This window comes from Fictibacillus sp. 7GRE50 (assembly GCF_015903875.1).
In the GTDB taxonomy this organism is placed as follows: domain Bacteria; phylum Bacillota; class Bacilli; order Bacillales; family Fictibacillaceae; genus Fictibacillus; species Fictibacillus phosphorivorans.
In genome coordinates this window covers 113,785-170,222 of record NZ_JACZDW010000002.1, presented here as the reverse complement: position 1 = coordinate 170,222, position 56,438 = coordinate 113,785, and the positions used below count along the sequence as shown (strand labels likewise).

The window sequence follows — 56,438 nt, the reverse complement described above, 5'->3', positions numbered from 1 at the left end:
TTGCTGTGTATAATGCTTCCATTCCAAACACTCCTTTTGTGTAAAATTAAATTGTGTACAACTGAATAACTCGTAATCATCATAACGCATACTTTTTGTAGAGTCAAACAATTTAATTGTGTAAAACTAAATTGTGTTATAATGTAAGTACCCTTTATAAAAAGAAAGGAAACATCATGAAAAGTGAAACGTTAAAATTAGAAAATCAGATATGTTTTAAAATCTATACAGCAGAACGTGAGATTACAAAGCTTTATCGAGAGTTGTTAAAAGAACTCAACGTCACATATCCACAATACTTAGTTTTGCTTCTTTTATGGGAAAAACATTCATTGTCTGTAAAAGAATTAGGCCAGCGCTTGTTTTTGGATTCCGGTACACTTACTCCAATGCTTAAACGAATGGAAACAAATGGGTTGGTGGAAAGAAAACGGTCACCTGAAGATGAAAGAAGTGTCATTATTTCATTAACAGAAAAAGGGGAAGGTTTAAAAGAAAAAGCGGAGTGCATCCCCACTCAGCTTACTGAAAACATCTCAATGAAAAAGGAAGAAATGACCCTTTTAAATAAAACACTTACATCGATGCTGGACCTGCTACAGAACCATTCAAATTCAAAATAAAGAAAAGCGCTTAGAGAAAGGAATCTAAGCGCTTTTCTTGTTCTTACATGAATACATTAAGAGTTACAAATGAACAATAAAGAAAAACTCACATAGAGGGATGAGCATGTTCAAAAAACGGCGAGAGAAAAAAGTTGAGGAAAAGAAAAACATCGAGGAACAACCTAAAACTAGTTCTGAGAAGACCAATTGGGTGGAGGAACTTTCCGAATCGAATGACTTTGTTAATGATCATACATCCTTTGAGAAAACAGAACCATTTTGGATATCATATTTTAGAACACTTGTTATGTCAGAAACCCTGTATAGAGATGTGGTGCCTTACCTATCTGAAAGTGATTCCTTAGAAAAAGTAAAAAATAACATCCCCATTCAGCAAACAGTCGTAACATCAGACACAAAATTAATAAAAGAAAAGTTGCTGCAAGGATTTTCGGCCATTCGAATTGCAGAGAATGATATAGAATGTTTACTCGTTAATGTTGCGAATAGTAAGTTCAGAGATATTTCATTTCCTATGATGGAAAGTACGGCTCTTGGTCCTCAAGCTGGTTATGTAGAAGAAATGGATACAAACATTAACTTGATAAGAAAACATTTACCATCCTCAGATTTGCATGTAAAAGAGATGGAGATAGGAAAATTATCTTCAACAAAAATTGCTGTCATCTATATGGATTCCATTGCGGACAAAGACAATGTAGAAACCGTTTTACAACGAATAAATGATGTTCAATATGATCATATCTCAGATAGTTCTTACTTGGCTTCTATGATTGAAGATAATACGAATTCTCTTTTTCCTCAGATTATTCCAACAGAACGAACGGATAGAACCATTGCAGCACTTACAGAAGGGAAAATCGTAATCGTTGTTGATGGATCTCCAGACGTTTTAATCGCACCGATCACATTAGCAGAATCGGTAGTGGCTATGGAAGATTATTATGTCCCTTGGTTAATTGCGAACTACTTGCGGTTAATTAGGTTATTTGGCCTTTGTGTATCGATAGTGATTTCACCTCTTTATATAGCCGTTTTAACCTATCATTATGAATTGATTCCGGCAAAGTTACTTGACTCATTAGTAGCATCCAGAGCAGCAGTGCCATTTCCACCTATTATAGAAGTTCTCATATTAGAAATAAGTGTTGAATTTATAAAAGAATCAAGTCTCCGCCTTCCGGCTAAAATAGGCACGACTCTCGGTATTGTTGGGGGGATTGTAATTGGACAGGCAATTGTAGAAGCCAAACTAACAAGCAGTGTCTTAATCATTTTAATCGGTTTAAGTACGTTAGCTTCCTATACTTCAGCAATTTATAAGTTCAATAACTCGGTAAGGCTTGTTAAATATCCAATAATCGTATTGGCGCAATTTCTTGGTTTGATCGGAATTGTCATCGGACTGAACTTCCTGCTTGCTCATTTATTGCGTTTAACGTCACTGGGACGGCCGTATATTGGATTTTATCCGTTTCGTATGAACATGTTTAAGGATCTGTGGATACGCTTGCCGTTTTCTGTGCAAAAAGAAAATCCCGATAATCTAAGACCACAAGTAAAACAAAGAGCTGTGTTCGATAGGAGGAGTCCAGGACCGCCTTCTGATTTTGATGAATAACAGAAAGGAGGTTGATTGATCATGCAAGTAAACATTCGGCACCAAGTATCACCTTATTTCTTGTTCTTCATCATAATAGGTGCACAAACCGGTGTAGGAATACTAGGTTTTCATCGAATTATTGCAAAAGATGCTGGCTATGATGCTTGGATCAGTGTTCTGATCGCTGGGGCAATCATTCAACTTATCATGGCAGTAATGATTCATCTTCTATCTTCTGCAAATGGTGATATTGTGGATGTACATAACCAATTATACGGTAAAACACTTGGATCTATATTGAGCGGGATCATTATGTTTTATTTCTGGTTGGCCGCTGTTAGTGTACTAAGGGAGTATATTGAAATTATCCAAGTATGGATGTTCCCTACATTACCAACATGGGTACTTGCTTTACTGATTCTTACATTATGTTACTACATTATATCTGGTGGATTCCGAGTAGTAGCAGGTATATGTTTTGTAGCTGTCATATATACGTTCCTTCTTTTCTTTAACCATTTTTATTTACCTAGAAATTATATTCATATAGATAACGTTCTTCCTATATTGGATCATACCTTCGTTGATCTATTAAGGTCTGCTAAAGAAACAAGTTATTCTATGGCAGGGTTTGAGATCATTTTAATGGTCTTTCCCTTTATAAAAAACGCTAGATCATCCCAAAAATTTGCTCATCTAGGCATAGCATTTACAACTTTATTTTATACGGTAGGAGCATTTACTACTTTCTTATTTATTAGTGAGAAACAAATACAGACTACGATTTGGGCAAGAATTAATATTAATACGTTAACAACCTTTTCGTTTATCCAAAGGATTGAGTATATACTCGCTTCGTTGTATCTCATTAAAATCGTAACAATCATAACGCTGATGCTTTGGGCATCGAGCAGAGGCTTTAAAAAAATTTTTAAGAAAAAACAAAAAGCACCATTACTTGTCTTAATGGCTTCAAGTTTGGTCCTATGCCAGTTGCTGGATGATCGTTACATTCTTCATTCGTTCTTGGATATGATCTCTGGCATTTCACTAGGGTTATTTTATCTTTATATACCTTTATTGTGGCTTTTTTATATAGTGGTTAAAAAGAAAAAGAGGATATTATGATGAAGTGTTTATTCCTTCGCATTTCTATCATTTTAATGTTTGTGTTATCTGGTTGTAAGATCGTTCCAACACAAAATACAAATGAAATTAGTATTATTCAAGGTGTAGGTTTCGATCTAACTTCTGACAAAAAATTATTAGGAACCATTGTGTACCCAGAATATAAGGTAGATGAAACTTCAACAATAGAAATATTAAAAGCTGAAGGGGAAACCGTTCAAGAAACCATCGATCGTTCTCAAAATGAAGTTCAATATCCCTTGGTCACCGGCCAGCTTCGTATTGCATTGTTTGGTCAAAAGCTTGCAGAAAAAGGCTTGTTTCCATTTATTGATACGATAAACCGCACACCCGAAATTGCAAATACTATACAGCTCGCTATTATTGAAGGGGAAGCTTCGGAATTACTCTCGATAAAAAAATATGGGAAAGAAAACATTGCTTTGTATCTTTCTGATATGATTATCCAAAACGCCAAAATAGGGGAACTGCCGACTTCTGATCTTTCTATCTTTTCATACAACTACCATAATGACGGGAATGATCCATACTTGCCCCTCCTAAAAAAAGAAAAAGACAAAATTAAAATAAATGGAGTTGGCCTATTTAAGGATGATCAATTAATAACGACGTTGCCTATTAAGGATGTATTCACACTAAAAATGTTGGTAGAACGTTTTAAAATGGGTACACATCAATATAAGATTAACGAAAATGAGTTTGTTGTAATCAACAATATCAAATCAACACCACACTATAAGGTCAAAATAAACAAAGGTACCCCTGAATTTAATATCCAGATAAAAATGGGTGCCAGAGTTCAAGAGTATCGAGGTAATAGACCACTTACAGCTAATCAAAATAAAGTAAAAGAACTTCAGATGCAAATAACAAGGAAGATTGAACAAGATGCTGCAAGAATTATCAAATTACTTCAAAATAATGGGGTTGATCCGATCGGTCTAGGTTCTAAATATGAAGCTCATTACCGTGACTTTGATTTAAAAAAGTGGGAAGAGCAATATCCAGATGTAAAAGTGAAAGTGAATGTTGACTTAGAAGTGATACACACCGGTGTTGTAGAATAAAGGAAAAGGACTGCCTTTTATGGCAGTCCTTCTTTCTTTCTGGTTAATTATTGTTATTTGCTTCATCATCGCGCATCAGCCAGCCTTCAAAGTGGCGCTTAACGTAATTTTCAGCGTCTTGGTAGCTTGCAAATTTTTCATCTACTGGATGTGTCTTATGTGTGATCAGCCATGTTTGATTATCTTCTGAATAGATCTTAGATACTTCACGATGATTGTTCACATATAAGCTGCCATCAGGATTTTCCTTCACGTTGTGCTCGTTCTTCGGTGCATCGATTCGTCTAGGTTGTTCATGGAATGCAGCAACAACAAACTTTTCAAATGCTTCAGAAGTCATGTTTCCTCCAGAAGCTTTTGGATGCCCGCCGCCGCCATATTGTTTGGCGTAGATCGAACAATCCACCTCTTCATGAATGGTACGAAGACCGATCCGTTTGTTAGCGATATTTAGAATCACAATCAAGTCTAAGTGAGGATTCTCACGATTGATCTCGTTCCCAAGCTCAGAGTGATAACGTTCGGCATGAAGAATACCAACCTTATACGTTTTCTCTTCAGATCCTTCGCCTAAAGACCAAGTATCCCAGATTTCGACCATCTGACGTTGTTTCTTTTTAATATAATCTGCAATATTTTCTTCTTCAAGATCCAGAATCGTTGTTTCTGTTTCTGAAAACTGAAAAGAATCACCTTTTAACCGATCCATGATCTGATCCTCAAATTTATCAGGAGGAAGGATAAAGAATAAGTCGTTAAGACGCTTAGCTTCAACTTTTTGGTCAAACCATTCCCACGTATCATATAAACGCACAAGTTCTACATATTCATCGAGCGCACCTGTTGGTTTAAGCTTACCGTTCTCGATCAAATATTCATAGAAAAGGGAAGTAGCACAAGTTAAACGTTCATCATCATAACGAACTTGAACATGCCCCCAATCAAAACCATTGAAATGAAGCGCTGTTGCATGGTGGTCGATCAGCTTTACTTTTCCACCTGCATTAGATCGTTCATCAAGTCGCATCATTAATTCTTCGTTAACCGCAATATCTGAAATGATAATTTCTGTTTTTCTTTCTCTCGGATTATCAAGCAGCATCTCTACACGGTCATTAATCGTTCCATGTGAACAATACGATATTTTACAGTTGTCTCCAAATGCTAGTTGTGCTAAATAACCGCACGATTTTCCGTCTAAATCGTTGTGTGAAAATAAATGAATCATGTTAGTATCCTCTCTATTATGCTCTCTGTCTAGAGTATCGTCATAAAGCATAAAGTTCAACCTTTATATCGTAGTATTCTTTTCATTTACAAATTCAGCTGATTTTAACACCGAAAACGGAATGAATATGCTAAATCATTCTTGTGAAATTTCACAAGAATTTATTTACAATTGACGGCATTAGGTAGAAAATGGTAATGATGCAAATTATTTAAAGTTGGGGGTTATGATGTGAAGGAGTTTCTGAAAGTGTTTCAGAATAAAAACTTCAGCAAGCTGTTTTTTGCTGGTTTTACTTCAATGATGGGAAGTATTATAGGCGTTACAGCTTTTATGTTTTATTTGTTAGATAAGTTCGGTGAACAACCGTTTTATGCCACACTTGCAGAATTGATGTATTCTCTGCCAACACTAGCTGTTTTCTTTATCGTAGGGGTATTAGCCGATCGAATGGATCGTCAAAAAATCGCACTTTATTGTGATTGGATTTGTGCAGGGCTGTGCCTCTTATTAATGGGTGCTATATGGCTAGACTGGATGCCTTTGATTTTTGCTATCTTATTCTTAAGAAGTGCAGTAGGTAAATTCTTTTTTCCTGCTGATCAAGCGATGGTACAAGGTGTACTCTCGAAAGAGGATTATGCAATTGCAGCTGGATTGAATCAAATGGTAGGTAGTTTATTTATGCTTTTCGGGAACATGATTGCCATTTTTATTTATTGGAGTGTAGGAATACAAGGAGCAATTGCATTTGACCTTGTTACATATGTTATATCATCATTATTAATTATGAGTATGAGAGTTGATGAAGATGTTCGTCTGCCGAACGGACAACACAGGTTCAAAGATATTCGTGTAAAGATGGTATGGAAGGATTTTGTTGCGGGGTTCAATTACATTAAACAATCTAAGCTTCTACTTTCATTAATCTTTGGTTTTTTCTTGTTTGGTATAGTAAATGGTGGATTGTCAGTTATGCCGGCTTTTATCATGAAATATAAACTCGCTCCAGATAATTACGAGCAAATGATGATGTGGATGGGTGTCGTGTTTGGTGTATCTATCCTTACAGGGAGTGTTATTTGTTCGATGCTCGCTAAAAAGATCAGACTCTCGTATGCGATTGTTCTTGGTCTATTCGTAAGTGGATTGTCACTTGGTTTATGCGCCATCGCGCCAAATGTGTTGACATTCTTTATTTTTACAGGATTGGCTGGGTTTAGCATTCCATTAATCAATATTGGAATCGGTGGCTGGTTACCTAAGATCGTAGACCCTAAAATGATGGGACGTGTTCAAGGATGGATTACACCGATCAATATGCTATCTCACACCATGACACTCGGTTTAATCGCTGTGTTTTTCCCGAAAATTCTAACCGTAGAAATGCTGTTCTGGGTTGTGGGAGGATGTCTGATTCTTGTTGGACTATTCTACATGTTCACTCTACCCAGGTATGATATTGAAGAAAATGATAACAAAAATGAGTTTGAATTAGAAAAAGTACCAGTTTAAAGCTGGAGATTATGGCGAAGCCCTTTTATAATGAAAAGCGGAGGGGAAGTCATGGCAACTTTTCAAAACGTACTATTCTGGATTTTTTTAATCTTACCAATTATTCTATTCTTTGTAGCTATAGCAAGAACTTCATGGGTGTTGTTGCTTGTTAACTTTTTTTTAGCTCTACCGATCATTTGGTTTGTGAGCTGGATTACAGAAAGTTATGGGGCTGTCTTTGTAGTGTTTGCGATTCATCTGTTCACAGGCGTATGGCTCTGGACTAAAAGACAGAGATTGGATTTTAGATCGTTTTAACAAGGCTCTGCAAATTTATGTTTGCAGAGTTTTTGTTTTGTAAATAACAGAGGAATTTAAAAAAGTTTCGGCGAATTAAAACGCAATTTTTTTATTTTTAGGAGAAATGAAAATTAGGTTATTTTTATCATTTACAACTGTATGAACCAGGAGTATTATAAATTTCATCTCAAAATTTTACAATTAATCACTTTCGCTGAATCTCATTTAGAACGGAGGAACCATCGGCAGTTCAGTTCTTCACTGCCAGGGGTGAAACTTATTTAAGTCGGGCGACTTCTGCCGTCCGAACCCGTCAGCTAACTTCGTAAGCGTGGTAGGAGAGGGAAGGTGAACATTAAAAAAGAGTAATAATAACAATTTTACAAATTATGATTATTATATCATGCGTCTTTATCGCTTAATTCCTAAGTTTAGGAAGCGGGGGAACCAATCGCAGGCCATTGCGTCTGCATGGGGTGAATCTCGAGAGATCGAGTAGGGCTACTCTCAAGCCCGAATCCGTCAGCTAACTCCGTAAGCGTACAGAGAGAGGCAACAAATTTCGTGTATTCACACGCTTATTCAAGTATGTGTAGAAGCCGCGAGGAGAGTTCCTCTTCCGCAGGCTTCTTTTTTGTTGCCATTTTTCAACCGTAACAAGTGTAGAAGAGAAACAAGACAGGCAATAAAGCTTGTAGGAAAAGCTGATTAACTAAATGATGTGAATTTGAGTACTGTAGCATGCATGGAAAAACACACGGATAAAGAAGGAGAAAAAACATAGTGATTTGCTTGAAAAATATGGAGAACGTGAGGAAATAAGATGGTGGATACAGAAGTTTTAGTTAAATTGGGTACAGCGATCGTATTAGGTATGTTATTAGGTATAGAAAGAGAAATCAGGAAAAAACCCGTAGGTTTACGTACGTGTATGGTTATTTCAATAGTAAGTTGTTTACTAACTATCATTTCTATTGAATCTGCTTACGTTTTTCCAAAGTCAGAACATGTGAAAATGGATCCTATGCGTTTAACGGCACAAATTATTTCAGGGATAGGTTTCCTTGGAACTGGAGTCATCCTTCGAAGAAATAATGATGTCATCTCGGGGTTAACGACGGCATCCATAATATGGGGCGCTGCAGGTACAGGGATTGCAGTAGGGTCTGGCTTCTTATTAGAGGCACTAATTTGTGTATTCCTAATTTTGTTCAGCGTAGAAGTTATGCCAGCAATAATAAGGTACATTGGTCCAAAATGTTTAAGAGAAAAAGAAATACACATGACAATTATGATTGATAAGAGTATTCAAATTTCTGAGCTGCTAGTAGCTGTTAGGGAAAAAGATATTATGATAAAAAAAATAAAAATAAAAGATTTAGTGGACGAGAAAAATGAGATTGATCTTCATGTTATGGTTGCAGATTCTAGGTTAACAGCTGATGTGTATAACGAGGTAAAAAAAATAGCTGCAATCAAAAGTTTAGAAATTGAAAATGTTGCTTAATAAAACTAAACGTATCGTAAATTAATGTTGTGCTTTTTTCGTGTACTGAAATTTATTCTGCAAAAATGTTGAGGTGTGAATTGTGCAAAAAACTACAGAATGAAAATAAAAGTTTTATAGTTTTCCATAAGAAAAATAAATGGATTCAGAGTAATTGATTTAATATTCAAACTATTTTTTATTTGTAAATATCATGATAATTAAAGAAAAACAAAGAAATTAGTAGTAATGTTTATTAAAAGTGAATAAAATAACTTAAATTGATTAAATTCGATTTAAAATATTATATTTTTAGGGATTTTATTTGATTTACAACGGCTGAAACCAGGAGTAATATATTGCTTATCGTAAAACTTTAAATTTTTTCCATGACCGCTGAATCCATTATTGGAACGGAGGAACCATCGGCAGTTCAGTTCTTCACTGCCAGGGGTGAAACTTATTTAAGTCGGGCGACTTCTGCCGTCCGAACCCGTCAGCTAACTTCGTAAGCGTGGTAGGAGAGGGAAGGTGAATTAAAAAAAGAGTAATGACAATTTAACAAACTATGATTTTAATATCATGCGTCTTTATCGCTTAATTCCTAAGTTTAGGAAGCGGGGGAACCAACCGCAGTTCTTCGTATCTGCATGGGGTGAATCTCGAGAGATCGAGTAGGGCTACTCTCAAGCCCGAATCCGTCAGCTAACTCCGTAAGCGTACAGAGAGAGGCAACAAATTTCGTGTATTCACACGCTTATTCAAGTATGTGTAGAAGCCGCGAGAAGAGTTCCTCTTCCGCAGGCTTCTTTTTTGTTGCCTTTTTTTCACTATCCAAAAGTATAACTTGTCGGCGCGATGGTTTTCGACGTAGCAACAAGTTTAAGACGATAGTATAAGTGCAGCTAAGGCTGACATGAGAGGCTAGAAGTTAGCCTAGTTTTCTTTAAGAGATGGAGGGTGGAACGATGGAGAAATCATCTGGGAACGTGCTCATTATGTTTCCTGATCTAGTTTCAGATGTTTTTATTTCAAAACTAAGATTGTGTGAAGACTATCAATCTCTTGTTCTCTGTGTTCCTAACCGAGAAGAAGCAGAAAGACTCTCACAAGTTGGGTTTCAACATGTATATGTCATGAATTATGTTGACAAGCGTAAAGTTATCGAGATGGTAGGTCCTTTTGTTCAAAAAATCATTGTTGTTGAATCTGGATTTTTAGAATGTTGCCAAACGATTGAACTCATTCGCAGCATTTATAACATACCTGTTTATGTCATCAAATCAGACACACGGTATATTTCCAGAGTTTATAAGGAGTTAGGTGCAGATTACGTAATCTATAACAAAACCGGAAATATTCAATTCTTACTTTCTTCATAAAAAAAAGAGCGGAGGAATTCATTTATGAGATTAAGTCCAAACGAAATTGAACAGATTTTGTTAAAAGCGAAAAGAGATCAATTGAATGCTTATTATGCAAGTGTGATTCAACATAGTCTCTCAAAATGGATCATACAAGACACGCTTAGAAGTAAAGGTTAAGCAATTACAGGAGGGAACCCATCAAAGAAAAGATGTTCCCTCTGTAAATCCAAACCAGTGATAGGCAGGGTGAAAACATGGGGACAGAGTCAGTTGTTTTATTGCCAAAAAGGTTGTCGATCGGACAGATCAATGAATTTGTCAATGCTGCTGGTTCTTTCGAAAGTGAGATTCTTTTCTTTTATCAAGGCATACAGATTAATGCGAAAGGCTTACTATCCGTTAATCTATTCTTTTTGTCACACTATTCAAGAAATCAAAACGAACCGATCACACTTAGAATTGAAGGTTGTGATGCTCAAGAGGCTATCAAAAATTTATCTCTAATGCTGAATGGTTACTTAGAACAATGAACTAATAAAAAGAAGGTGTAAAAATGTTAGATGTGATGATGGTTTTATTGATGGTAGGAATGCCTGTCTTAATGATGGGTCTAGCAAAATGGTCATCAAGTGTTGTTGATGAAGGAAGTGTAAATAAATGATGACTGTCATGTTTGGATTAGCCGTTTTAACAACGGTGTATCTTCTTTACGTATTATTGAATCCAGAGAAATTTTAGGAGGTTTTTCCGTTGTTAGTCAGTTTACTCTCTATAGCTATAACGCTACTTATAGCTCTTTTACTTGCAAAACCAGTAGGAATTTATTTAGCGAACTCGTTCAATTATTCGAATAAAAACAAACTCTTTTATCCTTTCGAAAAACTGATTTATTCCATTAGTGGAATGAAAAATAAAAATCAATCTTGGAAAGTTTATGCTTCATCAGTCATTGTGATCAATGCGATTATGATTCTATTAGTTTATTTAATCTTCCGTTTCCAAGGCAGTTTGCCTCTGAATCCGAGTAAGATAGCAAACATGGATCCAAGCCTTGCGTTTAACACAGCAGTAAGTTTTATGACGAATACGAATCTGCAGCATTACAGTGGTGAAAGTGGTTTATCCTATCTTTCACAGATGATTGGCATTCTTTTCATGATGTTTGTTGCACCAGCTACAGCATTAGCAGTAGCAATCGCATTCATTCGTGGGCTATCTGGCAAGTCTTTAGGAAACTTTTTTGTGGATATGGTTAGGGGTATCATTCGTGTGTTACTACCGATCGCTTTTGTAACAGGACTCATTTTCGTTGCACTTGGAGTACCGCAGACATTAGATCCAACGGTTACAGCGACTACAGTTGAAGGTGGAAAACAAAACATTGCAGTTGGCCCAGTTGGTTCGTTTTTATCCATAAAAGAATTAGGAAATAACGGCGGTGGATTTTTCGGAGTTAACTCAGCGCATCCGTTTGAAAACCCGAACGGGCCGAGCAACTTTATTCAAATCTTATTGATGCTCCTATTACCGATGGCATTACCGTTTACGTACGGAAAGATGGTTGGAAATCCAAAGCAGGGACGTATTCTTTTCGTTTCCATGACGATGATGTTTATTATGTTCCTTGGCATCTCCCTAAGTGCCGAATATCAGGGAAACCAAGCAATCAATGCTCTAGGTGTGCAACATGATCAAGGAAGCATGGAAGGAAAGGAAGTACGATTTGGTGTCGCTCAGTCTTCACTTTACTCGGTTGTTACAACGGCTTCAGAAACGGGGGCTGTTAATACGATGCACGATACACTGACTCCGCTAGGCGGATTAGTTACATTATCCAATATGATGTTAAATACCGTTTATGGCGGTGTAGGGGCAGGCTTTGTCAACGTCTTAATGTATGCGATTATTGGTGTTTTCTTATCTGGATTAATGGTGGGACGTACCCCGGAATTTCTAGGTAAAAAGATTGAAGGTAAAGAAATGAAGCTGATTGCAGCGACGTTGTTAATCCACCCGTTCCTTATTTTAGGAGCATCTGCTGTAGCTTTCTTTACACCACTCGGACATGCGGCCATTTCGAACTCAGGTTTTCATGGTATTTCACAAGTAATCTATGAATATACCTCTTCAGCAGCCAATAACGGTTCTGGCTTCGAAGGGTTAGGAGATGCGACAAACTTCTGGAATATTTCTACCGGAATTGTCATGTATCTTGGAAGGTTCTTCTCCATTGTAACGATGCTTGCGGTTGCAGGATCATTGGCTGTCAAACGAACCGTTCCAGAAACGATCGGAACGTTTAGAACAGATAACGGACTATTTGCAGGAGTATTTATTGGGGCTGTATTTATCGTTGGGGCTTTAACTTTTTTCCCGGTATTAGTATTAGGCCCGATTGCTGAATATTTAACATTATAGATGCTGTAGAGAGGTGAATGAATAATGGGTGCTCAAGGCTTAAGAACCAAAAAAGAATTATCTCAGTACGTTCCTCCAAAAAAAGGTGGGAACGGCCCGATGAAAAAGAATCGTGAGGAAGTACAAATGAATAAAACAATGATGAATAAAGAAATCGTGAATCAGGCGATAAAGGAATCTTTTATTAAACTAGATCCAAGGGTAATGATTAAAAACCCGATCATGTTTGTTGTTGAAATTGGTTTTGTAATTACATTATTATTAACCTTTTTTGGAGACCAAACTCAAGTTGGTTTCAATATTGCTGTAACCTTCATTCTGTTTATAACCCTCCTGTTTGCAAATTTCGCTGAAGCAATAGCTGAAGGAAGAGGGAAAGCACAGGCTGATTCATTAAAGAAAACGAAAAAAGAAGTTTATGCAAACCTTGTGCTGGAAAACGGTAAACACAAAAGAGTTTCATCAGCTGATCTTCGTAAAGGAAACATCGTTATTGTAAAACAAGGTGAAATGATTCCAGGAGACGGTGAAGTCATATCTGGTCTTGCCTCTGTTGATGAGTCGGCGATTACAGGAGAATCAGCTCCTGTAATTAAAGAAGCTGGCGGTGACTTTAACTCCGTAACAGGAGGAACACGTGTAGTAAGTGATGAAATTAAAGTACGAATTACAGCAGATCCAGGAGAATCATTCCTTGATCGCATGATCTCCCTCGTAGAAGGAGCGAAGCGTCAAAAAACACCGAATGAAATTGCGTTAAGTACTGTTTTAACGAGTTTGACACTTGTTTTTATGATTGTAGTTGTAACACTTCCATTCTTTACAAAGTATCTAGGTTTTGACATACCAGTACCGGTCTTAATCGCATTACTCGTTTGTTTGATTCCGACAACAATCGGTGGACTTTTATCCGCGATCGGTATTGCTGGAATGGACCGTGTTACGAGATTTAATGTAATCGCTATGTCTGGTAAAGCGGTTGAAGCTGCAGGTGACATCAATACGATCATCCTAGATAAAACGGGGACGATTACATTCGGAAACCGTATGGCAAGCGAATTTGTACCAGTAGGATTCGATACGAAAAAATCAGTTGGGGAATGGGCTGCCATCAGTTCATTAAAAGATGATACACCAGAAGGTAAATCCGTTTTGGAACTCATGAAAAAAGAACACTTATCGTTTGATCAATACCTTGGTGAAGATGGAGAATTTATTGAGTTTAAAGCCGAAACGCGAATGAGCGGAATCGACTTAAAAGATGGAAGAAAAGTACGAAAAGGAGCGGTAGACGCAATTAAAAACTGGGTACTTGCAACTGGTGGAGAAGTGCCACATGACCTTGAAGAAAAAGGAAACCGAATTGCATCTGAAGGTGGAACGCCGCTGGCAGTAGCTGTGGATCAGCATATATACGGACTTATTTATTTAAAAGATACCGTAAAGCCTGGAATGAAAGAACGTTTTGAACAGTTACGAAAAATGGGAATCAAAACGATCATGTGTACAGGTGACAACCCATTAACGGCTAAAACAATAGCAAGAGAAGCCGGCGTGGATGACTTTATTGCTGAAAGTAAACCAGAAGATAAAATCGCTGTAATTAAGCGTGAACAAGCAGAAGGAAAATTGGTTGCGATGACTGGTGATGGAACGAATGATGCACCAGCACTTGCACAAGCGGATGTAGGCCTTGCCATGAACAGTGGAACGACTGCAGCGAAAGAAGCTGCCAACATGGTAGACTTGGATTCCGATCCGACGAAAATTATTGAAGTGGTTTCCATTGGAAAACAATTGCTAATGACTCGTGGTGCGTTAACTACATTCAGTATCGCGAATGATATTGCGAAGTATTTCGCCATCATCCCAGCGATGTTCATGCTGGCGATTCCTGAGATGGAAGTACTCAATGTCATGAAGCTTGGCTCGCCGATGTCGGCCATACTGTCTGCGTTAATCTTTAATGCGATTATTATTCCATTGCTCATTCCTCTGGCTATGAGAGGAGTAGCTTACAAACCGATGAGTTCAAATGCTTTATTGAAACGTAACCTCTTAATCTATGGTTTCGGTGGTGTAATCGTACCTTTTATCGGAATAAAATTGATTGATCTGATTGTTCACTTGTTCGTGTAACCGTTAGAAAAGAAAGGAATTGATTGATATGCAATCACATTCATTAAATCAACATAATGAAAAAGTATTTATCGTTAACAATATCGTTAAGATGCTTCGCCTTTCCCTTGCTTTAATGGTGATATGCGGTCTTGTATATCCTGTTGTTGTCACAGGAATTGCACAAGTCGTTATGCCGAAGCAAGCGGATGGAAGCTTAATCTATAATGAAGATAAAGAAGTAATAGGTTCTGAACTTATTGGTCAAACGTTTACGAAACCCGAATACTTCAGCGGGCGTGTTTCCAGTATCGAGTACGACGCGGCTGGTTCGGGAAGTCCAAACTATGCACCTTCAAATGAAGATATGATGAAACGAATGAAAGAAAGCATAGCTGCATGGGAAAAGGCTAACCCAGCTGTACCTGTTAACGAGCTTCCGATTGATTTAATCACAAACTCCGGATCCGGACTTGATCCGCATATTACTCCTGAGGCTGCAGATGTACAGGTTCCAAGAATTGCAGAAGCAACAGGAATAAATAAAGAAAAACTTAAAAAATTGATTAAAGAAAATACTCAAGGAAGAGAGCTTGGTCTGTTTGGTGAACCTCGCGTGAATGTACTGACACTTAATATTGCTTTAGAGAAATTGTTACAATAGTAGAAGACAAAGCCTTTACTCTACACTTAGGGTAAAGGCTCTTGCTTCTTGGTTTGTAGTCGATGATGATGATAACGAGGTGCGTAAATGTATGATAAATACCCTCAACTTAAAAGGAAAACGCCTGAAGAATTTCTGCAGGAAATCTATCAAGATGAAAAGGGAAAGTTAAAGCTATTCGTTGGAGCAGCACCAGGTGTAGGTAAATCGTATAGAATCCTTTTAGAAGCTCATGATTTGAAAAAACAAGGAGTCGATATCGTAATCGGCTTAATTGAAACCCATGGTAGAAAAGAAACAGCAGAAAAAATTAAAGATCTTGAAATCATACCTAAAAAAATCATTGAATACAAAGATAAAAAACTAGAAGAGTTAAATATAGAAAAGATCATTGAACGCCGACCAGATGTGGTCATAATTGATGAATTGGCCCATACCAATGTTCCAGGTTCAAAAAACAAAAAGCGATACATGGATGTGGAAGAAATACTTGATGCTGGAATTAATGTTGTATCAGCAGTAAACATCCAACATATTGAAAGTGTTCATGATATTGTTCAGCATATTACAGGAGTAGCAGTTCGCGAACGAATACCTGACAGGATTCTGGATATTGCACATGAAGTAATCTTAATTGACGTGACACCAGAAATGCTGAGGCAACGTTTAATAGAAGGTAAAATTTATGCGCAGGAAAAAATAGACCAGGCATTGAACAACTTTTTTACTAAGAACAATTTAGGTGCACTGCGTGAATTATCTCTCCGTGAAATTGCAGATGATGTAGATGAAAAGCTCTTAAAATCCGATATCGTCTTTACCGATAGTGGACCAACAGGTGTGGCAGAAAAAATTTTAGTCTGTGTACAATATGGTCCAAGTGCAGAAAAGCTGATCCGAAGAGGCTGGCGAATAGCCAATCGTTTAAATGCAGAATTATATGTTTTAAATGTGTTGATCGATCACAGAGGGAACATTTCTCAAGAACAGCGAAAAAGAATCAGAGGCTGGAAAAAACTTGCTGTAGAATTTAACGCTAAATTTATTCTAGAAAGATCTAGAAAAAGAAAAATACCACAAGTTATTACAGATGTCGCAAAAGAACATCATATTACTCAGATTATTTTAGGCCAATCTGCAAGAACGAGATGGGAAGAGATTACAAAGGGTTCTATTGTTAACAGTATAATGAGAAATTCAAAAAACATAGACATACACATCGTTTCTGAAGAACAGTCATAATTAATACGAATAAAATTACAATCAAGAGGGGATTTACAAGTTATGAATATTGCATTCTTTCTTCTTCCAAAGAAAGAAGTGATCTGTTTACATGCAGAATCAACCATTCGCCAGGCTATGGAAAAAATGGAGTATCACAGATACACCGCTGTACCTGTAATTGATGAAAAGGGACATTATATAAAAACGATCACAGAGGGTGACCTTTTATGGAAAATTAAAAACACAGAAGGTCTTTCTTTTCAAAATAGTGAGCATCATTTTATTAAGGACATAATGGTAAACAGGGACTATCAGCCTGTTCATATTGATGCTGAGATGGAAGACTTAATGTCGCTTGTTGCCATTCAAAACTTCGTACCAGTTGTGGATGACAACGAAGTGTTTATCGGTATCATACGTAGAATGGACATCATTCATTATTTGAGTAAGGTGTAAGATTAATGAAAAAATGACCGGCTGGGTAGGCCGGTCTCACTGGTGGGGAGGTAGGCTGTTGGATGGCCTAACCTGAAATAATCATAACACGAACGTGTGTTCTTGTAAATGTGTAATACTTATTTTTTCCATTCTATTAAAAAAGTGCTTCCAGTAAGGGAACTTTTTTTAAGAACTAAATCTGCACCTAACGCTTTTGCTAGCATTTTACTAAATGGTAGTCCAAGGCCAAGGCCGCGCACTTTTAACTTTTTCTTTTCACCACGAAAAAACCGTTCGAATACATAAGGCTGTTCATTTTCGGAAATCCCTGACCCTGTGTCTGTCACTTCAATCCTATTTTCGTACAAGACAACGCTGATCACTTTTTCATCTCCTAAAGCTTGATAAGCATTGTTTAAGAGGTTAATGATGATCTGCTGTAAACGAAGTGGATCAACTTCTCTATATATTAAGCTTTCTGGAACAATAGCCTTACACATAACTTCTTTGTTCTTGGTCATACTCCATTGGTGAACGATATCTTGAACAAGCTCGTTCATGTTGCATGTTTCATTACGCATCGTAAAAGCCCCAGCGGAAAGAGAGTTATAATCTAATAAATCTTCAATCATCCTTTGCAATCTATAAATTTCCTTCATTGTAATCTGCAGAAATTCTTCTTTTTCATCTCCCGAAACAATCCCGTCTTTAACAGCTTGCACGAGACCACTAATAGACGTAACAGGTGTTTTTAAGTCATGTGTAACTCCTGCCAGTAATTCTGCTCGGAGCTTTTCTAAATGCTTCAACTTCGTACTCATCTGTTCAAAGGAAGTTAAAAGATCATAAATTTCTTGTTCTTTAGCATCTGTAGCTAATTGAATGTCGTAATTTCCATCTTTAATCTGAGAAGCAGCATGTGCCACATCTTGGATGGGTTTTAGAATCTTTTTCAATAAAATATAGATGATCAACCATCCGAGAAGACCAAGGCTTATCAATAGGAAGATAGGAAGACGATAACCCTGATCCACATCTGAGAGGTTTGAGGCAGATTGTATGATAATTACCCAACCTGCTTGGACTCCAGCGTATATTAAAGGTTTTTTGACTGCATAGGCAGACTTGCCATTCACTTTAAATGTGTTAGTTGTTTTTTCACTGTCTACTATTTCAACCGGGATAGCATTCAATTTTAATGTAGGTTTATTTGCATCTGGATTCTTTTTTATAGATTTCAGATTAAGAATGTTACCATTCAAATCCGTAATATATAGTTCAGGTGGCTTTTCCATCTGCAATAGTTCTGCGCGATCATCTAGTTTACGATTGAACCGACCTAAATCATTCTTTCTGTCTCCGGATTCAATACGATCCGCTGTATCAGCTGCCATGTATTCCATGAGTGTTAAACGATTTTCTAAAGCCGTATGCCGTATCCACCACAAAGAACATAAACCTAAGATTAGAAGACCAATAAAGAGGGTGAGGACATATCGGGTGGTCCAATACTTTAATAAAGTTGTTCTGTCTTTTTTATTCGTATACACAGAATTGATACCCCAGTCCTCTAAGTGTTCGGATTTCTCCTTGTGTGTCTGGCCATGCAGAGAGTGCTTGACGAACACGTTTGATCGATAAGTCTACAGCACGTTCGCTGCCATAATAATCTAAGCCCCATATTTGTTCAATTAAAATCTCTCTTGTGTAGGTGCGGTTTGGATGATTGGCCAAAAAGAGCAATAAGGAGGTGTCTTTTGGTGTTAGAATGATAGGCTCACCATTTATTTTTACAGAATGAGAGTCGAAGTTGATGCTCAGACTTCCGTATTGTTTTGTGTTCTCGGTTTCTAGTACATTCGTAGATCGACGAAGGACTGCATGAACTCTCGCAATTACTTCTTCGCCGATAAAGGGCTTTGCTATGTAGTCATCTGCTCCTTGATTTAATCCTTTCAAGCGATAATCAATGTCTCCTAAGGCTGTGAGCATGATAACAGGGCATGAACTATTTCGACGAATCTCTTGAAGGATTGACCACCCATCATGATCGGGAAGCATTACATCAAGCAATACTAGGTTAAAGGAAGTTTCTTTGAACTGTTGAAGTGCGGTCTTACCGTCAAATGCTTGAACAACATCAAAGTTTTCGTGTTTTAAATAGACACTTAATACTCTTGATATGGTTACTTCATCTTCTACTAGCAATATACTTTTCATGTTCATACCTCCTGTTACTCATACTATACTGTAAAAATCCCCAGTTTTATAGACTGGGGATCATAGGCTTTACATATCGATTCCGAACTCGGACTGCTCATTCATCTGAGGTTGCATCTTATTGTTTGAAGGAGGTGCTTCACCTTCGAAACGCTGTCCTTTTTTATGATGTTTAATTTGGTGACCACCTGGTCCAAAGCCTCCGTAACCTTTACCCATCAAAGGGAAGAAGTCTTCATCTTTTAATGCTTCTAGTTTATTTGCATCTTTCTTTTCAATAGCTTCAATTAGTTCTCTCGTTGATCGGTTTTTTGTTGAAATGCCAAGTTCTTTTGCTAATTTTTCTATCTTTTTCTTTTTGATTTCTGAAGCGATTTCTGGAATGGTTTTTCCATCAATCGTTATATTAAGTTTTTTTGCATCAGCTTTTACTTTTGCACGTGTAACTTCCTGAGCAACTTCACGAATATCTTTTCCGTCCACAGGAATACCTAATGATTTAGCTTCTTTTTTTATCGCAGCAGTCAACACTTCCTGTTGAAGCGCTTCTTGGTCTTTGCCATCAGTAGAGATGCCAAGCTCTTTTGCTTTTTTATTTAGAGTGGTTTGTTTGATTTCTTGTCTTAATGTTTGTTCATCTTTTCCATCAGTTGCAATACCTAGTTTTTTTGCTTCCTTCTTAATCTTTACCATATGAATTTCATCGCGTAGAACTTCGGCATCTTTGTTTGTGGTAGAGATTCCAAGTTCTTTAGCTTTTTCTTTTAGTTTAGCTAGCTTTACTTCTTCAAAGAGTGTATCAATTTCTTTACCAGAAGTCTTAATGCCTAATTCCTTTGCTTCCTTTTTGATTTTTGCGTCACGAATTTCCTTCATGAGCGTTTCAGCATCTTTCCCACTTGTAGCAATTCCAAGTTCTTTGGCTTTTTTAATTAATTCTTCTGAGTTTCCTTTAAGTAAACCTCTGAAATGTTTGTGTCCAAACCCTTTGTCTTTCATCTCCCATTTTTCTGAAACTGAATTCGAACTAGAACGATCATCATCTGCTGCAAGAGAAGTTGTAGCATAACCACCAACTAGTAATGCACCTGCGATTGTAAATCCGATTACTTTCTTTTTCATTGAATGTTCCTCCTACTAAGTTTCTAAAGTGTTGTGTTTCTTTCCTTGTACCAATAATGTAACCATTGAACGTGTCAGCATCATGTCAGGCGTAGTAAAATATAAAAAAATTTATAAAATCTACTCAACATTCAATTGAGCTCATATATTCTTCTAAAATAAGCTGTTTCATATAGTGATCATGAAGGATTAATGTGTCAGTAAGATGTCAAAGGGGAATTATGAGACTAATACCTTGCCGTTTTTTATGTAAAGGGCATAAACTATTTTTAAAAACCATAGTGTTTTGATTTGTTAAGAAGGGATTGTCATCGTGTGGATTATTTATATGAAAGATATATAAAAACAAAGAAACAGCAAGAATGGTTTGATAAGATTGATGCTCTTGCTGGTGGATTTGCTAAGAGAGCGGACACATATGACCAAAAAAGTGAATTTCCATTTGAAAATATAAAAGAGTTAAAAGAAGCGGGGTACCTATCATTAACCATTCCGACTGAGTTTGGTGGAGAAGGATTAAGTTTGTACGAGTTTGTTCTATTACAAGAGAAAATTGCGACTAGTGATGCAGCTACTGCTTTGTGTATCGGATGGCACCTTGGCTGTTTTTTAGAACTTGCAGAAGAGCGAACTTGGGATGATGAAATATTTAAGATGCTTTGTGAAAAGGTAGTGAATGATCGAGTTTTAGTGAACCGTGCAGCAACGGAGCCAGCAACAGGAAGTCCTACTCGTGGAGGAATGCCGCAAACAACAGCATTTCAAAATGATGATAAGTGGATTATCAATGGTAGGAAAACCTTCACTTCTATGGCCCCAGCCCTTGATTATGCAATTGTTTCGGCACAGGTAGGAGATACGGGTAAGAAAGGGAATTTCATGATTTCTATGAAATCCGAAGGTGTATCAATTGAAGAAACGTGGGACACTGTAGCGATGCGTGGAACTCGAAGTGATGATCTTATCATGAAGGATGTAAAAGTTGAAAACAATGCTTTAGTCGAACAAGAACGAGGCAAAAGCGAATTGCCAAAAGCGTGGCTGCTTCATATACCAGCGTGTTACATTGGCGTTGCGGTTGCAGCTCGCAATGAAGCCGTTCACTTTGCAAAAACGTACAAACCCAACAGTCTGAGAGGACCAATAGGAGAAGTACCAGAAGTGCAACGAAAGGTGGGGGAGATGGAGCTTGAGCTTTTTCATGCTAGAGAGCTATTATACAGTGTTGCTCGAATATGGGTAAATGAACCTCATCGCAGAATGCAAATGGGTCCAGAATTGATGGCAGTGAAGCACGTTGTAACGAATGCGGCCGCAAAGGTGGTTGATCTCGCTATGAGGATTGTTGGAGCAAGAAGTCTAGCTATGTCAAACCCCCTACAACGACATTACCGGGATGTTAGAGCAGGGCTTCATAATCCTCCGATGGATGATATGGTTATTAGTACGCTAGCCAAAAGAGCGTTAGATAAATGAAAAAAGGCACCTGGAGTTTTAACTCGAGGTGTCTTTTTGCTCGTTTTCTGAAAACATATTACAGTGATTCAATCCGTTCTACAAAACAAAATTCATTACCAAATGGATCACCTACTCTAACCTCTTTAAAGCCATGTGCCTCTTCAAGTCCAGGTCTAGCATACTTATACTTTTTTTCTGCCAAAAATTGATGGTAGGCTTCGATTCCTTCAACATGTATCCTTACTTTTATTCCAGGGCTCGAATCACCATGATGTTCGGATAGGTGTAAAGAGCATTCCCCTAGAGAAACCTGCATATAGATGGGGAAATCTTCTTCGTAACGATGTTCCCAATCTAATGAAAATCCAAGGAAATCAAAGTAGAATTCTCTTGCCTTATCTTCATCAAATATTCGAAGGACAGGGATTGTATTTTTAAATTGATAATGATTCATGAAGTAATCACTCTCCAAGTATTTTGTTATAAAACTATTTCTGCTACGCATGACGAGTTCCCTTGTTTTCTAGGAGGATTTTTCTTTTAATAGAAGAATTTTTTATATTAAATAAATCTATTTTATGAGGAGGAGATATCCTTGAATAAAAAACTAATCCGTGTAGGTACGACCTATGTACCTGTTTTGCATGTTGATCATTCAGCTAAGTGGTACGCTGAAGAGCTTGGTGCAACGATCAACTATTGTGATGAGGAAAAAGCCATACTAGATCTAGCAGACCAAAGTTTTTTTCTAGTGAGGTCATTGAAAGATGAGACTTCAAACTTTACAGACTACAAAGGGGATAAAAGATTTTCATTAACATTTGAAGTAGACGGAAAGGAAGAACTGTATAACTTGCATGCTGAATTTAGAACTCAGGGCATACAAACAGGAGATATTGAAGATCGTGGACATGACGGTGAGAATTTCGTTTTTTTCGATCCAGATGGAAATTGTTTTGATGTTTGGAGTGTCCTGAGTCCAAAGTATAAAACTTTACGGAAAGAAACTGTTTCAGAGATTGAAAGATGAGGTGGTTAATAGGTATCCTTTTTTCTATATTAGGTATCTTATTGTTAACCTATGGACTAAATCTAAGGGAGGTTGCTGAAACCCAGGTCGATGGAGACAGCATTGGTGTGTTCTTTTTAGGAATAGAAATCAATGAGAGGGTTCCAACTGTAGATATACCATCCTATTCAAATGGCTTTATGGGTTCTGGCATTATATTTTTAGTTCTTGCTGTTTGCTTGTTCGTTATTCTATTAAGTGAAAAAAGCACACTAAAACCGATCACACCAAAAAAACAGGCTTGAGAATGTGAGAATATTGGGTAATGTATATTATGAATCTCGAGGATAAATGAAGATTTAAAGTGAAGAGTGGGAGGTGAGTGTATGAAGAAAGTGAATATATTTGTCATCATTTGTTTGCTCATTGCTATTAGTCCCGCTGCTAAGGTAATGTCACCGACAACAACTGATCCTAATGTTCAACTTTCTCACTTTACCCCCGAACCTCAAATACTAGTAGAATAAAACAGAACCCGTTTCTTTAGAAAGCGGGTTCTGTTTTTACGTTATCGTTTTCCTGTAAGACCATACATAATAAACGCCACGATTTGATCAATTTCTTTTTCATCATCCCATTCTTTATCAGAGAAGAGAAGAAAGCGTGGCAGGATATAGCCTATGATACTTGATGCAGTCATGCGCATAATCGTTTCCGGAGGAAGGGAAACAATCTCCCCTTTTTCTTGGAAGTGCTCGATGATTTTCTTGAATTTTTGATAAACATGTTCAGTAAAAAGCTTTTGAAAAGGCTCGCGTAATTCATCGTGAAAAGCAATCTCTTGAATAAAAATTTTTAATACAGGAAATTGCTTCCGAACGAATTCAAGCCTGTTTTTAGCAATCACTCTTATAAAATCTTCATAATGTTCATATTCGTTTTCAAATACCTCTTTAGTGAAGGACTTGATGAAGAAGGGAGCTACAAATTTTGCTACTGTTGGTGTAACAATAGCAAGCAACAGCTCTTTTTTCGTATTAAAATGACGAAAAATCGTACCTTCAGCAACTCCAGCTTTTTTGGCAATCTCACTCGTAGAAGAAGCGGCATATCCCTTTTCTGAGAATGTATCGATGGCTGCTTCTAAGATTTTTCGCTGTTTATCGCTCATCGTTGGGACATCGTGATCGTTAATTAGGTCGTTAATCCAGTCTAAATTGGACATTAAAGCTACTCCTTTTAAAAACGTACATTTTCTTCATTATAGACACTAAAGTCAGGCAGTACAAACGCTTAACTTATAGTCTTCGGTGTTTTTTCAAAGCGAGCACGTTTAATATCATAAATAAAAGAGAGAACCCAAGGAGCACTAGCACGTTTCCGTAAATATCTCCCCAACCGTCACCTTGAATCATTATATCCCTAATCGCTTCTCCTCCGTATGTTAAAGGCATAATATAGCTCAGGGGCTGAAGCCAATCTGCCATTGTTTCAATGGTAAATAAGCCAGAGAAAAACACTTGCGGTACCACGACGAGCGGGATGAATTGAATCATCTGCAGTTCGTTCGTTGCAAAAGCAGAAAGTAATGTTCCGAGTGAGAGGGCCGTTATAGCAAGCATCAGTGTAATCAAAATTACTAACCAAAGAGACCCAACCATCATAATATCGAGAACATAGATGGCGAACGAAACAATAATGGCTGATTGTAGAATCGTGAAAATGCCAAAGCCTAAAACATATCCAACTACCATTTCCCATCGACGCATCGGAGTAGCAAGCAGCCGTTCAAGTGTTCCAGTCGTTCTTTCACGCAGAAATGAAACCCCTGAGATTAAAAAAACGAAAAAGAAAATAAAAAATCCTATTAAGAATGGACCGATATAGTCGAAAGTTTCCATATCAGCTGAACCATGCAAATAATGAATCTCCGGATTTAATTTTGTTTTTTCTGTGTCTTGATCCGGCATTGTTTTCAATGTCTTTTCAATCATCATAATAGAAGCCTTGTTTGCTGTCGGATTGCTTCCTTCTAGAGTAATAGTAGTTGAGGGAAGTTCGACATCAAGTACGGCATCAAGTTTTTCTTCTGATAAGTCTTGATGAGCTTCTGAACGCTTTTGATAAACTATGAAAGCTTTATCTGATAATTTCAGTTTGTCTACCACCATTTGTTGATCACTGACAACGCCTATCTTTGGTTCATAGTCATTGCTTGAAAAAACGAGGTTCACAAGCGTTAAGATGAGAAGAGGTGCAATGAACATCATCGCGAGTGTACGTTTGTCCCGCACGAATTGTCTGATTATCCGGATCACAAGTGCCTTAATTCGCATGATGAACACCTCCATAATAAAGAAATGCTTCTTCGATTGAAGCGCTTGAAGTGTTATCCTTTAGTTCTCTTGGTGAACCAGATGCAATTAGCTTTCCATCACGAAGCATTCCCAGCTGGTTGCATTTTTCTGCTTCATCCATTACATGTGTTGTGACTAAGATCGTTGTACCACTCTTGCTTAGCTTATACAGCTCATCCCATATAGATTGCCTGAGAACAGGATCGATTCCTACAGTAGGTTCATCTAGAATGAGGATCTTAGGGTCATGCAAGAGTGCAGCAGCTAAAGATAATCTCCGTTTCATGCCCCCGGAATATTGATTAACGGGTTTTTGCAGGAAGTTTGTAAGGTTTACGAGGTCTGATGCCTGATCGATCCGTTCTTTTTGTTTTTGTCCCTTTAAACCATAAATAGAGGAGAAAAATTCAAGATTTTCCTTTCCGCTTAATTCTCCATAAAGAGCATCAGATTGAGCCATAAATCCAATTTGTGTCATGGTGTTAAGTTTTGGCATATCCGAATCAAGAACACATATACTGCCAGTTGTTGGGGTTTCGATCCCTGCAATCATCTTAACAAGTGTTGTTTTCCCAGCACCTGATGGACCCAGCAATCCATAGATTTCATTTTTGTTCACCGTTAAATCAATGTTCTGTAACACTTGATGAGATCGATAATTTTTAGAAACATTTTTCACTTGAATTACGGTTTGCATATGGAAACCACCTCCAGAATTAAAGTGAGTAATCACTCATTTATAAATATCATATGCGGTAGGATTTAAATCGTCAAGTGAGTACTCACTCATTTTCATGTGAGGTTATAGTAGAAAAATTTGTAATCAAATTTCTGTTAACTGAAAAAGCTATTCATTTAGAAAAATAGGAACACTCAAGATTCGTTTTTCCAGGGAGTAAGGGAGTCGTTCTCTCGATAGGACTAGACAAAGCTTTGTATTTGAAGCGATAAAATTGGAAAGAACCATTCACAGGTAAAGGGAATGGTTCTTTTTTATGCTTTAGTTAGAGTCTTGAGCTTTTTTGTAACGATATTGCTGCCATCTGAACCTGATAAAGCACCCGATACAAAAGCCAAGTATGGCTACGAACGAAGCTGTTGCAACCATTATAGTAGCAGTCCAAGCTATAGTACTCCATCCCATTAAATGACTTAAAAATCCTACAGTAAGGAGTGAGATCGCAATCAATTGATTAAACTGTTGCTGATCTTTATCTTCTGGAATGTATTCAGAAGGTTTCTTTTTCAAGAATAATTTAGCAGCTCTCATTATAGGATTGTAATCGAAGAACATACCTAGAAGTCCAGCGATTAAAGGTAGTAACAAAAACCAAGTTTGACCAGAAAGCCATGTTGCTAGCGTTGATAAAAAAATAAACCACTGATTTGTTCGCACTAAAGGTCTTGGAATTGAAATGGAGGAGTGGGACATGTAAATCCGACCTTTCTCATAGGTTTAGTTATCTTATTGTAAATGTATTCGTCAGTAATGTGAAGTGTTAATCCTTATTAATGAAAGAAGGGGATTGTTTGTTATAACAAGAATGTCTTATAGCGAGGTGAGAATAATGAAGATAAAAAGAGACGATCGTGATGTGCATTTTCAGTATGCGAAGGAGATTGAGGAAAAACTAAAGAATGATACTTTTGCAGAGTGGTTAGGTATTGAATTAGTAGAGGTTGGACCAGGATCGGCAGTAGCACAAATGACAATCTCAGAAAATATGCTCAATGCTCATGGTACAGCACATGGTGCTGCATTATTTGCCATTGCTGACTTTGTCTTTGCTGTAGCATGTAATTCCTATGGAAAAACATCAGTAGGACTTTCTGTAAATATTGGATATCTCGCTGCATGTCAAAGTGGTGATAAAATTACAGCAAGAGCTATAGAGATTAAACGTAATCATAGAACTTCTTGGTATGAAGTGAGAGTGGAGAACGATAAAGAGCTTGTTGCTCATGTGAGCGCTCTATCTTATCGGAAGAATGAATATTTTGTAGGGACAGAAGAAGGGTAAGTGGATTCACAAACCTGAAAACAACAAACGACGAAGTGAGGTTGGTACTGCCTCGCTTCGTCGTTTTCTTATATTATCTTAACGTTTTTTTAATATATTTTATTGTCTTTCTTAAATCTTCTGCTGTTGGTCGTCCGAAAGGTCCTGTTTGAATATCAAAATAGACAACTCGTTTTTGATCATCAACTAAAAATAACGCAGGTTCTCCATGTTCACCATGATCGTCATATAATTTTCCGTTATGGTATTGAACCCCATATGTTTCTCCCGCCACACGTTCTGTATCACTGAAAACAGGAAAAGAAAGGGAATGTTTGTCCTTCATCTTCTTTAGGTTTTGTTCTTCATCAGTAGAAATCGCGATGATGTGAGTATTCAATTCTTTGAATGTATCAATATTTTGCTCTAGCTCTTTCAATTGATCATTACATACCGGGCACCATTCACCACGGAAGAAGACAAGTAAGTGAAAACGATCATCTTTTTCAAGGTGATTGTAAAAGGAGAAAGATTCTCCGGTTTCGGATTTAATAGTAAAGTCAGGTGCAGTGTCTCCTGTTTGTAACATGTGAACATCCCTCCAAAATAAGTTTCTTCTTTAGGTATTCCTCTTGCAGAAAATTTTAAACTCTTAAGCTTTTTAATTCTAAAAAAATCACTCTTCATACTAGGTCATATCTACGTCTAGATGAGGAAAGAAGTAATAAAATAAGAGTCTAATCAATGACTTTATTCCTATTTTAAGTTAAAACTTTTAAAAATTAGTAGTTTATATTTGTTTTTGTTAGAATAGTAAAATTCTTCTTTATTTTCTGTAAATTGGGCTCTATATTAGAAATTGTAGTTCAACACCAAATTAGAGGAGTGAAGTAAATGATTAAGAAGATTGCCACGATGGCAGCGGTTTTACCATTAGTAGTTTCACTTGCAACACCAGCGGCAGCTGCAAAAAGCACAGAGGTGAAAGCAAAGGTTACACCTCAAGAAATTATCGTAAAATTTAAAGACAGCGTGTCAGAGTCAAAAGTAAAGTCGCTAGCAGTAAAAGGAAAAGATGAAGTAAAAGAAAAAGGCTCTAAGTTTCATGTAATCAAAGTAAAAGACGGAAACGTAGATGCAGCCATTGCAGAATATGAAGCGAGTGGAGATGTAGAGTATGCAGAGCCAAACTATACATACCATGCGAGCTGGACTCCAAATGACACGTATTTCTCAAACGGAGTACAATATGCACCTCAAAAAGTAAGTGCTCAATCAGCTTGGGACATCACACGCGGTTCATCTACTACAAAAATAGCAATCATTGATACAGGTGTTGATTACAATCACCCTGATCTAGCTGGAAAAGTCATTAAAGGGTATGACTATGTAAGTGATGATTGGGATCCAATGGATCAGAACGACCACGGAACACATGCTGCTGGTATCGCAGCAGCAGCAACGAATAACGCTAGAGGTATCGCAGGTATGGCACCAAACGTATCTATCTATGCTGTACGTGTACTTGATGCGAACGGAAGCGGATCTCTTGATGATGTTGCGAACGGAATCTACCATGCTGTAGATAACGGAGCAAAAGTAGTTTCACTAAGTCTTGGCGGACCTGGATCTGCAACTTCATTACAAAACGCAGTAAACTATGCGGTCTCTAAAGGAGTAGTTGTAGTTGCCGCAGCAGGTAACGAAAACACTTCAGCACCTAGCTACCCAGCATACTATTCGGGTGCCATTGCAGTAGCTGCAACTGACCGCAATGACCTTCGTGCTTCTTTCTCTAACTATGGATCTTGGGTTGACGTTGCTGCTCCTGGTGTAGACATCGCTTCTACTGTACGTAATGGAGGATATGCTTACATGTCTGGTACATCCATGGCTTGTCCTCTAGTAGCAGGTGTTGCAGGCTTACTTGCTTCACAAGGAAGAAGTGCTTCTAATATCCGTGCTGCAATCGAGAACACTGCAGATCCAATCTCAGGAACAGGATCTTACTACTCTAAAGGTCGTGTAAACGCAGCAGACGCAGTACGCTACTAATCTTTTATTTATGCTTTCAAACTTCCAAGGCTAGATTTGTTCTAGCCTTGGAAGTTTTTTGTTTGCCATAGTTTAATAGAACTAGCAAATCTTGTCGAATCGTGTTGGAATTTAAGGATAAGGACATATGTTCGCATTGCGTAAAATGTCGATGTAGACTTAATAGCTCATTTTAAATACAGGACTTGTGGTAACTTTTAACAATTTGGTAGAATAGTAATATAAATCCTCAACTAGAATCTTTTTTCTTACGTGTATTATATTTTATAAGAAGGGAGGTTCAGAATTTCCCCTTGTATTTCCTAGCGTCACTTTCTTTACAAACATTCTTTTTAAATAAAAAGGAGGTAAAGATGATGAGTGAAGTTTGCTTAATTCCGTTTGTGTTAGAAGAAGTCATAGAAGAATCAAAAGAAGAGATTCCATACGGAGTCGAGATGATCAATGCACCAGCTTTTTGGCGTGAAGGTGAAAAAGGACAGAGTGTGGTTGTTGCCGTACTAGATACAGGTTGTGACACGAGCCATCCGGAGCTTGCTGAAAGGGTCATTGATGGACGGAATTTTGTTGATGGGAATGAAGAAGATTATCAAGATGCCCATTATCACGGAACACATGTTGCAGGTACGATTGCAGCTACTTTAAACAATGCCGGTGTAGCTGGTGTGGCTCCAGATGTGAAACTCTTGATCTGTAGAGTTCTTGGTAAAGATGGCGGTGGATCATATCAAGGAATCATCGATGCTATTGATTACTCAGTCAAATGGAGAGGAGAAAACGGAGAAAGAGTACGTGTGATCTCGATGTCTCTTGGTGGACCGACGGATGTACCTGAGTTACATGAATCTATTCAAAGAGCCGTATTGGAAGATGTGCTTGTAGTCTGTGCAGCAGGTAACGAAGGGGATAATAAGGAAAATACGAATGAGCATGCTTATCCTGGCGTGTATAAAGAGGTCGTTCAAGTGGGTGCAGTGGATGCTAAAATGAAACTTGCTCCGTTTTCAAACACCAATGATGAGATTGACCTGGTTGCTCCGGGCGTTGATGTTGTTTCAACCTATCCAGGAAATAAATATGCAAAGTTATCTGGAACTTCTATGGCGACGCCTCATGTATCGGGAGCAGCTGCATTACTGATTGAACGAGAAGAAAAATTGTTTGGCCGTGAACTTTCAGAAGCGGAGGTTTACGCTCAATTGGTAAAAAATACGTTAAGTATCGGATTAACAAAGAAAGCAGAAGGAAATGGATTGCTAGTTTTAAATGCACAAGAAAAAGCAGTTTGCGATCAGGAGAATTTAAGAGCGATGAGAACTCCTATTGAAACGGCTGCAGCGAAAGAGTCAGATTCATAAAGTTTGCCCCGTTTCTTAGGAAGAAAGGGCGTGTATGGGGATGGCGTACAAAATTATTGCGTTGCTGATCAGCTTTGCGACACTATGCATTAGAATCTATGAAGAGATAAGTAGACGAGCAAAGAATCGGGCAAAAGAAGAAGAGCTTCAAAAGAAAAAGAAAAGAAAGCGAAAGAAAGCAGTAAAGAAAAAGGAAAAGGAAAGTGCTTAAATGAATAGATGGAATAAAAGCTGATTCAGTGAGATGAGGTATTTTCACATGGATTAGCTTTTTTGTCGTTTTTTTAAGTACTCAGAAAAATGTGTTCGTATTTATTAATGCTCTTTGAAAGCAGTTGATTTCTGCTCCAGGTTGTTCGCTTTTCATTGGGGGAAAAAGTACTGGAAAGTTGCTTCTATGATTTGAAAAGGAGTAATATATGAGCACTACTGTAAAATAGAGAGGAACGTAACTATGCTTTTATTAGGCATTCTACTTGTAATTGTAGCTGCTGTATTTTTATTTATGATGTTTCATCCTGTTTTTGGAAAGAAACCTTCAAAACATGATAGGAGCACCTATGAACCAGTTGAACACTATCAAAAAGGTATTTTTACCAATCAGATAGAAACAGTGATGACTTCCGACCTACGCTCTATGCTCCCTGTATTAAAAGAATTTTTAAGTGGAAGCCCGAATCGTCAGCCTAAGAAAGCAATTCCTATACACTCGTTTCAGTTACCTGAAAAAGCAAATCATGAAACAAGGGTAACTTGGTTTGGACATTCAGCATTATTGATAGAGATGGAAAAAAAACGCATACTCATCGATCCAATGTTCGGCTCCGCGCCATCCCCGGTTCCCTGGTTTGGAAACAAACGTTATAGCAAAGAACTGCCTTTTAAAATTGAAGAACTTCCCCAAGTGGATCTAGTGGTTTTGTCACATGATCATTATGACCATCTGGATTATGGAACCATCAAACAACTCAAACATAAAGTGAAACAGTTTGTTGTCCCGCTTGGTGTTGCTGGACATTTAAAGAGGTGGGGAGTGGAACTAGAACGTATAAAGGAATGTAATTGGTGGGATGAAATAAAAGTCGATGAAATTTCATTAATCTGTGCGCCAGCACGCCATTTTTCAGGAAGAAGCATAAATGACCGTAACTCAACTCTATGGTGTTCTTGGATTATTCAAGGAAAGCAATCTAACATTTATTTTAGTGGAGACAGTGGATATGGGCCACACTTTAAAGAGATTGGAGATCAATATGGACCATTTGATCTCTCTTTAATGGAATGTGGACAATATCATGAGAAGTGGGCTGCGATACATATGATGCCTGAAGAAACAGTACAAGCGCACATTGACGTAAGAGGCACAGTCATGATTCCAATCCATTGGGGAGCTTTTACACTATCTCTGCACGATTGGACAGACCCTGTTGAAAGAGCTGTAAATGCTGCAACAAAAATGAATGTTAAAATATGTACACCTCAGATTGGTGAGACAGTAACTCTTGGCTCAGAGTTACGATCTAGCTCCAAGTGGTGGAGAGAGAATACAAATTTATAAAAAAGAGTGCTCTTCACTTTGGAGGGCACTCTCTGCATGTATTCATTAACTTTTCCACAATTCCATCAGAGGACCATCACTTCCAAAAAGAGGATCTTTATCAGGTAAGGGTACGAGCATAATATCATCTAATACAGCAGGTCGATCAGCAGGTTCACCCTTTTTTAAGTTGTGCTCCATACCGTTTGGGTAAGCTCCAGCTACTTTGAAATCCGTGCTGCTACCGATACACTTATGTCCAGTACCAGCAGGGAGTACGATGACATCCCCTTTTGAAACAGTAACTGACACGCCATCCTCTCCTCCAAGAAGAAGGACAGCCTCGCCGCTCATAACTCCGAGAACTTCATGTGTATTGCTATGATAATGATGATAATCAAAAACACCGTTCTTCCAACCATTTGTCCAACCGTTTTGTTCAAAAACGTCTAATGCATCCTGTGGCTCTTTTAATTTACCTACGTATAGCAAAACTGGCCAGGAAGGATGATTCGGAATCTTCCCATCGTCTGTAAAGAATAAAGTTTTGACATCTTCGCTAAGCATTTTCATACCATATAACCCCTCCCCTGTTTTCGTATCCATTCCCTTATTTTTATGAAAAGAAACCCGTCTTCTTTCGGAAAAAATTATAGGAGAAAAAAGAAAATAAGAGCAATAATGCGAAATTCCTCAATAAATGACGAAAACTTATGTGTTAAAAAAAGTTTTCTTTTATGTGAAAAGAGGTATTAGATAGTTACGTATGATAAATGTTAGTGAAAGGTGGAAATCAGTATGAAGTACAAAGCGAAGGACTGGCTCCGGTTAACGCCGAATGAGAGATACCTGCTTTTATTCGCTGTTTCCCAACTCCAGAAAAAGCTGAGAGCAGGTTAAAAGAACCAAAAAAATAAATTTAAGGCGTTTTCGTTGCCACAACTCCCCCTTGTTTGGTTAAAATAAGAATACAAGATAAACAGGGAGGAACACAGGATGATGACTGACCTCAATACATGGTTCGATAAAGGCATGACACGCTATGCATATATCCATTCAATGAAAACACACAAGGAAAACTTGCTTACGATATATAATTCATTCGTACTGCCTGAACCTATGAAAGATGCGTTGCAAGGCATCCAAAAAAACCGGTTGAGAGCGATCGTTATTACCGAAGATTGGTGTGGCGATGCGATGTTGAATCTTCCTGTTTTTATGCGCATGGCAGATGAAGCACTTATAGATATCCGCTTTATCTTACGCGACCAGCATCCGGAATTAATGGATCGATACTTAACTGCAAAAGCAAAATCAATTCCCATCATCATCTTTATTGATGAAAAGGGCAAAGAGGTTGTAAAGTGGGGGCCGCGTGCACCAAAATTGCAGCAGATCGTAGAAGAACGCAAAAAGAAGATACCTTCTAAAGAAGATCCACGATATGAAAAAGCATTCAAACTATTTGCTGATCGTATCTCTAGTTTGTTTACGACTGACCATGCTCTTTGGGAAGAAGTAAGCCTTGATATCATAAAAAAATTATTAGCTAAACTTAATGTTAACAGCCTGTAAATAGGCTGTTTTTTGTTTTGTGTTAAAATGAAGAAATTGATGCCATATAAAAGAATTAAGTTTGAGGTGTACGATGAAAAAGAAAGCAAATGTTATTATTCTCGCTGGCTTTTTAGGAAGTGGAAAAACAACGTTACTCAAACAGCTGCTAGCGTATGAAAAAGAACATAATCATAAAACGGCTGTGTTGATGAATGAGATCGGGAAAGTTTCAATAGATTCTGATAGTGTTCCAGAAGATGTGCCACTAAAAGAACTTCTCAACGGCTGTATATGCTGCTCTTTATCAGATCAGCTTGAAAAACAGCTTTGGGGACTTTGTAAGGAAAATGAACTGGATACTTTGATCATTGAAGCAACAGGTGTAGCTCATCCTATAGATGTTCTTGATGCCTGTTTGTCACCGTATCTAATCGACGATTTACAGATATCAGGAATTATTTCAGTCATGGACGCGCCTCGATGGTTGGATCGTGAGGGAATGAATGTTCAGGCGAAAATGCTCATGATGGAGCAGATCAAACACGCCGATTACATCGTGTGGAACAAAACAAGCGCTTTGACGGAGAAACAGAAGAAGCAACTGACGAGTGATTCAACAAGGTTGAATGAAGGAACTCCTTTTGTATTAACAGATTTTGCAAAAGTAGAACTATCTCAACTTTTTTTACTTTCGGTAAAGAAACGATCAGAACATCAATCTGTGTCAGCAGAAAAACTAAAAGTGAAAACATTTATGTATAGGTTTGAAGCACCTGTGAATAAAGAGTTGTTTGAACACTGGCTCAGAAATGTACCTTCATCAATATATAGAATTAAAGGGTATATTCAATTTATAGATCAAATTTATCTCTTTCAGTACTCATATGGATTGCCTACATATGAAAAAGAGTTGATGAAGTTGCCGCTAAGACTTGTTTTTATTGGTGAAGATCTTGATTCTGATCAGTTAACAAGAGGGCTGAGTGAAGTTGAAGTAAGAAGTAAATAGAGAAAAAGAGAAAACACTTGTGACTTTAAGAAATAAGTGTTTTTTTTGCGTTTTTAAAGCTTTCTGATGAGAAAAAGAGGATGCACGAATCACTGCTTCTGACAAATTTGTTCCATGAACACAGGTTGGTCCATCATCTTAACAATACCAGGGTCACTTTCAGACAGTTGAATGAAGCTATCAATTATATTCTCTTCATACGTTAATAGGACAGCTTCAAGATGATGATTCCCGCAATTCCCTTTTAGCCGATAAACATTTTGTTCAATAGTGCCCTTTTCTAAACCATGAAAATTAACATCGGCAAGTTGGTATGTATGCCGCAACTCAGGCTGAATAGGAATCACAAATACTTTCTTATGTGGAAGAAAAACGTCTGCTTTCCAGCCGTATCTTTCTATCCATTCCATGTGTTTTTCTGGTGTCACAGCCAAGAAGTAAGTATTGAAAAGCATGAAGATGATCCCAAAGGAAAGCAAAAACATTCCTAATCCTATTAGCCACTTTTTGTACAATTGAATCTCTCCTTTGTAAAGAAATTCGGTTTATTTTATGCTATTCTTTTATTATCATTATTTTCCAATCCTTATTGAAGGAGGTGCTATGATGAAAACGAACTTAATGACTCATGACCATCGAAACATTCATTCTGAGATCTATAAAATGAAGATGGGACCAGTTGCTGTTCGTGAGATACCAGCTATGAAGTTTGTTACGCAAGAGATGAACACGAAATATCAAATGGATTGGGCAGGTAGACCTGAACCAGTTGATGAGCAATGGATCGTCTGGAAAGTCGTAAATCAGCTTAAACATTTAACAAAAAATAAGTTGAGATATAAATTTACTCTTATGCCTCACGAGATTTTATGGCACGAGAAGAATGACAGCAGATCTCTTACAACTCAAATGATGCAAGTACCTGATTGTATAACCGAAGAATTATTTGATGAAGCATGTTTTCACGTTGAAAAGAGATTAGGAAAGAAGCTTTCTACACTACAACTCATTTCTAATGAGTCGCTCACTTGTGTTCAAAAGTTACATAGAGGTCACTATCGAAACTCAATTGAGACTTTAAGTGAAATCATGAACTTTGCTGATCAAGAGAGTCTTTCACTGAAATCAAGTTATAAAGAAATCTATTTAACTCCTGCAATGAAATGTCATAAACCTGAAACATGGCAAACAGTTGTGAGTGTGGAGATTAATAAAAGTCAGCCAGGAGTACGAAATGAATGAAGACAAAATTAAATTTAAATTGGAATTAAAAGAAGATAAGGAATCAACCTATGCATTTCGTTTAATATTTACTTTCTTGATCGTTTGTCTTTTGTTTGTTCTTGTTGTAGATATAGATGATCAAAGTGTTGAGACACAAGGAATTGCTAGACAGTGGGGAGAGGCCAAGTTAATAAATAATGAATCAATGCAATATACATTACTCTCCGATTCAGAAAAAATGAAATACGTGGATATAATTTCAGAAACTAATAAAGAAGAACAACCTACATACTCATTTAAAGAGTTAGATCAGTTTGAATATCGTATAAATAGTAAGGAATATATTTACAAGCTTCACTACTACAAAATGGAATCCTGTGCAGATTGTCAAAAAGATGTATGGGTTCGTATAAAGAAAGAGGATTCCGGTTGGTTTGTATCTCATACGAACTATTCAGAATCTAAAGCTGAAAAGAAGATTCGTAACGTGCAAGGAGAGCAGATTCCTACTTCTGAAAAACAAGAAAAAGAATTGGAAGAAAATAAGTCTTTTATCATGAGGTGGCTGAATTAGCTTTTTAAAACAAGGAGTGCTTATATTGAAATATCGATATTGGGGAATTACGTTCGTTATTATAGGTGCACTAATTATGCTAAGTTCTTTTATGATAGATACTGGACATGAAAGGCTTATTCGCATAGGTGGGGGTAGTTTATTCTTCATCGGTACTTTGTTAATTCCGGATTATGTAGTTAATTCTAGAAGTCATACGAAGGATAGGTAAGAGCTGCATCGTTATGAGTGCAGCTCTTTTTCTTTCAACAAATCATTGAGGGAGGCAAATATATAATGAGGAGTTACACCTAATACATCCATTGGCTGATTTCCTCTATTGATCCATGCAGTCTTAAAACCATATGTTGCTGCACCCGTTATGTCCCAATAGTTAGAACTCATGAATAAGATTTCATCTCGGTTTACCGCTAACGTCTCTTGAGCATACTGATAGGCAGCAGGTGCAGGTTTATATTGTTTAACATCCTCAATTGAAAGTAGATCGATAACATCAGTGAGCTTTCTTTTTTCAATTAATGGCTTTAACATTTTATAAGTTCCATTAGAAAAAATAACCTGCTTTACATTATTCTGTTGAATTTTATGAAGAGTTTCGGGAACTTCTTCATACACTTGGAGCTCTAGATAAGCCTCCATTAAGGAATCAAGTGCATCTTCTTTGCATTGTAGAGAGAATTTTTTTAAAGTATATAAAAGAGCATTGCGTGTGATTTCGGAAAATGGAATGTATGTTCCAGTTAGTTGGTGAAGCATGAAATACTCTACTTGTTTTTTTCGCCACTCTTCACTAATGGCAGCACCATGACCACTAAAAAGAAATTCGGCTTTTTCAGTAACTGAATGTACATCGAAAAGCGTTCCATATGCGTCATAAACATAGGCTTTAATCGTCAATGAAGCACCTCCTCATAATACAAGGTTACCCGAAATCATAGCTGCTTAACTTCAAAAAAAATTTTATAAATATTTAGGTGAATTTCCCTGTCATTGAGGGAATAGATAACAATGAGGTGATAATAATGAAAATGCAATTGTATCTATTATTTGGTTTTATCTTCGCACTGATCATAGCAACATTCGCGGTCATAAACGTTGGTGATGTAGAGATCAACTACCTCTTTGGAACTGCCAACTGGCCATTAGTACTCGTCATTTTAGGATCAGCCGTAATCGGTGGCCTATCAGTCGGACTATTTGGTCTGATTAAAGTAATTCAACTGCAGCGACAAGTGAAAAAGTTGCACCAGATCCATAATGAAAAAGAATCTTGGAAAGAGGAACGTATTATTGAAAATTCTGCTGAAACTGGAACTCCAACAGAAGAAATTCCTCATGAAAAAGTAGAAGAAAACAAGTAGATGCTAAAAAACCCTGTGATTAGTCTTAAGAGACTTCTCTCAGGGTTTTTAAAATGTTACTAACTTATACTTGAAAGCGGTCACAAAAAACGTTAAGATAACAACTAATCAATTCCAAAACGTTTTGGAGGATGCGAATGGCTACAATTAGAGATGTTGCAAAAAAAGCAGGTGTATCTGTTACAACGGTTTCGAGAGCGTTGAACGGCTACTCTGATGTAAACGAAAAGACAAGGGAAAAAATTAAGGTGATCGCTCAAGAACTTAATTATAGTCCCAGTTTGCTAGCTCGAAGTCTTGTGATGAAAAAGACGAAAACCATTGGATTGCTCGTATCTGGACTTCGAATTGAAGGAAGTAAAGATAATTTTACTTTTGAAGTACTCTGCGGCGTTAATGACTGTGCTGGAGAGCTTGGATATGAACTAGTATTAATCAGTACAGATTCAAAAAAACAACAGGAAAAAACGTATAACCAGCTGTGCAATGAAAGAAAAGTAGAAGGGGTGATTCTGCAAGGAATTAAAACAGACGATCCTTATTTGGATGAGGTATTAAAAAGCGATATTCCTTGTATTCTAATCGATATACCGATTGAAAGTGAATCTGTTGGATATGTTACAACCGACAACAAAGGCGGAGCACAAACAGCGGTAGAGCATCTCACTGATCTCGGACATAAAAACATTGCGATGATTAATGGGCACAGTCAAGCTTTTGTCAGCCGGGAACGGTTAGCAGGCTATCAGGAAGCATTACAGAATAAAGAAATTCCTTTCAACGAAGAGTATGTTGTAAACGGTGCTTTTTTAGAGGAATCGGCAGAACTTGAAACAACCAAACTATTAAGTAAACACCCTGAGATTACAGCGCTGTTTTGTGCCAGTGATCTAATGGCGATGGGGGCTATGAGAGCCGCTAAAAAGATGGGTAAGATACTACCAAAAGATCTATCTGTTGTTGGCTATGACAACATTATCCTATCCGCTTATTCAACGCCTTCTCTATCTACGATTGCACAAGATCGCTATAAATTAGGGTTTGAAGCTACTACACTTCTAACGAAATTGCTAGAAGGAAAGGAAGTTGAAAAGAATAAAGTTCTTCAGACTGCATTCATAAAAAGAGAATCAACAACCGAAAACCACAGATAGTGGTTTTTACTTAGACCAAGACCGAAAACGTTTTGGAAACAACCATTCTTAAAAAAAACAGGAGGATTCAGTAAATGAACTACCGTGTAATCAAAGAAAACGATCTATTTTTTTTAACAGATGACAAAGGTAATATCCCGAAAGAGAATGATTACGGACTAGGTTTGTATACGAAAGACACCCGGTTTCTTAGCAAGTTCGATATCAAGATAAACGGTCAAGATCCCATTCTTCTATCTTCATCTGCGGATGAGAATTATGAAGCTGAAATCCTGCTAACCAACCCTCACATGGAAGAAGACGGAAAACTCATTCTATGGAGGGAATCTGTAGAAATCGAAAGAAAGCGCTTAATTTATGATGGAGTTTTATACGAAACACTTAATCTGAAAAGCTATTATCCAAAGCCGGTAGATTTTGAAATTAGTGTTCATGTTGATGCTGATTTTACTGACATGTTTATTATTCGCGGGTTTCAATATGGTGAAATTGGAAGAAGGACGGGCGAAGAATTTACAGAGAACTCTATCAATTATTTTTACAAGGGCGCTGACGATATTGAACGTGGGACGAGAGTTCAATGGGATCGAGATGCAAAGTCAGTTGATAGGGACGGATCTATCGCATTTGATTTTCATTTGAATCACGGTGAGACCGAGACGGTTACGTTTTCTGTAACTCCAGAAATAAACGGGAAATCAGGAACAGTTATGGATCCTAAGAAAGCGCTTCAACTACTTAAGACTTCATACAAAGATTGGGAAAGAGACACAACAAAAGTTCAAACAGATCATCAGCCTCTTCAACGACTTGTTGACAGAGGAATTATGGATCTTCGCGTATTGCTAACAGATATTGGGCATGGAGCATTTCCGGTCGCGGGGTTACCTTGGTTTGGTGTTCCTTTCGGAAGAGATAGTTTGATCGCTGCGCTTCAGATGCTTGCCTTTAATCCTGAAATCGCAAAAGGCACTTTATTAACCATGGCATCTCAACAAGGTACTAAGGTAGATCCATGGCGGGATGAGCAGCCTGGAAAGATTATGCATGAAATTCGTTACGGAGAACTAGCTTCTACAAACCAAGTTCCTTTTACACCTTATTACGGGACGATTGATGCAACACCTCTGTTTTTGGTTCTTTTATCTGAGTATACAAAATGGACAGGTGATTTAACTTTGGCAGATCAACTGCAGCCGAATGTAGAGGCTGCACTGAATTGGATCGATGAATATGGTGATCGTGATGGTGATGGATTCGTAGAATATCATCAAGAATCGAGTAAGGGAATCGCGAACCAAGGGTGGAAGGATTCCGGAGATTCTATCGTGCATCGAAACGGAGATTACGCTGAAACACCGATCGCGTTATCAGAGGTTCAAGGTTATGTATATCAAGCTAAAAACGGTATCGCCGCCATTTTCGAAGTACAAGGAAAAGTGGAGGAAGCAAACAGACTTCGTAATGAAGCTGAAAAGCTAAAGAGATTGTATGATGAGAAATTCTGGATGGAAGAGCAAGGGTTCCATGCGATTGCGTTAGACAAGGATAAAAAACAGGTAGGTACATTAACGACCAATCCTGGTCATGTTCTTTTTGCAGAGATGCTGGACGATCATAAAGCAAGTAAGGTGATAGAAAAACTTGTTTCACCTCGTTTTTTCTCTGGTTATGGTATTCGAACGATGGCAGAAGAAGAAGCCGGGTACAACCCGATGAGTTACCACGATGGTAGCATATGGCCACATGACAACAGCATGATTTTGCTTGGAATGAGTAAGGTTAACCACCAAAGGGATGCAAACACTGTGATATCAGGATTGATTAAAGCTGCTAGTCACTTTGAATACGACAGACTTCCTGAGCTTTTCTGTGGATATGGTTCTAAAACAGGAAGAGCAGTAAAATATCCGGTCGCGTGTTCACCTCAAGCTTGGGCTGCAGGAACACCATTAGTTTTCATCCAAACCATTCTTGGTTTATTTCCTGATAGTTTAAATAAAGTCGTTCACCTCTCTCCACACCTGTTAGAGAACATGAATGAGCTTAGAGTAGATGGAATTAAGATTGGCGAAGGACATCTTTCTGTTCATGTTCGACGTGAGAAAGAAAAAACGATAGTGGAGATTAAAGAGAATACGACAGGATATCAAGTGATTCAAAAATAGAGTGATTCATCACCTTAGTTTAGTTAAAGAAGGGAGCTTGAGAAAATGAGGCGTACAAAGTGGCTGTCTACGTTAAGTATATCTTCATTGCTTCTAGCAACGATATTATCTGGCTGTGGAAATGAAGAAAGTCAATCAGAAAAAACAGAGATCGTACTGAGTGGATGGGGAGGGAATCCGACTGAGAAGAAACTTTTAGATGAAGTCCTTTCAGATTTTGAAAAAGAACATCCTCACATCGATGTGAAATTGAATACAATCAGTGATCAGTACATGGACGTACTAAAGACCCGATTGATCGGAGGTACTGCAGCAGATGTATTCTATCTTGATGCTTTTGAAGCCCCTGCTTTAATCGAGACAGGCGCTGTTGAACCGCTCAACAAATATGTGACTCAAGACTTTGATCTAGCAGATTTTGAAAAGCCGATGCTTGACGCCTTTAAAAAAGGTGAGGAGCTTTATGGTTTACCAAAGGATTACTCAACTCTTGCTCTTTTTTATAACAAAAAGATGTTTAAAGAAGCCGGAATTACAGAACCTCCACAAACGTGGGAAGAAATGGAGTTAGCGGCTAAAAAGTTGACCGATCAAGAAAAGCAAGTATACGGACTTGGTATGCTTCCACAGATTGAACGGATGTATTATATGGCAGAATCTCGTGGTGGACAGGTCATCACAGACGGTCGAGCCACTTTTGCTGACGATAAAGTCGTAGACGCCATTCAGCCAGTTGTTGATATGCACGTGAAAGATAAGACTGCAGCAACACCTTCAGAAGTGGGTGCAGGGCAATCAGCTGGTGAGATGTTCGGTCGCGGCAATGCAGCAATGGTAATGGAAGGAAATTGGAACATCCCGTTTTTAGAAGACACGTTTCCAGAGCTCGATTATGGAACAGCTGAATTGCCGACTGTAAACGGTAAAAAAGGAACGATGTCCTTCACGGTCGGATACGCTATGAATGCAGAATCAGAGCATAAGAAAGAATCTTGGGAACTGATTGAGTATCTCACGGGTAAAGAAGGTATGAAGAAGTGGACGAGCAAAGGTTTTGCACTTCCAACAAGAAAGTCTGTAGCCGCTGAACTAGGATTCGATCAAGACAAACTACGCGGTCCGCTTGTTAGCGGAGCAGAATATGCAACTGTATGGCAGGATGGGCCAACATTGCCAATCGTGATGAACAATTTTAACAATCAATTCCTGAGTGCGTACTTGGGTGATCGACCTTTAAAAGAAGCATTAAATGATGCAGAAAAACAGGCGAACAGAGAGATAAAAGTAACAGAATAATAACTTATGAATCGAGGTGAACCATGTGAAGATGTTATCAAAAAAAGATAGAAGAGAAGCAGGGCAAGGGTATCTATTTCTACTGCCAGCGCTGCTCGTGTTAGGCGTATTTGTAATCGCACCGATCCTTTATGCTGTGTTTCTTTCCTTTCATAAAGTAGAACTGATCGGCGGAGCCACCTACGAGTTTAGAGGTCTTGATAACTTTATGAAAGTAACATTTGATGATCGAGCCATTATTGCACTCAAGAACACGGCTATCTATGTTGCAATCGTAGTGCCAACCCAGACGTTCCTAGCTTTAGTATTAGCAGCTTCATTGAATGCAGGGCTCAAAGGTCAGAAGTTCTTTCGTATCGTATACTTCTTACCAACGTTAACTTCATCTGCTGTGTTAACACTTATTTTTATGTGGATGTATAATCAGAACGGATTGATTAACTATGTCCTAAAGTTCTTAAATCTACCAACGTATAACTGGATTGGTGATCCAGACGTAGCTCTAATCGCTATCATGATTATGAATATCTGGGCAACAGCACCGTTTTTCATGGTTATTTATTTAGCTGCTCTTCAAGACATTCCAGATAGTCATTATGAAGCTGCTGAACTCGACGGAGCAGGTCCGATTCAAAAGTTTTGGCATATTACGGTTCCAAACTTACGGCCGGTAACATCCTTTGTAGTGATCATGGGTCTGATCGGGACATTCCAGCTTTTCGATCAATCTTATATTTTCTCTGGAGGGTCAGGCGGACCGAACAACTCCACTCTAACGGTCGTTCTCTTAATCTATCAATATGCATTTAAGACACTAGGAACGATGGGTTATGCTACAGCTATCGCTTTCATGCTTGCCATCATCATCTTAGTTGCAACCCTTTTACAGCGCAAATTTTCAAAAGAAGAATCACTATACTAAGGAGGAGATACCATGAAAAAACGTACGGCTGGAAGAAAAGCTTTGTATGTAATCCTTGTCGTTTACGCAATCATCACCGTTATTCCGTTTTTGTGGGCACTGTCTTCTTCCTTTAAAACACTTGGTGAGATCGTAAGTGGATCGATTAATTTTATTCCAAAAGACTTTACACTTGATAACTATAAACAGATCTTTACGAGGGAGCCACTATTCGGAAGATGGTTGTTTAATAGTTTGTTCATTGCAACAATCGGAACCCTATTAAACTTATTGTTCAATTCTATGGCTGGATATGCACTCGCAAGATTAAGCTTTCCAGGGAAAAAGAGCATCTTCTTAATGATCTTGGCCGTATTGATGATTCCTTTCCAAGTAACGCTCATTCCAAACTTCTTAATACTTAAAGAACTTGGATGGCTGAACTCGTATCAAGGAATGATCATTCCAGGTGCGGTGAACGCGACGTTCATTTTTATGATGAGACAGTTCTTTATCAATTTTCCAAAAGAAGTCGAAGAAGCTGCTGCGATCGACGGGCTTGGACGCTTCGGTACATTTTTCCGTATCGTTTTGCCACTTGCTAAACCGGCACTTGCAGCTCAGACGATCTTCGTGTTCATGGCGTTCTGGAACGACTTTATGAGACCACTCATCATTTTGTCCGATCAAGACATGTTCACTCTGCCACTAGGACTGAACTCGTTCAAAGGTCAGTTCATCTCATTTTGGAACTATATAATGGCCGCATCGATGGTCTTTACTTTACCGATTATTGTCCTGTACGCTTTCTTTAACCGATATTTTGTAAAAGGAATCAAGTTTACAGGAGACAAATAAAATGATTGACGTGAAACTGGCTTGAGGTGTGGGAACTAAGCACACAGATAGCCAGTTTTTTTGCTAAAAAACCACTAACTTCACGGTAATCTTTATTCACGGTAACTGCACACAATTTCACACATAAAATATTTTAAACGATCTTCGACGATAGTCGACAAGCTCATTAATGGAGTAAACCATTCCAGTCTTTTGAATGGTTTACTTATAACATAAATGTTAACCTGATTTTAATTTAAGTTGACGTAATTGTGAACCTTCGCTATTCTAAATCGTATACAGAACTTATATTTGGAGGTTAATAAAGATGACAGCACAAAGAAATGGCTTGAAAACGATCGATATTACGTTAGTCGGCATGTTTGTCGCTCTTATGGCAATAGGTGCAAACATCACGACCATGTTTCCTTTCATGGTGGTTGGGGGAGTGCCGATCACGCTGCAGACCTTTTTTTGTATTCTGGCAGGAGCCTTGTTAGGAAGTAGATTAGGGTCCATCGCGATGAGTGTATACGTATTAGTCGGATTAGTCGGAGCACCTGTCTTCGCTCAATTTAAAGGTGGCTTTGCAACAGTGATCAGCCCGACTTTTGGATTTTTATTATCGTACATTTTAGTGGCATATCTTACGGGTCTGATCATTGAAAAGTATGGCGGAAAAACTTCTTATATTGTAGCAACACTTGTAGGAACAGCGATTAACTACATTGTAGGGACAAACCTAATGTTCTTGGCGTATAAAATTTGGGCAGATGCACCAGAAGGTTTCACATATTCTATGGCATGGGCGTGGATGATGGTTCCACTACCTAAAGATATCATTCTAGCCATTTGTGCAAGTATGTTAGCTCCGAGAATTAACTTTGCACGTAATAAGACGATTTCTCAACGAACAAAACATGCATCATAAAGGAGTGCAGTAAAGATGATATGGAATGCTCTTGCGAATAAAGTTTTGAGTGGGGAAGAGATTACGAACGAAGAAGCACTTGATATTTTGAATTGTCCAGATGAGGATTTGCTCTTGCTTCTGCATGGGGCTTATCAAATCAGAAAGCATTATTATGGTAATCTAGTGAAACTCAATATGATTATTAATACAAAGTCAGGCGCATGCCCAGAAAACTGTGGATATTGCTCGCAATCTATTGTTTCAACTGCACCTATTGAGACTTATCGAATGATGGATAAAGATGAGATGGTTAGAGGGGCTGAATCAGCCTATAACTTGAACGTTGGAACATATTGCATCGTTGCGAGTGGTCGCGGACCCTCTAATCGAGATGTAGATAAAGTGGTTGAAGCTGTCAAAGAAATCAAAGATACATATGGCTTAAAAGTATGTGCTTGTCTAGGAATCTTAAAACCTGAACAAGCAGAGCGTCTAAAAGAAGCGGGTGTCGATCGATACAATCATAACTTAAACACTTCAGCTCGGAATCATAAAAATATTACAACGTCTCATACATATGATGATCGAGTGAATACGGTAAACATCGTTAAGGAAAGCGGAATCTCTCCCTGCTCAGGAGTTATCGTTGGTATGCGAGAGACGAAACAAGATGTTATTGATATGGCAAGAAGTCTTAACGTACTAGACGCAGATTCTATTCCAGTGAATTTCTTGCATGCGATCGATGGAACACCGCTAGAAGGGACAGACGAGTTAGATCCACGCTACTGTTTAAAGGTACTTGCATTATTTCGTTATATCAACCCTACAAAGGAGATTCGCATTTCAGGGGGACGTGAGGTGAACTTGAGAAGTCTGCAGCCACTCGGTCTATACGCCGCGAACTCCATATTCGTAGGTGACTATCTGACGACGAGAGGGCAAGAGTCAACAGCAGACCATAAGATGTTAGAAGATATGGGCTTTCTGATTGATCGAACTCCAGTTATGGCGCGATAGTTTTTGTTAAAGATTGAAAAGCCACTCGAAGCTTTGTACAATAGGGAGTATTCTATTGTATATAGTGGGAGTGGTTTTTTTGGAAAAATGGCAAAATTGGATGGGGAAAATAAATTGGGCTGAGATTATGCTAGCAGCTGGTTTATGGGCGGCGAAATTCTTATTGATCATCGTCATGTTCTTGGTTATCCGTTCAATCGGTAGACGTGTGATCAACCGAATGTTTGATAAAGCAGCAACACATAGAAAGATGTCTTCAGGAAGAATCATTACGTTGCAAAAGCTTGTGGTCAACCTATTTTCATACGTATTAATCTTTGTTTTTGCTGGTATCTTATTCAAGCAGTTCGGACTTGAAATTGGTACTCTTATTGCGGGGGCTGGAGTAGTCGGATTAGCCATAGGTTTTGGAGCACAGGGACTTGTAAGTGATGTTGTTACCGGATTCTTCATCCTCCTTGAAAAACAGATGGAGGTTGGAGATTACGTAACGATTGGCGGTGTTGATGGAATTGTAGAAGAAGTGGGTTTACGAACGACCCACATACGTGCATTTGATGGTACATTAAATTATATGCCGAACCGTGAGATCAGTACGATCGCAAACCATACACGCGGTAATATGCGAGCACTCGTTGATATTGGGATCGCATACGAAGAAAATATAGATAAGGCTCTTGTTGTATTACAAGATGCTTGCGACAAAGTAAAAGAAAAGAACCCTAGCATTATCGAAGGACCGAACGTGTTAGGTGTTCAGATGTTAGGCTCCTCCGACGTTGTCATCCGTATTATTTCTAAGACGATAAACGGAGAACAGTGGGCGGTCGAGAGAGAGTTGCGCAAAGCTTTGAAAGAAGCTTTAGACGTAAACGGCATCGAGATTCCGTATCCTCATCAAGTAAATGTAGAAAAAGGAGCATAAGAAAAGCCGGGGTAACGTTCCCCGGCTTTTTTTAATTCTTTTCGATATTCTGTTTTGATAAATATTCGGTCACACTCTTCAGTTTATTCTTATGAGCCATAATATAAAGTATATCGTGAGCGTGAATCTCGGTTCTTCCTGTTGGTGTGATCAATTCGTCACCACGGATCATTGCACTAACGGCAGATTCTTTTGGTAATGAAATTTCTTCAAGTGTCTGTCCAATGATTTTTGCATGTTCTGGTACAAAGAACTCTACGATCTCTGCGTTCGCTTTACCCATTGAAACAAGTTCCAATACATGTGGAGAAGTAGGTTTTTCTTTTTCAGTTAATTTTAATTTCTGTGCTACCCAAGGAATAGTAGATCCTTGGATGAGAGCCGAAGTAAGAACAACGAAGAATACAAGATTAAAGAGTAATTGGCTGTTCTCTACACCTTCAATGAGTGGGAACGTCGCTAGAACAATAGGAACAGCGCCACGAAGTCCAGACCATGAGATAAATAATTTTTCATTTATTGAAAAAGCAGAAGTAGGCATACTTAGAAAAACACCTATTGGACGTGCGATAACAATAAGTACGAAAGAGATCATTAAGCCTTTTAGCATGATATCAACATGAAACAGCTCACTTGGAAAAACAAGAAGACCTAATATGGCAAACATTAAAATTTGCATCATCCATGCGAATCCCTCATTAAATCGTACAATTGAGTTTCTGTATGTAAGGTGGCTGTTACCCATAAACACAGCTGCAACATATACAGCGAGTAATCCGCTTGCACCTGCGAGCATCGTAATGGCATATGTCAGTATAGCAAATGAGAGAGCGAAAACTGGATAGAGTCCACTAGATTCAAGTCGTATACGGTTGATGGCATAAACCGCAAGTTTACCAAAGAGATACCCAAATACAGCTCCCATTCCCATCTGCCAAAAGAATGAAAGAATGAGTCCAAGGATTGAAGTGGAATCTTTTGTGAGCAGTTCTATAAAGGTAATCGTTAAAAATACTGCCATAGGATCATTGGAACCAGATTCTGCTTCAAGCGTTGAAGAAAGCTTTTCTTTCACATTTTTTCCGGCTAATACAGAGAAAACCGCTGCAGCATCTGTTGAACCAACGATTGATCCGAATAGAAAAGCTTCAAGCCAATTAACATCTAATAACAACTTAACAGATACAGCTACAACAGCAGTTGTAAGGAATACGCCAAAAGTTGCGAGTGAAAGTGATGTGGTCAAGATAGGTTTTACGCTTCCCCATTTTGTCTGTAGCCCACCTTCAAATAGAATAATAATCAGAGCAATTACTCCAACAAGCTGACTTAAGTGTGGATCATCAAAATAAATAAAATTAAGCCCGTCACTTCCAACAAGCATCCCTAATCCAATAAATAGAACAAGAGCGGGTACTCCAAAACGAGAAGAAAATTTTGTAGTCACCACACCTAGCAGCAGTAAGATTGCAAGTAATAAAATAAAATAATCTACGTTAAGACCACCTTCGAACATAACAACTCTCCTTTATTTTTTACAATTATGTAGCCCTCCAGTATTCAACAAATCGTTTTACAGTAACAACGACAATTATTGTCTTGTAACAATTGACATTTTAACCAAAAGCGGGTAATCTTGACGGAAGATAATGGTCGTAAAATTACATCACCTTCGTCATTTTTTTACATAAACTATTAATGGAAGTTTTTTCTCCATCATTTCAGGGTAAGTAAAATGTTGAAGAGATTTACAGGAGGGATTGAACGTGTCAGCGGACCATCAAAAAAGAGAAAATTTAATTGCTGATCTATTGTTACATAATATTTATAAGACAGCAGATGGACGTCATTTATACGAGCTTTCTTTGCAGGATCTTGAACAACAATTAAAGGATTTACTATCCCCGCCTGCAGAAGAAAAAGCCACTTAAAATAAGTTGAGTGATAAATGGTAACTAAAACTGGCTCCTATGCCAGTTTTTTATTTTTTTCAAGCTTCAGTTATTTTAAAACTAACATAAATAAAAGAAGACTTCACTCAGGAAGTCTTCTTTTATTTTTATTTATTTATCTGTAGAAACATCTTCTTCCCATGCCTCTGTGTTTTTTAGTCCGATGCTAGACGGACGGAAAATAGGATCTTTTCCTTCTTTCTTTTGCTTCATATAGTCACCAAGTGCATCAAAGGCAATTTTTCCAAGCAGTGAAATAGCAATTAAGTTGATGATCGCCATAAGTCCCATGAACATGTCAGCTAAACTCCAAACAAAATCAAGTGATGCTATTGCACCGTAACCAACCATAGCTACAACAGCTATTCGGTAGATGAACAACCAAGCTTTGTTCGTACTGATAAACTCGATGTTAGACTCACCGTAATAATAGTTTCCAACTACGGAACTGAATGCAAACAACATAACGATTATCGCTAGGAAAGGGCCACCCCAAGATCCAAGTAATGTGTTTAAAGCTTCTTGCGTTAAAATAATGCCATCCGCTTCCTTAGAATCATACATCCCGGACAATAGAATGATAAAGGCAGTAGAAGAACAGATCAATAGCGTATCAACAAAAACACCTAGGGATTGGATTAAGCCTTGCTTGACAGGGTGGCTGACATCAGCTGTAGCTGCTGCGTTCGGTGCACTACCCATACCCGCTTCGTTTGAGAACAGACCACGTTTGATACCGTTCATCATCGCTGCACCTAGTGCTCCGCCAGCTACTTCCTCTACACCGAAAGCACCTTCGAAGATCATGCTAAAAACAGCAGGAAGTTCTGTAATATTTGTGATCATCAAAAACAGAGCTACGAGTATATAAAGACCTGCCATGATTGGAACGATGATCTCAGATACTTTCGCAATACGTTTGATGCCACCAAAAATGATAATTGCTGTTACAACGGCTAAGAAAATACTTACATAAACAGGTTTTATATCAAATGATTGTCCAAACGCACTTGCTATCGTATTCGATTGAACAGAATTAAAGGCAAGTCCGAACGTGATAGAAATTAAAATGGCAAAAATAACACCCATCCAGCGAGCATTCAATGCTTTTTCCATGTAATAAGCGGGTCCACCGCGGAATGCAACGCCATCTCTAACTTTGTAGATCTGAGCTAACGTACTTTCTACGAATGCAGACGCAGATCCAATTAATGCGATCAGCCACATCCAAAACACTGCACCGGGTCCACCTGCCGTAATGGCGAGAGCCACCCCAGCTAAGTTACCAGTACCTACGCGTGAAGCTGTACTGATACAAAAAGCCTGGAATGAAGAAACGCCTTTTTTATCAGCTCTTGCACCTTCACCTAAAAGGCGGATCATCTCTCCTAACATACGGAACTGAACAAATTTTGTTCTCACCGTAAAATAAAGTCCTAACCCAATTAGCATGACAATTAGGATATAAGACCATAAATATGTGTTAACACTTCCTATTAAATTGTTAATCCAATCCATACATACACCTCATTTATTCTTTTGTCTATCTCAGCTGTACACCATTTTTTAATGTAACAAAACCTAACATAATTATCAATTATAATTTTTTCCACTCTCTTTTGGCATGTAAGGTTAGCTGATAAACATTGATGAGCTCCGTTTATTTCTTCCAAATAAATATTCCCTGAAGTATGTCGGAACAAACGGTATAAATGGAAAAAGATTTCAAAAGTCCAGTATTTTCACCAACCTAAATTTCGTGAATATACTAGATAAAATTGATTGTATTAATCGGAATTAAAGTAGGTGTTAAGGGTGGAAGGCGGAACCCCTTTATTTATACAAAAGTTTTTTCAATCACCAAAACAAGTAGGGAGTCTGTTTCCAAGCTCTCTTAGCTTAGCTAAGAAAATGACGGCTCCTCTATGCTGGGATCATATAGATATCGCTGCTGAATTAGGAGCCGGCACTGGTGTAATAACCAAAGAAATAATACGCAATCTAAAGCCAGGCTCAGAGCTTTATATATTCGAAAAAGATGAAGAGATGAGAAAAAAACTCAAACTTGAATTTTTTAAAAATACCGTATGTGAAGATGCTCGTTATATCTTAAGTAGTACTGGAAAAGATGAGGAAACACTCGATGCGATTTTCTCAGGGCTGCCTTTTGCAAATTTCACACGCGAATTACAAAACGAGATTGTCGAGGAAGTATATAGGTCGCTACGGCCAGGGGGGATATTAGTAGCATTTCAATATTCTACTCAGATGAAAAGAACATTTCAGAGCATCTTTCGTACCGTTGAAATATCATTTGTAGCGAAAAATTTCCCTCCAGCTTTCGTATATATTTGTGAAAAATAAATGAAAGACAAAAAAATGATCAGCACGGTTAAGTGCAGATCATTTTTTTGTTTAGCGATAAGAATGGTCCAAATGATCAGAGATTAAATGCTTATGAACCATCGCCTCCATACATGTTATCAGGATAGCAATAAGAAACGAGCCCAACAAAGTGATACTTACACCAGGTAAAGCAAGTCCCAATAGGTAGACAAGTACAAAACTTGAAGCAAAATCGACCGTAAGCTGCTTGCTGTATGAAATGCGAGGAACCATAATATATTCTAGCAATACACCGAGAGGAGCTAATATGACCGTGATCCAAATATAAGGTTGGACAAATTCAAAATCTACACTTTTAAATATAAAGTTAGCTAATATAAGTGCGAGTGGAATACCTAAAATTTTTATCATCAAACTTTGCATGCTCATTTACTCCTTGTCCTAATTAAATTGATAGGGATTCTTATGTTTTTCGAACGCTCTTTTCTAAAAGATTGTTGCTTTGAACTCCTTGTCACCTTTGACAATTGATTGGAGTGGAAGGTGTGAGACTCCTACGGGACAGGCGGACAGCTGAGACACTTAAGAGTGAAACGTACGAATGTGGCTCAGCGTCTGCCCCGTGGAAAGCGAGCAGCCTGGAACGGAAATCAACACTTCCTAAAGCAACAAAGCTTACGAAAACAGCCTTTTCGAATGATGCTAAATCCATCGTAAAAGACCTATAGTTGCAATCTTTAACAGAATGAACGTTACAGCCATGTTTTATACCTTGTTAAAAAACTTCTTCCTTGAAGTGTCATAAAACATGAAGGGAGTGGGTATTACTTCTGTAAGAAAGTAATTTACAAGGAGGCTAGAAAGGTGGAGTATTCACTATATAAAAAGGACGGAAAGTTTCCATGTGATGTTACAGTTGATTATGACAATATGGTCTTTACAGTACGGGATAGTGATACGACAGGTGAAGTCTTCAACAGTGCTAGTGAAGTTGCTCAGTGGATTAAACAGCATTGGTCTGTTGAACAGTTTCAAAGACCAGATGACTATTACGATTTAATGAAGCACCTTGAAAGTTCATTAGAGGACGAAACATAATAAGTACAATCGGTATGGCCAAGTTTAAATACTTGGTCTTTTCTTATAGAATCATATGGAAAAACATGTAATAATGGTTGAAACAAAGAATTGGAGATGCCGTTATGAATACTGGAGATTTCGAGATATTGATGACACAGCTTTTTGGAAAGTGGATCAAGGAATTTGAAGATGAGGGTGAATACGGCTTTACGCATAAGGTTGAGAAAGAGATTAAAGTAATCGCTTATGCGACAAATTTAACCCCAGAGACTGTGGAGAAAGCGCATATTAGCAGAGCAGATCTATTGATCACTCATCACGATGCTTGGGATTTTGTTTACGGAATGAAAGAAGTGTGTGTGGATGCGTTAAAGAAACATCATATATCGCATTACTTCACTCATTATCCACTAGATTTTGTGGAATTTGGGACGAGTACAGCTTTATTCGAACGGATAGATATTGATGAGATTACGAGTTTATCCTCATTTAAGGATAATCAAGAGTTGCCAGGCATCGGCATATTTCATGAGCCACTTACTTTTTTGGAACTAAAAGAACGACTTGAACATGTAATGGAAGAACCAGTAAAAGCATGGAAAAATCACGATCGTCGGATCAACAAAGTAGGTATCCTTACTGGTGCAGGAAATAATACAGCACTCATTGAGTATGCGAAGAAACAGAACTGCGATGCATTTATTACGGGAGAACGAACGTTATATTCTGTTCAGTATGCAAATTTTGCAGGCATTTCCTTATATGTTGGAAATCACACATATACTGAAATCTTCGGTGTAGAGAACTTAGTTTTTCGAATTCAGAAACATTATCCAAATGTAAAAGTGGTTAGGATAAACGAAGAACATATAGAATCATGTTAAATGTTAAAAACCTTCTATTCTAAGGAGGTTTTTTTCTTTATGAAAAGCAGAGATTAATAAAGGAATAACTTTGAGCATATATTTTTAATGTTACATAACCGTTTGATATAATAGTATTAAGTAACATCATATAAGGTGGATATTCAGATGGAATATGTTGAAGCTTTAAGAGATATTAAAGAGATCAATGCGATTAAACGTTATTTAAAGAAAAACTCGGTGCGTGATTATGTTTTATTTGTTTTAGGAATCAACACGGGTTTAAAAATTACTGAATTACTTTGCATACAAGTAAAAGATTTAATATCAGAAGATTTAGTCGTTCATGATTTTTATTCTATCCCTAATAAAGAGGGGAATAAAGAGGTATTCTTAAACGAAACGGTTAAGAAGATCATTATTCAGTATGTTGAATGTGCAGATCTAAAGCGAGAGGATTTTTTATTTTTATCTAAAAAAACAAAGTTGCCCATTACTCGACAGCAAGCTTATCGAGTCATTCATCAAGCTGCAGAACATGCAGGGATCAAAGGTAAAATTGGCACGAACTCGCTGCGTAAAACATTCGGCTACCATGCCTATAAAAGAGGAGTAGCGATATCTCTATTGCAAAGGCATTTCAACCATTCAAGTCCTTCTGAAACACTTAAATATCTTGGGATCTCTAGGGAAGATCCCATTAAAACGCAGATTGACGTAAGATTATAAGGGAAAGTGTGGAGGTACTTATGACAGAAGAAGCGATAACAAATGCACAGGCCATGGACCAGATAAAGAAACAACACAAGAAGTTAACGAAAGGAAAACTTGCTACAAGAGCGATCCTCATAACGTTCGGAGCCATACTGATGGCAGTTGGGCTAGAAATATTCTTAGTACCAAACAATGTTATTGATGGTGGCATAGCCGGTATCTCGATCATGCTATCTCACATCACAGGATTAAAATTAGGACTCTTTCTATTCATATTAAACTTACCGTTTATTTTTGTTGGTTATAAGCAGATCGGAAAAACATTTGCGATCTCAACATTATATGGAATCATCGTTCTTTCAATCGCAACTACATTATTGCATCCTGTTCCACCATTTACAGACGATTTATTATTAGCGACTGTTTTTGGAGGTATATTTATCGGTGTCGGGATTGGAATGGTAATCCGAAGTGGTGGATCATTAGATGGTACAGAAATCTTAGCTATACTCTCAAATAACAAACTGCCTTTTTCTGTTGGTGAAATTATCATGTTCTTTAATATTTTTATTCTTGGAGCAGCAGGTTTTGTTTTCACTTGGGATAGAGCTATGTATTCACTAATCGCTTACTTTATTGCATTCAAGACGATTGACTTAACGATTACAGGTCTCGAAGAATCGAAGTCCGCATGGATCATTAGTGATAATCATAAAGAGATCGGGGACGCCATCCTTCACCGCTTAGGACGTGGAGTTACCTATCTAAAAGGTGAAGGCGCGTATACAGGTGACGAAAAAGGTGTTGTATTCTGTGTGATCACTCGTCTAGAAGAGGCGAAGCTCAAAGATATTGTCGATGAATTTGATACGAGTGCCTTTCTAGCGATTGCTGATATTGCCGAAGTAAAAGGCGGAAGGTTTAAGAAAAAAGGAATTCACTAAAATAGAGGGAGAGTGTAACTTGTTCGGTATATTGAAAATTGCTTTCTCTGCAGTCGTTCTATTGCTTGCTGTATATGGGTTATCTACAGGGAATCATGATTTAACACCATATACTTCTCTTGGAGTTGCATTATTATTACTTGTTATAGGATTTGAAGAGTGGCAAAAAAAGAAAAAATGGATAAGTTATCTCTGCTTTTTTGCATTTGCTGTAAACCTTTATGTTTCTGTACAATCCTTTATCGTTTAATGTTTTAATGTTAAAACGCCTCGTTTTTTTCGAGGCGTTTTTTCTTTTGGTTATTTTCGTTTCAAAAAAGGATGTGAGAGTATTTCTTTTAGAAAGGAGCGCTTCTTCTTTTTTCTTGATCGATGATTGTTTGCAAACAACCATTTCACTCCTTCTTTTAACGTTGCAGCGACATGATCAGGTTGAATACTAGATGTAGTATGATTTTGATTCCACGAATCTTTTCCAGAGCCGGTTTGTACTAATATTGCTATGCAGCCAGCAGATTTGGCAGCAAGCATATCTGTCCACCGGTCACCAATTACGACACACTTTGATAGGTCAAGATTATGATCACTTGCCGCCTCCTTCAGCATGCCGATGGCAGGCTTTCTGCAATCACAGCTCTCTGTATGGTGATGCGGACAAAGATAAACATTATCAAATCCAAACGCACTTAATTCACTGATAAAGTCTTCTACGCATGCATCACCACGACTGATTCCAGGCTGATTAGTGAAAGAAAAAACGGAAATATTATGAAATTTGAGTGTCTGAATCACTTCTTCAGTAAAATGAAAAAGTTTAAAATCCCCTGGATATTCTATCTGGTCTGAACCGCCAATCGTTCCGTCACGATCTAAAAAAACAGCTTGAAAAGCTCCATTCATCTATATTAGCTCCTAATCAAATTTGATTGTTGCATTCGGACATCGTTTACTAAGTTCTTGTAAAAACTCATCCCTATTCTTAGGGGAGATAAGAGCCATTCCAAACTGATACGTAATATTGATACGTTTTAAGGATAGAGCTGGGCTGGAAATTGGATTCAACGTTTTATGGGCAGATGAAATTTCACGATATGGAATTCTTTTGTTGATCGGACCACATCTAATGAACAGTTCCTTTTCTTCTAAAACGTAGTAGGTTGTAAACCAAAGCCAACTGATAAACGCGATCAAGGTGAGGTTAATGATGATTGTAATCAGTATTCCTAACAGATTTGCTTTTTCTGAAAGTAAGGCGTATGTACTGATATAAGCGCCATAAACAATGGCGCCAAAGAGAAT

General features: G+C 37.9%; 67 protein-coding genes and 4 riboswitches (2 of these 71 only partly in view). Of the genes, 48 read left to right on the top strand and 19 right to left on the bottom strand.

All coding sequences use genetic code 11. The features are described from left to right. Positions 1-22: the start of an organic hydroperoxide resistance protein gene (locus tag IHV12_RS07975; RefSeq protein WP_066392468.1), read on the bottom strand. It extends 401 nt beyond the left edge of the window; 22 of the gene's 423 nt are visible here — the first part of the coding sequence; it begins with the start codon at positions 20-22; its stop codon lies off the left edge, out of view. A 154-nt stretch (positions 23-176) separates the two neighbouring features. On the opposite strand from IHV12_RS07975, the gene IHV12_RS07970 reads away from it, so the two are divergent. The 4 genes from IHV12_RS07970 to IHV12_RS07955 all read left to right on the top strand — a co-directional run bounded on the left by IHV12_RS07970 (position 177) and on the right by IHV12_RS07955 (position 4,445). Beyond that, the gene (locus tag IHV12_RS07970) at positions 177-623 is read left to right on the top strand and encodes a MarR family winged helix-turn-helix transcriptional regulator (protein ID WP_197190501.1); all 447 of its coding nucleotides are present in this window, start codon (positions 177-179) and stop codon (positions 621-623) included. A gap of 106 nt (positions 624-729) precedes the next feature. Next, on the top strand, positions 730-2,247 hold the full coding sequence (locus tag IHV12_RS07965; RefSeq protein ID WP_197190500.1) for a spore germination protein: 1,518 nt from the start codon (positions 730-732) through the stop codon (positions 2,245-2,247). A 21-nt stretch (positions 2,248-2,268) separates the two neighbouring features. Beyond that, a complete protein-coding gene (locus IHV12_RS07960) occupies positions 2,269-3,357 on the top strand; it encodes a GerAB/ArcD/ProY family transporter (protein WP_197190499.1) in 1,089 nt (362 codons plus the stop codon). Further along, positions 3,354-4,445: a Ger(x)C family spore germination protein gene (locus IHV12_RS07955; RefSeq protein WP_197190498.1), complete on the top strand. Its 1,092-nt coding sequence runs from the start codon at positions 3,354-3,356 to the stop codon at positions 4,443-4,445. The genes IHV12_RS07960 and IHV12_RS07955 overlap by 4 nt, the downstream gene beginning before the upstream one ends. 43 nt (positions 4,446-4,488) lie before the next feature. Here the strand turns inward: IHV12_RS07955 and IHV12_RS07950 are convergent, their stop codons facing one another. After that, positions 4,489-5,673 (bottom strand): DHH family phosphoesterase, encoded by a 1,185-nt coding sequence (locus IHV12_RS07950; protein WP_197190497.1) that lies wholly within the window; start codon positions 5,671-5,673, stop codon positions 4,489-4,491. Between the two features lie 231 nt (positions 5,674-5,904). Here IHV12_RS07950 and IHV12_RS07945 point away from each other — a divergent pair, with 231 nt between their 5' ends. The 13 genes from IHV12_RS07945 to IHV12_RS07885 all read left to right on the top strand — a co-directional run bounded on the left by IHV12_RS07945 (position 5,905) and on the right by IHV12_RS07885 (position 17,203). Continuing rightward, positions 5,905-7,188 carry an MFS transporter gene (locus tag IHV12_RS07945; protein WP_197190496.1) on the top strand — a complete coding sequence of 428 codons (1,284 nt, stop codon included), beginning with the start codon at positions 5,905-5,907 and terminating at the stop codon, positions 7,186-7,188. Between the two features lie 51 nt (positions 7,189-7,239). After that, positions 7,240-7,488: a hypothetical protein gene (locus IHV12_RS07940; RefSeq protein WP_197127299.1), complete on the top strand. Its 249-nt coding sequence runs from the start codon at positions 7,240-7,242 to the stop codon at positions 7,486-7,488. A 184-nt stretch (positions 7,489-7,672) separates the two neighbouring features. Then, a riboswitch (cyclic di-AMP (ydaO/yuaA leader) is annotated at positions 7,673-7,818 on the top strand. A gap of 57 nt (positions 7,819-7,875) precedes the next feature. Beyond that, positions 7,876-8,027: riboswitch (cyclic di-AMP (ydaO/yuaA leader) on the top strand. Positions 8,028-8,296: 269 nt separating this feature from the next. Then, entirely contained in the window at positions 8,297-8,977 is a 681-nt protein-coding gene (locus tag IHV12_RS07935; RefSeq protein WP_197190877.1) for an MgtC/SapB family protein, read from the top strand. Between the two features lie 363 nt (positions 8,978-9,340). Beyond that, a riboswitch (cyclic di-AMP (ydaO/yuaA leader) is annotated at positions 9,341-9,487 on the top strand. A 53-nt stretch (positions 9,488-9,540) separates the two neighbouring features. Then, positions 9,541-9,692, top strand: a riboswitch (cyclic di-AMP (ydaO/yuaA leader). Positions 9,693-9,924: 232 nt separating this feature from the next. Next, complete coding sequence (locus tag IHV12_RS07930; protein WP_197127300.1) at positions 9,925-10,338, top strand: hypothetical protein; 414 nt, start codon at positions 9,925-9,927, stop codon at positions 10,336-10,338. A 24-nt stretch (positions 10,339-10,362) separates the two neighbouring features. Continuing rightward, on the top strand, positions 10,363-10,500 hold the full coding sequence (locus IHV12_RS07925) for a hypothetical protein (RefSeq protein WP_197127301.1): 138 nt from the start codon (positions 10,363-10,365) through the stop codon (positions 10,498-10,500). 77 nt (positions 10,501-10,577) lie between these two features. Further along, positions 10,578-10,853, top strand: coding sequence for an HPr family phosphocarrier protein (locus IHV12_RS07920; protein WP_066392488.1), 276 nt, complete (start codon positions 10,578-10,580; stop codon positions 10,851-10,853). Between the two features lie 23 nt (positions 10,854-10,876). Next, positions 10,877-10,984 (top strand): hypothetical protein, encoded by a 108-nt coding sequence (locus IHV12_RS07915; RefSeq protein ID WP_156499132.1) that lies wholly within the window; start codon positions 10,877-10,879, stop codon positions 10,982-10,984. Then, entirely contained in the window at positions 10,981-11,061 is an 81-nt protein-coding gene (locus IHV12_RS23055) for a potassium-transporting ATPase subunit F (protein ID WP_197128181.1), read from the top strand. The genes IHV12_RS07915 and IHV12_RS23055 overlap by 4 nt, the downstream gene beginning before the upstream one ends. A gap of 12 nt (positions 11,062-11,073) precedes the next feature. Then, a complete protein-coding gene (gene kdpA, locus IHV12_RS07905) occupies positions 11,074-12,741 on the top strand; it encodes a potassium-transporting ATPase subunit KdpA (protein WP_197190495.1) in 1,668 nt (555 codons plus the stop codon). A 126-nt stretch (positions 12,742-12,867) separates the two neighbouring features. Beyond that, positions 12,868-14,880 (top strand): potassium-transporting ATPase subunit KdpB, encoded by a 2,013-nt coding sequence (gene kdpB, locus IHV12_RS07900; RefSeq protein WP_197190876.1) that lies wholly within the window; start codon positions 12,868-12,870, stop codon positions 14,878-14,880. A gap of 91 nt (positions 14,881-14,971) precedes the next feature. Then, positions 14,972-15,523 carry a potassium-transporting ATPase subunit KdpC gene (gene kdpC, locus IHV12_RS07895; protein WP_231619448.1) on the top strand — a complete coding sequence of 184 codons (552 nt, stop codon included), beginning with the start codon at positions 14,972-14,974 and terminating at the stop codon, positions 15,521-15,523. 87 nt (positions 15,524-15,610) lie between these two features. Beyond that, a complete protein-coding gene (gene kdpDN / locus IHV12_RS07890) occupies positions 15,611-16,765 on the top strand; it encodes a KdpD-like non-kinase potassium sensor (protein WP_197190493.1) in 1,155 nt (384 codons plus the stop codon). A 42-nt stretch (positions 16,766-16,807) separates the two neighbouring features. Next, positions 16,808-17,203: a CBS domain-containing protein gene (locus IHV12_RS07885; protein WP_197190492.1), complete on the top strand. Its 396-nt coding sequence runs from the start codon at positions 16,808-16,810 to the stop codon at positions 17,201-17,203. A gap of 119 nt (positions 17,204-17,322) precedes the next feature. On the opposite strand, the gene IHV12_RS07880 is transcribed toward IHV12_RS07885, so the two are convergent. From IHV12_RS07880 to IHV12_RS07870, 3 genes are all read right to left on the bottom strand, one after another. After that, positions 17,323-18,735 (bottom strand): sensor histidine kinase, encoded by a 1,413-nt coding sequence (locus tag IHV12_RS07880; RefSeq protein ID WP_197190491.1) that lies wholly within the window; start codon positions 18,733-18,735, stop codon positions 17,323-17,325. Further along, positions 18,722-19,405, bottom strand: a complete 684-nt coding sequence (locus IHV12_RS07875; RefSeq protein WP_197127307.1) for a response regulator transcription factor — start codon at positions 19,403-19,405, stop codon at positions 18,722-18,724. The genes IHV12_RS07880 and IHV12_RS07875 overlap by 14 nt, the downstream gene beginning before the upstream one ends. Positions 19,406-19,474: 69 nt before the next feature. After that, on the bottom strand, positions 19,475-20,527 hold the full coding sequence (locus IHV12_RS07870) for a hypothetical protein (protein WP_197190490.1): 1,053 nt from the start codon (positions 20,525-20,527) through the stop codon (positions 19,475-19,477). 315 nt (positions 20,528-20,842) lie between these two features. Here IHV12_RS07870 and IHV12_RS07865 point away from each other — a divergent pair, with 315 nt between their 5' ends. Further along, positions 20,843-22,003, top strand: a complete 1,161-nt coding sequence (locus tag IHV12_RS07865) for an acyl-CoA dehydrogenase family protein (protein WP_197190489.1) — start codon at positions 20,843-20,845, stop codon at positions 22,001-22,003. A 58-nt stretch (positions 22,004-22,061) separates the two neighbouring features. Here IHV12_RS07865 and IHV12_RS07860 read toward each other — a convergent pair whose 3' ends face one another. Continuing rightward, positions 22,062-22,439 carry a glyoxalase superfamily protein gene (locus IHV12_RS07860; protein ID WP_197128183.1) on the bottom strand — a complete coding sequence of 126 codons (378 nt, stop codon included), beginning with the start codon at positions 22,437-22,439 and terminating at the stop codon, positions 22,062-22,064. 141 nt (positions 22,440-22,580) lie between these two features. Here IHV12_RS07860 and IHV12_RS07855 point away from each other — a divergent pair, with 141 nt between their 5' ends. From IHV12_RS07855 to IHV12_RS07845, 3 genes are all read left to right on the top strand, one after another. Continuing rightward, a complete protein-coding gene (locus tag IHV12_RS07855) occupies positions 22,581-23,015 on the top strand; it encodes a VOC family protein (RefSeq protein ID WP_197190488.1) in 435 nt (144 codons plus the stop codon). Beyond that, positions 23,012-23,299, top strand: a complete 288-nt coding sequence (locus IHV12_RS07850; RefSeq protein WP_197127311.1) for a hypothetical protein — start codon at positions 23,012-23,014, stop codon at positions 23,297-23,299. The genes IHV12_RS07855 and IHV12_RS07850 overlap by 4 nt, the downstream gene beginning before the upstream one ends. A gap of 81 nt (positions 23,300-23,380) precedes the next feature. Continuing rightward, positions 23,381-23,521, top strand: coding sequence for a hypothetical protein (locus tag IHV12_RS07845; protein ID WP_197127312.1), 141 nt, complete (start codon positions 23,381-23,383; stop codon positions 23,519-23,521). Positions 23,522-23,562: 41 nt separating this feature from the next. Here IHV12_RS07845 and IHV12_RS07840 read toward each other — a convergent pair whose 3' ends face one another. From IHV12_RS07840 to IHV12_RS07825, 4 genes are all read right to left on the bottom strand, one after another. After that, the gene (locus tag IHV12_RS07840) at positions 23,563-24,219 is read right to left on the bottom strand and encodes a TetR/AcrR family transcriptional regulator (protein ID WP_197190487.1); all 657 of its coding nucleotides are present in this window, start codon (positions 24,217-24,219) and stop codon (positions 23,563-23,565) included. A 73-nt stretch (positions 24,220-24,292) separates the two neighbouring features. After that, on the bottom strand, positions 24,293-25,330 hold the full coding sequence (locus IHV12_RS07835) for an ABC transporter permease (protein ID WP_197190486.1): 1,038 nt from the start codon (positions 25,328-25,330) through the stop codon (positions 24,293-24,295). After that, positions 25,320-26,048: an ABC transporter ATP-binding protein gene (locus IHV12_RS07830; RefSeq protein ID WP_197190485.1), complete on the bottom strand. Its 729-nt coding sequence runs from the start codon at positions 26,046-26,048 to the stop codon at positions 25,320-25,322. The genes IHV12_RS07835 and IHV12_RS07830 overlap by 11 nt, the downstream gene beginning before the upstream one ends. Positions 26,049-26,351: 303 nt before the next feature. Beyond that, positions 26,352-26,783, bottom strand: a complete 432-nt coding sequence (locus tag IHV12_RS07825; RefSeq protein ID WP_197190484.1) for a DUF4395 domain-containing protein — start codon at positions 26,781-26,783, stop codon at positions 26,352-26,354. A 136-nt stretch (positions 26,784-26,919) separates the two neighbouring features. On the opposite strand from IHV12_RS07825, the gene IHV12_RS07820 reads away from it, so the two are divergent. Continuing rightward, positions 26,920-27,372: a PaaI family thioesterase gene (locus tag IHV12_RS07820; protein ID WP_197190483.1), complete on the top strand. Its 453-nt coding sequence runs from the start codon at positions 26,920-26,922 to the stop codon at positions 27,370-27,372. A gap of 73 nt (positions 27,373-27,445) precedes the next feature. Here IHV12_RS07820 and IHV12_RS07815 read toward each other — a convergent pair whose 3' ends face one another. Continuing rightward, entirely contained in the window at positions 27,446-27,940 is a 495-nt protein-coding gene (locus tag IHV12_RS07815) for a peroxiredoxin family protein (protein WP_197190482.1), read from the bottom strand. Positions 27,941-28,245: 305 nt separating this feature from the next. On the opposite strand from IHV12_RS07815, the gene IHV12_RS07810 reads away from it, so the two are divergent. The 4 genes from IHV12_RS07810 to IHV12_RS07795 all read left to right on the top strand — a co-directional run bounded on the left by IHV12_RS07810 (position 28,246) and on the right by IHV12_RS07795 (position 32,322). After that, a complete protein-coding gene (locus tag IHV12_RS07810; RefSeq protein ID WP_197190481.1) occupies positions 28,246-29,406 on the top strand; it encodes a S8 family peptidase in 1,161 nt (386 codons plus the stop codon). A 353-nt stretch (positions 29,407-29,759) separates the two neighbouring features. After that, on the top strand, positions 29,760-30,764 hold the full coding sequence (locus IHV12_RS07805; protein ID WP_197190480.1) for a S8 family peptidase: 1,005 nt from the start codon (positions 29,760-29,762) through the stop codon (positions 30,762-30,764). Positions 30,765-30,804: 40 nt separating this feature from the next. Beyond that, a complete protein-coding gene (locus tag IHV12_RS07800) occupies positions 30,805-30,975 on the top strand; it encodes a hypothetical protein (RefSeq protein ID WP_197190479.1) in 171 nt (56 codons plus the stop codon). Positions 30,976-31,218: 243 nt separating this feature from the next. Then, positions 31,219-32,322 carry an MBL fold metallo-hydrolase gene (locus IHV12_RS07795; protein ID WP_231620686.1) on the top strand — a complete coding sequence of 368 codons (1,104 nt, stop codon included), beginning with the start codon at positions 31,219-31,221 and terminating at the stop codon, positions 32,320-32,322. Between the two features lie 45 nt (positions 32,323-32,367). Here IHV12_RS07795 and IHV12_RS07790 read toward each other — a convergent pair whose 3' ends face one another. Beyond that, entirely contained in the window at positions 32,368-32,874 is a 507-nt protein-coding gene (locus IHV12_RS07790) for a cupin domain-containing protein (RefSeq protein WP_197127322.1), read from the bottom strand. A 423-nt stretch (positions 32,875-33,297) separates the two neighbouring features. Here IHV12_RS07790 and IHV12_RS07785 point away from each other — a divergent pair, with 423 nt between their 5' ends. Together IHV12_RS07785 and IHV12_RS07780 are read left to right on the top strand one after the other, a co-directional pair. Beyond that, positions 33,298-33,876, top strand: coding sequence for a thioredoxin family protein (locus tag IHV12_RS07785; protein ID WP_231607455.1), 579 nt, complete (start codon positions 33,298-33,300; stop codon positions 33,874-33,876). A 73-nt stretch (positions 33,877-33,949) separates the two neighbouring features. Further along, positions 33,950-34,867: a CobW family GTP-binding protein gene (locus IHV12_RS07780; RefSeq protein ID WP_197190478.1), complete on the top strand. Its 918-nt coding sequence runs from the start codon at positions 33,950-33,952 to the stop codon at positions 34,865-34,867. Positions 34,868-34,956: 89 nt separating this feature from the next. Here IHV12_RS07780 and IHV12_RS07775 read toward each other — a convergent pair whose 3' ends face one another. After that, positions 34,957-35,382, bottom strand: coding sequence for a hypothetical protein (locus tag IHV12_RS07775; protein WP_197190477.1), 426 nt, complete (start codon positions 35,380-35,382; stop codon positions 34,957-34,959). Between the two features lie 88 nt (positions 35,383-35,470). Here IHV12_RS07775 and IHV12_RS07770 point away from each other — a divergent pair, with 88 nt between their 5' ends. The 3 genes from IHV12_RS07770 to IHV12_RS07760 are packed head-to-tail and all read left to right on the top strand — an operon-like array spanning position 35,471 to position 36,876. Next, positions 35,471-36,109, top strand: coding sequence for a hypothetical protein (locus IHV12_RS07770; RefSeq protein ID WP_197190476.1), 639 nt, complete (start codon positions 35,471-35,473; stop codon positions 36,107-36,109). Then, the gene (locus IHV12_RS07765) at positions 36,102-36,665 is read left to right on the top strand and encodes a hypothetical protein (RefSeq protein WP_197127325.1); all 564 of its coding nucleotides are present in this window, start codon (positions 36,102-36,104) and stop codon (positions 36,663-36,665) included. The genes IHV12_RS07770 and IHV12_RS07765 overlap by 8 nt, the downstream gene beginning before the upstream one ends. A gap of 25 nt (positions 36,666-36,690) precedes the next feature. Then, on the top strand, positions 36,691-36,876 hold the full coding sequence (locus IHV12_RS07760) for a hypothetical protein (RefSeq protein WP_197190475.1): 186 nt from the start codon (positions 36,691-36,693) through the stop codon (positions 36,874-36,876). Positions 36,877-36,887: 11 nt separating this feature from the next. Here IHV12_RS07760 and IHV12_RS07755 read toward each other — a convergent pair whose 3' ends face one another. Then, complete coding sequence (locus IHV12_RS07755; RefSeq protein WP_197190474.1) at positions 36,888-37,562, bottom strand: haloacid dehalogenase type II; 675 nt, start codon at positions 37,560-37,562, stop codon at positions 36,888-36,890. A gap of 125 nt (positions 37,563-37,687) precedes the next feature. On the opposite strand from IHV12_RS07755, the gene IHV12_RS07750 reads away from it, so the two are divergent. The 9 genes from IHV12_RS07750 to IHV12_RS07710 all read left to right on the top strand — a co-directional run bounded on the left by IHV12_RS07750 (position 37,688) and on the right by IHV12_RS07710 (position 47,240). Further along, entirely contained in the window at positions 37,688-38,026 is a 339-nt protein-coding gene (locus tag IHV12_RS07750) for a LapA family protein (protein ID WP_197190473.1), read from the top strand. 137 nt (positions 38,027-38,163) lie between these two features. Further along, complete coding sequence (locus tag IHV12_RS07745) at positions 38,164-39,180, top strand: LacI family DNA-binding transcriptional regulator (RefSeq protein WP_197127328.1); 1,017 nt, start codon at positions 38,164-38,166, stop codon at positions 39,178-39,180. Positions 39,181-39,254: 74 nt separating this feature from the next. Further along, positions 39,255-41,348, top strand: a complete 2,094-nt coding sequence (locus IHV12_RS07740) for an amylo-alpha-1,6-glucosidase (protein WP_197190472.1) — start codon at positions 39,255-39,257, stop codon at positions 41,346-41,348. A 45-nt stretch (positions 41,349-41,393) separates the two neighbouring features. Next, a complete protein-coding gene (locus tag IHV12_RS07735; protein ID WP_197190471.1) occupies positions 41,394-42,644 on the top strand; it encodes an ABC transporter substrate-binding protein in 1,251 nt (416 codons plus the stop codon). Positions 42,645-42,675: 31 nt separating this feature from the next. Next, positions 42,676-43,566 carry a carbohydrate ABC transporter permease gene (locus IHV12_RS07730; RefSeq protein ID WP_144703621.1) on the top strand — a complete coding sequence of 297 codons (891 nt, stop codon included), beginning with the start codon at positions 42,676-42,678 and terminating at the stop codon, positions 43,564-43,566. Positions 43,567-43,578: 12 nt separating this feature from the next. Then, complete coding sequence (locus tag IHV12_RS07725; protein WP_153238839.1) at positions 43,579-44,403, top strand: carbohydrate ABC transporter permease; 825 nt, start codon at positions 43,579-43,581, stop codon at positions 44,401-44,403. Between the two features lie 307 nt (positions 44,404-44,710). Next, positions 44,711-45,313 (top strand): biotin transporter BioY, encoded by a 603-nt coding sequence (locus IHV12_RS07720; protein ID WP_197190470.1) that lies wholly within the window; start codon positions 44,711-44,713, stop codon positions 45,311-45,313. A 15-nt stretch (positions 45,314-45,328) separates the two neighbouring features. Further along, positions 45,329-46,315, top strand: coding sequence for a biotin synthase BioB (bioB, locus tag IHV12_RS07715; protein WP_197190469.1), 987 nt, complete (start codon positions 45,329-45,331; stop codon positions 46,313-46,315). A gap of 100 nt (positions 46,316-46,415) precedes the next feature. Next, complete coding sequence (locus IHV12_RS07710; RefSeq protein WP_197190874.1) at positions 46,416-47,240, top strand: mechanosensitive ion channel family protein; 825 nt, start codon at positions 46,416-46,418, stop codon at positions 47,238-47,240. Positions 47,241-47,271: 31 nt separating this feature from the next. Here IHV12_RS07710 and IHV12_RS07705 read toward each other — a convergent pair whose 3' ends face one another. Next, positions 47,272-48,756 (bottom strand): potassium/proton antiporter, encoded by a 1,485-nt coding sequence (locus IHV12_RS07705; RefSeq protein ID WP_197127333.1) that lies wholly within the window; start codon positions 48,754-48,756, stop codon positions 47,272-47,274. 250 nt (positions 48,757-49,006) lie between these two features. Between IHV12_RS07705 and IHV12_RS07700 the strand changes: the two genes are divergently transcribed. After that, positions 49,007-49,171, top strand: a complete 165-nt coding sequence (locus IHV12_RS07700) for a Fur-regulated basic protein FbpA (protein WP_312035158.1) — start codon at positions 49,007-49,009, stop codon at positions 49,169-49,171. 132 nt (positions 49,172-49,303) lie between these two features. Here IHV12_RS07700 and IHV12_RS07695 read toward each other — a convergent pair whose 3' ends face one another. Continuing rightward, complete coding sequence (locus IHV12_RS07695; RefSeq protein ID WP_197190468.1) at positions 49,304-50,710, bottom strand: alanine/glycine:cation symporter family protein; 1,407 nt, start codon at positions 50,708-50,710, stop codon at positions 49,304-49,306. 297 nt (positions 50,711-51,007) lie between these two features. Here IHV12_RS07695 and IHV12_RS07690 point away from each other — a divergent pair, with 297 nt between their 5' ends. Continuing rightward, positions 51,008-51,556 carry a class I SAM-dependent methyltransferase gene (locus IHV12_RS07690; protein ID WP_370568780.1) on the top strand — a complete coding sequence of 183 codons (549 nt, stop codon included), beginning with the start codon at positions 51,008-51,010 and terminating at the stop codon, positions 51,554-51,556. 51 nt (positions 51,557-51,607) lie between these two features. Here the strand turns inward: IHV12_RS07690 and IHV12_RS07685 are convergent, their stop codons facing one another. Beyond that, complete coding sequence (locus IHV12_RS07685; RefSeq protein WP_197190467.1) at positions 51,608-51,961, bottom strand: DUF2512 family protein; 354 nt, start codon at positions 51,959-51,961, stop codon at positions 51,608-51,610. 122 nt (positions 51,962-52,083) lie between these two features. Between IHV12_RS07685 and IHV12_RS07680 the strand changes: the two genes are divergently transcribed. The 6 genes from IHV12_RS07680 to IHV12_RS07655 all read left to right on the top strand — a co-directional run bounded on the left by IHV12_RS07680 (position 52,084) and on the right by IHV12_RS07655 (position 55,389). Continuing rightward, positions 52,084-52,266 (top strand): hypothetical protein, encoded by a 183-nt coding sequence (locus tag IHV12_RS07680; protein ID WP_197190466.1) that lies wholly within the window; start codon positions 52,084-52,086, stop codon positions 52,264-52,266. A gap of 136 nt (positions 52,267-52,402) precedes the next feature. Then, the gene (locus tag IHV12_RS07675; protein WP_197127338.1) at positions 52,403-52,636 is read left to right on the top strand and encodes a hypothetical protein; all 234 of its coding nucleotides are present in this window, start codon (positions 52,403-52,405) and stop codon (positions 52,634-52,636) included. Between the two features lie 104 nt (positions 52,637-52,740). Beyond that, positions 52,741-53,502, top strand: coding sequence for a Nif3-like dinuclear metal center hexameric protein (locus IHV12_RS07670; protein WP_197190465.1), 762 nt, complete (start codon positions 52,741-52,743; stop codon positions 53,500-53,502). A gap of 147 nt (positions 53,503-53,649) precedes the next feature. Then, a complete protein-coding gene (locus IHV12_RS07665) occupies positions 53,650-54,210 on the top strand; it encodes a tyrosine-type recombinase/integrase (RefSeq protein ID WP_197127340.1) in 561 nt (186 codons plus the stop codon). A 20-nt stretch (positions 54,211-54,230) separates the two neighbouring features. After that, positions 54,231-55,139 (top strand): YitT family protein, encoded by a 909-nt coding sequence (locus IHV12_RS07660; protein WP_370568779.1) that lies wholly within the window; start codon positions 54,231-54,233, stop codon positions 55,137-55,139. A 19-nt stretch (positions 55,140-55,158) separates the two neighbouring features. Further along, a complete protein-coding gene (locus tag IHV12_RS07655; protein WP_197190464.1) occupies positions 55,159-55,389 on the top strand; it encodes a DUF3953 domain-containing protein in 231 nt (76 codons plus the stop codon). A 50-nt stretch (positions 55,390-55,439) separates the two neighbouring features. On the opposite strand, the gene IHV12_RS07650 is transcribed toward IHV12_RS07655, so the two are convergent. Further along, complete coding sequence (locus tag IHV12_RS07650; protein ID WP_197190463.1) at positions 55,440-56,039, bottom strand: HAD-IIIA family hydrolase; 600 nt, start codon at positions 56,037-56,039, stop codon at positions 55,440-55,442. Between the two features lie 12 nt (positions 56,040-56,051). Next, positions 56,052-56,438, bottom strand: the 3' portion of a protein-coding gene (locus IHV12_RS07645; protein WP_197190462.1) for a PH domain-containing protein. It continues 39 nt past the right edge of the window; the window shows 387 of its 426 coding nt (coding positions 40-426); the start codon falls outside the window, past its right edge; its stop codon occupies positions 56,052-56,054.

Bases quoted from the DNA above. Each gene is read 5' to 3' on its own strand.
- IHV12_RS07970 (WP_197190501.1), top strand. From the start codon at position 177: ATGAAAAGTGAAACGTTAAAATTAGAAAATCAGATATGTTTTAAAATC.
- IHV12_RS07965 (WP_197190500.1), top strand. From the start codon at position 730: ATGTTCAAAAAACGGCGAGAGAAAAAAGTTGAGGAAAAGAAAAACATC.
- IHV12_RS07960 (WP_197190499.1), top strand. From the start codon at position 2,269: ATGCAAGTAAACATTCGGCACCAAGTATCACCTTATTTCTTGTTCTTC.
- IHV12_RS07955 (WP_197190498.1), top strand. From the start codon at position 3,354: ATGATGAAGTGTTTATTCCTTCGCATTTCTATCATTTTAATGTTTGTG.
- IHV12_RS07950 (WP_197190497.1), bottom strand. From the start codon at position 5,673: ATGATTCATTTATTTTCACACAACGATTTAGACGGAAAATCGTGCGGT.
- IHV12_RS07940 (WP_197127299.1), top strand. From the start codon at position 7,240: ATGGCAACTTTTCAAAACGTACTATTCTGGATTTTTTTAATCTTACCA.
- IHV12_RS07930 (WP_197127300.1), top strand. From the start codon at position 9,925: ATGGAGAAATCATCTGGGAACGTGCTCATTATGTTTCCTGATCTAGTT.
- IHV12_RS07925 (WP_197127301.1), top strand. From the start codon at position 10,363: ATGAGATTAAGTCCAAACGAAATTGAACAGATTTTGTTAAAAGCGAAA.
- IHV12_RS07920 (WP_066392488.1), top strand. From the start codon at position 10,578: ATGGGGACAGAGTCAGTTGTTTTATTGCCAAAAAGGTTGTCGATCGGA.
- IHV12_RS07915 (WP_156499132.1), top strand. From the start codon at position 10,877: ATGTTAGATGTGATGATGGTTTTATTGATGGTAGGAATGCCTGTCTTA.
- IHV12_RS23055 (WP_197128181.1), top strand. From the start codon at position 10,981: ATGATGACTGTCATGTTTGGATTAGCCGTTTTAACAACGGTGTATCTT.
- kdpB (WP_197190876.1), top strand. From the start codon at position 12,868: ATGAATAAAACAATGATGAATAAAGAAATCGTGAATCAGGCGATAAAG.
- kdpC (WP_231619448.1), top strand. From the start codon at position 14,972: ATGCTTCGCCTTTCCCTTGCTTTAATGGTGATATGCGGTCTTGTATAT.
- kdpDN (WP_197190493.1), top strand. From the start codon at position 15,611: ATGTATGATAAATACCCTCAACTTAAAAGGAAAACGCCTGAAGAATTT.
- IHV12_RS07885 (WP_197190492.1), top strand. From the start codon at position 16,808: ATGAATATTGCATTCTTTCTTCTTCCAAAGAAAGAAGTGATCTGTTTA.
- IHV12_RS07875 (WP_197127307.1), bottom strand. From the start codon at position 19,405: ATGAAAAGTATATTGCTAGTAGAAGATGAAGTAACCATATCAAGAGTA.
- IHV12_RS07870 (WP_197190490.1), bottom strand. From the start codon at position 20,527: ATGAAAAAGAAAGTAATCGGATTTACAATCGCAGGTGCATTACTAGTT.
- IHV12_RS07860 (WP_197128183.1), bottom strand. From the start codon at position 22,439: ATGAATCATTATCAATTTAAAAATACAATCCCTGTCCTTCGAATATTT.
- IHV12_RS07850 (WP_197127311.1), top strand. From the start codon at position 23,012: ATGAGGTGGTTAATAGGTATCCTTTTTTCTATATTAGGTATCTTATTG.
- IHV12_RS07845 (WP_197127312.1), top strand. From the start codon at position 23,381: ATGAAGAAAGTGAATATATTTGTCATCATTTGTTTGCTCATTGCTATT.
- IHV12_RS07840 (WP_197190487.1), bottom strand. From the start codon at position 24,219: ATGTCCAATTTAGACTGGATTAACGACCTAATTAACGATCACGATGTC.
- IHV12_RS07835 (WP_197190486.1), bottom strand. From the start codon at position 25,330: ATGCGAATTAAGGCACTTGTGATCCGGATAATCAGACAATTCGTGCGG.
- IHV12_RS07830 (WP_197190485.1), bottom strand. From the start codon at position 26,048: ATGCAAACCGTAATTCAAGTGAAAAATGTTTCTAAAAATTATCGATCT.
- IHV12_RS07825 (WP_197190484.1), bottom strand. From the start codon at position 26,783: ATGTCCCACTCCTCCATTTCAATTCCAAGACCTTTAGTGCGAACAAAT.
- IHV12_RS07820 (WP_197190483.1), top strand. From the start codon at position 26,920: ATGAAGATAAAAAGAGACGATCGTGATGTGCATTTTCAGTATGCGAAG.
- IHV12_RS07815 (WP_197190482.1), bottom strand. From the start codon at position 27,940: ATGTTACAAACAGGAGACACTGCACCTGACTTTACTATTAAATCCGAA.
- IHV12_RS07810 (WP_197190481.1), top strand. From the start codon at position 28,246: ATGATTAAGAAGATTGCCACGATGGCAGCGGTTTTACCATTAGTAGTT.
- IHV12_RS07805 (WP_197190480.1), top strand. From the start codon at position 29,760: ATGATGAGTGAAGTTTGCTTAATTCCGTTTGTGTTAGAAGAAGTCATA.
- IHV12_RS07800 (WP_197190479.1), top strand. From the start codon at position 30,805: ATGGCGTACAAAATTATTGCGTTGCTGATCAGCTTTGCGACACTATGC.
- IHV12_RS07795 (WP_231620686.1), top strand. From the start codon at position 31,219: ATGCTTTTATTAGGCATTCTACTTGTAATTGTAGCTGCTGTATTTTTA.
- IHV12_RS07790 (WP_197127322.1), bottom strand. From the start codon at position 32,874: ATGAAAATGCTTAGCGAAGATGTCAAAACTTTATTCTTTACAGACGAT.
- IHV12_RS07785 (WP_231607455.1), top strand. From the start codon at position 33,298: ATGATGACTGACCTCAATACATGGTTCGATAAAGGCATGACACGCTAT.
- IHV12_RS07780 (WP_197190478.1), top strand. From the start codon at position 33,950: ATGAAAAAGAAAGCAAATGTTATTATTCTCGCTGGCTTTTTAGGAAGT.
- IHV12_RS07770 (WP_197190476.1), top strand. From the start codon at position 35,471: ATGATGAAAACGAACTTAATGACTCATGACCATCGAAACATTCATTCT.
- IHV12_RS07765 (WP_197127325.1), top strand. From the start codon at position 36,102: ATGAATGAAGACAAAATTAAATTTAAATTGGAATTAAAAGAAGATAAG.
- IHV12_RS07750 (WP_197190473.1), top strand. From the start codon at position 37,688: ATGAAAATGCAATTGTATCTATTATTTGGTTTTATCTTCGCACTGATC.
- IHV12_RS07745 (WP_197127328.1), top strand. From the start codon at position 38,164: ATGGCTACAATTAGAGATGTTGCAAAAAAAGCAGGTGTATCTGTTACA.
- IHV12_RS07740 (WP_197190472.1), top strand. From the start codon at position 39,255: ATGAACTACCGTGTAATCAAAGAAAACGATCTATTTTTTTTAACAGAT.
- IHV12_RS07735 (WP_197190471.1), top strand. From the start codon at position 41,394: ATGAGGCGTACAAAGTGGCTGTCTACGTTAAGTATATCTTCATTGCTT.
- IHV12_RS07730 (WP_144703621.1), top strand. From the start codon at position 42,676: ATGTTATCAAAAAAAGATAGAAGAGAAGCAGGGCAAGGGTATCTATTT.
- IHV12_RS07725 (WP_153238839.1), top strand. From the start codon at position 43,579: ATGAAAAAACGTACGGCTGGAAGAAAAGCTTTGTATGTAATCCTTGTC.
- IHV12_RS07720 (WP_197190470.1), top strand. From the start codon at position 44,711: ATGACAGCACAAAGAAATGGCTTGAAAACGATCGATATTACGTTAGTC.
- bioB (WP_197190469.1), top strand. From the start codon at position 45,329: ATGATATGGAATGCTCTTGCGAATAAAGTTTTGAGTGGGGAAGAGATT.
- IHV12_RS07710 (WP_197190874.1), top strand. From the start codon at position 46,416: ATGGGGAAAATAAATTGGGCTGAGATTATGCTAGCAGCTGGTTTATGG.
- IHV12_RS07705 (WP_197127333.1), bottom strand. From the start codon at position 48,756: ATGTTCGAAGGTGGTCTTAACGTAGATTATTTTATTTTATTACTTGCA.
- IHV12_RS07695 (WP_197190468.1), bottom strand. From the start codon at position 50,710: ATGGATTGGATTAACAATTTAATAGGAAGTGTTAACACATATTTATGG.
- IHV12_RS07685 (WP_197190467.1), bottom strand. From the start codon at position 51,961: ATGCAAAGTTTGATGATAAAAATTTTAGGTATTCCACTCGCACTTATA.
- IHV12_RS07670 (WP_197190465.1), top strand. From the start codon at position 52,741: ATGAATACTGGAGATTTCGAGATATTGATGACACAGCTTTTTGGAAAG.
- IHV12_RS07665 (WP_197127340.1), top strand. From the start codon at position 53,650: ATGGAATATGTTGAAGCTTTAAGAGATATTAAAGAGATCAATGCGATT.
- IHV12_RS07660 (WP_370568779.1), top strand. From the start codon at position 54,231: ATGACAGAAGAAGCGATAACAAATGCACAGGCCATGGACCAGATAAAG.
- IHV12_RS07650 (WP_197190463.1), bottom strand. From the start codon at position 56,039: ATGAATGGAGCTTTTCAAGCTGTTTTTTTAGATCGTGACGGAACGATT.